This is a genomic window from Asticcacaulis sp., assembly GCF_051956075.1.
Taxonomy (GTDB): domain Bacteria; phylum Pseudomonadota; class Alphaproteobacteria; order Caulobacterales; family Caulobacteraceae; genus Asticcacaulis.
The window spans coordinates 1-54719 of record NZ_JBQCGA010000032.1 but is presented as its reverse complement, the minus strand read 5'-3'; the positions used below and the strand labels follow the sequence as shown (position 1 = coordinate 54719).

Below are 54719 nucleotides of genomic sequence, written 5' to 3'. Positions count from 1 at the left end.
CCGGAGCTGCGCGCCGACGCGGTGCTGCAACGCAAGCTCTACAGCCTCTCCAATGTCACGGTCATCACCAACGCCCAGACCACCGAGGTCACGGGCAATGGCGAGAAGGTCACCGGCCTGACCTATAAGGACCGCATCCATGACGTCACGCACGACATCGCGCTGGACGGCATTTTCGTGCAGATCGGCCTTGTTCCGAATACGGAATGGCTGAAGGGGACGCTGGCCCTGTCGAAGCACGGCGAGATCGAGGTCGATGCGCGCGGCGCAACCTCCGCCCCCGGCGTGTTCGCGGCGGGCGACTGTACGACCGTGCCCTATAAGCAGATCGTCATCGCCATGGGCGAAGGCTCCAAGGCGGCGCTGTCGGCCTTCGATCATCTGATCCGCACGCCCCTGGCCGCCGAACCGTTGGCGGCGGAGTGATCACTGCGCCGGGGCGGTCACTTCCGTCCCGGCGGCCTTCAGCCGGTCGAGCACCCCGTTGGCGCTGAGAAGCTCAGGCAGGCCGACCACGGCCAGGGTGTCTCCCGGCGTTTTGAGCGCCTCGTCAATCGCGCGCGCCATCCCGCCGACATAGTCATTGTCATAGGCCGCGCGCCAGCCGGGCAGCGCCATGTCGCAGGCCTGACCCGCCGGAGCGCGGTAGGTCGCCAGCAAAGTCGTCACATCGCCCTGCGCCCAGGCTTGCGCCGCCTGCGGTAAGGTGGCCCGATCGTAATCGGCGGCGTCGAGAAATTCGGTCAGGCAGGCCTCGTTCTGCGCCGCGTTCATCGTCAGCCACTGGTCGGTGATGAAGTTGCTGCGGGCAAAGCTGGCCTGCTTCACCGGCACGCGCGCCTGCACGGCCAGCAGGTTGACGGCATCCAGCACATCGAGATTGCGGATATGATGATCGTGGCGGAAGCGGTCATAAAAGTTCGATCCGGCGCGCACCGGCAATAGCCCTGCGTAATCGCGCATCGGCGTCACGCCTTCGCGCGCCACGGCGGCCTGGAAACGGCTGTAGGTCGCGGGCGAGACCACGTCGCGCAGGTTTTGTCCTTTCAGCACGGATTGCTCGCGCCAGCGTTTCTCCCCGGCGGAATCGCTCCATGCCTGCACGGGCAGGATCAGCGCTTTGGCGGTGCGCAGGATGCGGCGCACGCGCTGCTGATCCCAGCTTAACCCTTCCGGCGTTTCGTAGGGCGCGGCCAGAATCCACACCGTCGCCCCGCCGCGCGTCGCCTTCCACAGCGCCGGTCCCGGCTCGGAACGGACGATGACGGTGGTGATCTGCGGCTCGGCGGCGGCAGGACGATGAAAGAGGGCCGCCCCGATCAGGACGGCCATGACAAGACAGAGACGCATAGGCGCTTTTTAGCGATTTGCCGTTACGCGCGCAACTTTCTCAAGTCAGGCGGAAAGGCGGCGCTCCGCCGTGCGGCTATCGGAGTGATTGCCCTTACCTTCCTTCCAGCACCGCGCGGATCAGCGACAGTTTCGTCTCCGTTTCCATGCGCTCGGCGACCGGGTCGCTGTCGGCGACGATGCCGCCGCCCGCCGCCGCGCGGATGCGCCAGCCATCAGGGCCAGACTCGCAGGCCAGGGTGCGGATCAGCACGTTCGACTCCATCGCCCCGCCGACGTCGAGCGCGAACAGCGTACCGCAATAGGGGCCGCGCGCCGCCTCCATCTCGGCGATCACCTTCATCGCCTGCACCTTGGGTGCGCCGGAGATCGAACCGGCGGGCAGGGTCGCCAGCAGCAGGTCCGCCGCGTTCAGACCGGGGCGCAGGCGCCCGCGCACCGACGACACCAGATGATGCACATTGGGATAGCTCTCCAGCGTATTGAGCGCATCCACCCCGACGCTGCCGATCTCGGCGACGCGCGACAGGTCGTGGCGCATCAGATCGACGATCATCAGATTCTCGGCGCGGTCCTTGGCGCTGGCCATCAGGTCGGCGGCCTGAGCCGCGTCGTCTTCGGGCGTCGCGCCGCGCGGGCGCGTGCCCTTGATCGGGCGCGTCTCCATGACGCCGTCGGCGTCGAGGCGGATAAAGCGTTCCGGGCTGTTGGAGACGATGGCGCGATCCCCGAAACGCAGGTAACCGCCGAACGGCGCCGGACCGCGCGCATGTAGGGCGGCGGCCAGATCGCCGGGCGTCAGGCCGTCACGTAAGGCGCCGGTCCAGCCGCGCGCCAGATTGGCCTGAAACAGGTCGCCCGCATGTATCTGCTGCACCAGCGCGGCCACCTTGTCCTCGTGCGCGTCGTCGGGCGTTTCCGATTGCAGCGCGCCGTCGAGAAAGGCGCCCTCATGGACGGGCGCCTGCGGCGTCGCCTCATAGAGCGCGGTCAGCTTCTGCATCGCCGCCCGTGCGCGCTGCGGATCGGCGCCGCGCCCACAAATGATCAGGCTGTGCGCCTGATGGTCGAAAACCAGCGCCGCCGGATAGCGCAGCAGCAACAGGTCCGGCCAGGCCGCGCCGCCTTCGATGCGGAATGGACGGCGGCGCAAATTTTCCAGCCGCGCGCCCAACTCGAACCCCGCCAGCCCGATCACGCCGCCGGTGAAATAACCGATATCTTCGCCGGAGGCCGCGCAGGCGGCGCGCAGCAGACCGGCGATGTCAGCGTCGGCGTCATGCGTGACCGCGTCCTGCACGTCCGGCACGGCGGTCAGATAGCTGTAACGCCCGAACCGTCTGCCGTCGGACAGTAACGCGCAGGCGTGATCGTGCGTGAACCAGGCGGCGATGCGGGCGTGAAAATCGCTGGCGTCCAGCCGCGTTTGCGCCAGATGCGTTAGGGGTTCAGGCTGATCACGTAAAAAGGATAACATTCACAGCAACTTGATTCGATTGTGGCGCCTGCGCCCGCCATTATGGTGAACAGGATTTGATATTGGGCGCCGCATCTGCGGACCGGATTTCAAAGCCTATGGATGGAGGTCCATTGATCAAACTTATCAGGAGCGATTAGCGCTTCGGCAGGTCTGCCGCGTTATCGCTCCTGATTTTTATCCAACATCGTACACATCAACGGAACGGCGGCTCGTCGAAGGCGCGCAGCTTGCGCGAATGCAGCTTCGGCCCGAAACCGCGCAGGATCTTCATCGTCTCGATGCCGATGTCGATATGTTCGCGGATGGCGCGTTCATAGAAATGGTTGGCCTGTCCGGGAAGCTTCAGTTCGCCGTGCAGCGGCTTGTCCGACACGCACAGAAGCGTCCCGTAAGGCACGCGGAAGCGATAGCCCTGCGCGGCCAGGGTCGCCGACTCCATGTCGATGGCCACCGCGCGCGATTGCGAAAAGCGCAGGGCGCTCAAGGTGTAGCGCAGTTCCTAGTTGCGGTCGTCGGTGGTCACCACCGTGCCGGTGCGCAGCCGCTTTTTCAGCGCATCGCCGTCCTCGCCGGTGATGGCGACGGCGGCCTGGCTCAGGGCCTGCTGCACTTCGGCGATCGGCGGGATCGGGATTTCCGGCGGCAGCACGTCGTCCATGACATGATCGTCGCGCAGGTAAGCGTGCGCCAGCACATAGTCGCCGATGCTCTGCGACGGGCGCAAACCGCCGCAATGGCCGATCATCAGCCAGACGTGCGGGCGCATCACGGCCAGATGGTCGGTGATGTTCTTGGCGTTGGACGGGCCGACGCCGATATTGACCAGAGAAATGCCCTGACGGCCTTCGGCCAGCAGGTGATAGGACGGCATCTGATGCTTGCGCCACGGCGAATTGGCGATCAGCTCCTCCGGGTTCGGCGTATCCCTGGTGACCACGAAATTGCCGCAGCACGACAGCGCCGTGTAGGGGCTGTCGGGCCTGCGCAACTGCTCCAGCGCATAGGTGACGAACACATCGACATAGCGATGATAGTTGGTCATCAATATGTAGCTTTGCGTGTGTTCGGCGGGCGTGCCGGTATAGTGTTTGAGCCGCGCCAGCGAGAAGTCGGTGCGCAGGCCGTCGAACAGGGCCAGCGGATGATGGCCCTGCGCGTCCTTGATGTCGAGGCCGTCGGCGACCTCGTTGCCGATCAGGGCCAGTTCGGTGGCCGGGAAATGCCGCGCCAGATCGAGCGCCGAGACGCTGTTGAGATCCAGCCCCGCGCCGTCCAGCACGTAAGGATAGGGGATTTCCTGATCCGACACGCTGACCGAGACCTCGGCGCCGTAGTCGCGGATCATCAGCTCGAGCTGCTCCTCGATATGGGCGCCGAAAATGTCAGGACGGGTGATCGAGGACGAATAGGAACCGGGGCGGGAGAAGCGCGCAAAGGCGCGGTTCACCTGAGGGTGGCGGTTGTGCTGGATCAGCGCCTCGTCTTCGGCGTCGTGCTGGCCGCGCCAGATCACGGTCAGCTTGGGATAGCAATAGCGTCCGGCGGCGCGCTGCGCTTTTGACGGCAGGGCGCGGTCTTCGAGATAGGCGTGCAGATCGGCCTGCAGATGGGCGACGGCCTGATTGTAGATGTCGCGGAGATGGGCGACGGCTTGCGACGCGGAAAGCGGCGTCGCGTCCTTGGGTTTCATCGGTTTGTTCATGATCATATGTAGCACGACCGCAAACGCTTCGCCAATCGGGCGATATGTGAATTTTTATTGCGGCCTAAAGTCGAGCGTCAGGCTCCATGCTTTGATGCAGGATACGAACAATGATCAACGATTCCATCTCGACGCGGAAATAGAGGGTGTGCGAGGCGACATTGAATTTGTAATAGCCCGGCTTGACAAGGTCCGTCCTGCGCCCTTTGCGTCGTCCTTCAAGAAGGTCGTCGCAGGCCTCCCGGACGGCGGTCACATAGGCGTCAGCCTGGCTTGCCGACCAATGCTCGGCAGAATAGTCCCAGATGGCGGCCAAGTCCATCTGGGCGCGATGAGACAGGATGAGGCGTTTCAAGCCTTGCGGGCCTTAATCTTTTGCGCGAAGTCCAGATGGCGGCCCGCCAAAAAATCATCGAAGTCGAAATCGGCCGAATAGCCAGAGGCCTCGCCCTCATCGAGCGCGGCGCGCAAAGCGCTGAGTTTGGCTTCCTGGTCCTCCAGAAGCCGCAAACCCGCGCGCACAACATCGCTTTGCGTCGCGAAGCGTCCAGACCTGACCTCGCCCTCAAGGAAGGCGGCGGCCTGATCATCGAGAGTCAGGGAGACGGGTTTGGTCATGACATTGGCTCCTGCTGCGGAGTGTAGGCTGCAAATCCTTTAATCTCAAGTCATCGTCATCGGGCGCAGGCCCAGTTCGCGCATCAGGTGTGCGTCCGTGCCGCGTTCCGGGTTCGGCGTGGTCAGCAATTGGTCGCCGACGAAGATCGAGTTGGCGCCCGCCATAAAGCACAAGGCTTGCAGTTCCTCGCTCATTTCGGTGCGGCCCGCGCTCAGGCGCACCATGGATTTGGGGCAGACGATGCGCGCCACCGCGACGGTGCGCACGAATTCCAGCCCCGAAATCCCGCCTTCCTTTTGCGCGCGCTCGCCCAGCGGCGTGCCGGATACCGCGACCAGATTGTTGATCGGCAGGGAATCGGGATGGTGCGGTAAGGTGGCGAGCTGATGGAGGAAGGACACCCGGTCCTCGCGGCTTTCGCCCAGGCCCAGAATGCCGCCGCAGCAGGTCTTCATGCCCGCATCCGCCACAGCCTGCAAGGTGTCGAGCCGTTCGGCGTAGCTGCGCGTCGTGACGACGGAGTCGTAATATTCCGGCGAGGTGTCGAGATTGTGGTTGTAATAGTCAAGCCCCGCTTCTTTCAGTGCGACGGCCTGTTCGGGCCGCAACATGCCCAGCGTCATGCAGGTCTCCAGCCCCAGCGCCTTGACGCCGCTGACCATCTCGGTCAGGGCCGGAACGTCGCGGTCCTTCAGTTCGCGCCACGCCGCGCCCATGCAGAAGCGCTGCGCCCCGCCGTCCTTCGCGGCCTGCGCGGCGGCCAGCACCTCATCGACCGGCATCAGTTTGGAGGCTTTCAGACCGGTGTCGAAATGCGCCGATTGCGAGCAGTAACCGCAGTTTTCGGCGCAGCCGCCCGTCTTGACCGACAGAAGCTGCGATAGCTGCACTTCGGACGGATCGAAGCTCTGGCGATGCACGCTGGCGGCCTGATAGACCAGTTCCATGAAAGGCAGGTCGAACAGGGCGGCGATCTCGGCCTTCGTCCAGTCGTGGCGCAGGGTGACAGTATGCAGGGTGTCGGGCATGGAAGGTCTCCTTGTCCGGCTGACTTAGCGCCCCGCGATGAGGAGGTCAAACAGGATAGGTTGTGCTGCTTATTTCATATAAAGATATGTTTATGTCTTTATTGCGTAATGGGCCTTGAGCCGCTATAAGGGCGAAAATCTCATTCGTAACAGGATTCCCGCCCATGGCTGACCATATCGTCCGTGACCTTTCTCTGGCTCCGTGGGGCCGCAAGGAAATCGAGATCGCCGAAGGCGAAATGCCGGGCCTGATGGCCACGCGCGAAGAGTTCGGCAAGGACAAGCCGCTCAAGGGCGCGCGCATCGCCGGTTCGCTGCACATGACCATCCAGACGGCGGTGCTGATCGAGACGCTGCAGGCGCTGGGCGCCGAGGTGCGCTGGGCGTCGTGCAACATCTTCTCGACGCAGGACCACGCCGCCGCCGCCATCGCCGCCACCGGCACGCCGGTCTTCGCGGTCAAGGGCGAGACGCTGGAGGAATACTGGGACTATGCGCACAAGATTTTCGAATGGCATGATGGCGGCTATCCGAACCTGATCCTCGACGATGGCGGCGACGCGACTTTGCTGTGCGTGCTGGGTCCGAAGGCCGAAAAAGACCCGTCGATCCTCAACAATCCGACCAATGAGGAAGAAGAAGCGCTCTACGCCGTCATGAAGCGCTACCTGAAGGACAAGCCCGGCTTCTATTCGGCCATCGCCAAGGCGATCACCGGCGTGTCGGAAGAGACCACCACGGGCGTGCATCGCCTCTACGCCATGGCGCAGAAGGGCGAACTGCCGTTTCCGGCCATCAATGTCAACGACTCGGTGACCAAGTCGAAGTTCGACAACCTCTATGGCTGCCGCGAATCGCTGGTGGACGCCATTCGCCGCGCCACCGACGTGATGCTGGCCGGCAAGGTCGCGATCGTGCTTGGCTATGGCGATGTCGGTAAGGGTTCGGCGGCCTCGCTTCGCAATGGCGGCGCGCGCGTCATCGTCACCGAGATCGACCCGATCTGTGCGCTTCAGGCCGCGATGGAAGGCTATGAGGTGCGCACGGTCGAGGAGGTCGCGGGCCAGGGCGACATCTTCGTCACCTGCACCGGCAATAAGGACGTGCTGCGCCTTGAGCACATGCGCGAGATGAAGCACAACGCCATTGTCTGCAATATCGGGCACTTCGATTCCGAAATCCAGATCAGCGCCCTGCGCAACTACAAGTGGGACGAGATCAAGCCGCAGGTCCACCATGTCGAATTCCCGGACGGCAAGAAGATCATCGTGCTGTCCGAAGGCCGTCTAGTGAATCTCGGCAACGCGACCGGCCATCCGTCCTTCGTCATGTCGGCCTCGTTCACCAACCAGACCCTGGCTCAGATCGAGCTGTGGACGCGCGGTTCGCACTACGACAAGAAGGTCTATACGCTCCCTAAGCACCTCGACGAAAAAGTCGCCATGCTGCACCTGGAAAAGCTCGGCGCGAAACTGACCGTGCTGAACAAGGAGCAGGCTGACTATATCGGCGTCGCGGTCGAAGGCCCGTTCAAGCCGGAGCATTATCGCTACTAAGTTTTTAGCGAAGAGAGGAGTTAGGCGGCGCATTCCGGTGCGTCGCTTTTCTTTTGCTAATGAGCGCCATTCCTATAGCCGCGCTCTTTGGGAAGGGATGAGCAGCGAATGTCTTTCTCCTGCGCCCTGATGCGACCATTGCGAGCCGATATGATTAAATGGCTTTGAACCTCGCTGCCGTGATCGCCACATTCCCAAACGACAAGATTCGTTGGACTCGCGGTATTTAACAGGGCCTGCCAGGCGGGCAGCGGCATTTCCAATAGCGTGTCGGGTTTATTGACGGCATGAAAGGCATGAAGATGTGGATCCTTTGTCGAAACGCCGACGGCGGCATATTGTAGCTTGCCGCAGGGCAATGTTCCGATTTGCAGCAAAAATTCCGTGGCGTGTCCGTCCCGGTCGAAATCCGCAAAATGCATAATCGACGTCTTGGGGCGGCGTCTGATGTCAGCCGCAAGCTTCGGATCGTTCATTTCAGCACGCCCAAAATCAGCTTCCTGAACGGGATATGTCTGTAAGGCCGCCTTTCCCTTCAGATTATCTGCGTAGGGATAGTCGAAATGACCGAATAGCGGTCGCAAATCCATGCGTTCGACTTCGCGGCCATTGCGGGTTCGGACCAGCCAGAGATTGCCATATTCGCCATAGGCAAGCCCTGAACACGGACAGGTCAGGGCCATATCGACGTCTTTGGCGTCGCATACAGGCAGATGTTTGCCGATCCAGACCAGTCGCCAGGTTTCCTTGACGCCCTTGATCGTGATTGTCTGTTGCTCACGCACCGACATTGCGGACGGCTTTGCCGAGGCGCTGTTCAGCGCAACAAGGGCAAGTATCGCGCAAGTGACGCCGATAATTTTGTACATGACTCCCCCGCTTCACGATCAGCCTGACTGCTTAAGTCTAAGGCTTCAAAAAAGCCCGCCGTCGATGTTTCGGCGGCGGGCTTGATGTGATCGGCGAAGCGCCTAGTCCGCGCGCGCCAGGTTACGCAGCACGAACGGCATGACGCCGCCATTCTTGTAGTATTCCAGCTCGGTCGGCGTATCGATGCGGCAGCGCACCGGGAAGCGCGCGACCTTGCCGTCCGAGGCGCGGAACAGCTCGACGATCAGTTCGGCGCGCGGTTGCAGGTTTTCCAGACCGCGGATGGTGACGATTTCCTCGCCGGTCAGGCCCAGCTTGGACCAGCCATCGACCTTGAACTGCAAGGGCAGAACGCCCATGCCGACCAGGTTGGAGCGGTGGATGCGCTCGAACGACTCGGCGATGACCGCGCGCACGCCTTGCAGGCGCGTGCCCTTAGCCGCCCAGTCGCGCGACGAGCCGGTGCCGTATTCCTTGCCCGCGAAGATGACCAGAGAACGGCCTTCGGACTTGTAGCGCATGGCCGCGTCATAGATCGGCATGACGTCGCCCGACGGGAAGTGCTTGGTCACCCCGCCTTCGATCTCCGGCGTCATCTTGTTGCGGATGCGGATATTGGCGAAGGTGCCGCGCATCATGACTTCGTGATTGCCGCGGCGCGCGCCATAGGAGTTGAACTCCGTCACCGGCACGCCATGCTCGGACAGGTAAAGCCCGGCGGGCGAGGTCTTTTTGATATTGCCGGCGGGGCTGATGTGGTCGGTGGTGATCGAGTCGCCGAAAATGCCCAGGACGCGCGCTTCGACAATGTCGGTCACCTTGTCCGGCGTCATGGTCATGCCGTCGAAATAGGGCGGGTTGGCGACATAGGTCGAGGCCGGATCCCAGTCATAGGTCTGGCCGCCGGACACCTTGATCGCCTGCCAGTGCTCGTCGCCCTTGAAGACGTCCGAATAGCGCTTGTCGAACAGGGCATTGGAGACGAACTGGTCCTGCAATTCCTTGATCTCCGCCTTGGTGGGCCAGATGTCCTTGAGGAAGACCGGCTGGCCGTCCGAACCGATACCGAGCGGTTCTTCGCGCAGGTTCATCTTGGTCGAGCCCGCCAGCGCATAGGCGACGACCAGAGGCGGCGAAGCCAGATAGTTGGCGCGCACGTCGGGGCTGACGCGGCCTTCGAAATTGCGGTTGCCGGACAGGACCGCCGAGGCGACCAGATCATTGGCGTTGATCGCCGCCGAAATCGCGTCGGGCAGGGGGCCGGAATTGCCGATGCAGGTCGTGCAGCCATAGCCGACCAGATTGAAGCCGAGCGCGTTGAGGTGCGGGGTCAGGCCGGAATCGTTGAGATAGTCGGTGACGACCTGCGAGCCGGGCGCCAGCGAGGTCTTGACCCACGGCTTGACGCTCAGGCCCTTCTCATGCGCCTTTTTCGCCAGTAGGCCCGCCGCGATCAGCACGCTCGGATTGGAGGTGTTGGTGCAGGAGGTGATGGCGGCGATGACGACATCGCCGTGGCCGACGGTGAAGTCCGCGCCTTCGACGGCGACCTGCTTGTCTTCTTCGCCCGCCTTGCCGAACTCACCGGCCAGGGCCGAGGCGAACTCGGTCGAGACCTGCGACAGCGGCACGCGGTCCTGCGGACGCTTGGGGCCGGCCAGGGACGGCTCGACGCTCGACAGGTCCAGCTCCAGCGTGTCGGTGAAGATCGGCGTGTGCTCAGGGTCGTACCACCTGCCCTGCGCCTTGGCGTAGGCTTCGACCAGAGCGACGCGCTCAGGGGCGCGGCCCGACTTGTTGAGATAGTCGAGCGTCGCCTGCGAGACCGGGAAGATGCCGCAGGTCGCGCCATATTCCGGGGCCATATTGGCGATGGTCGCCTGATCTTCGAGCGTCATATGTTGCAGGCCGTCGCCGAAATATTCGACGAACTTGCCGACCACGCCCTTTTTGCGCAGCATCTGGGTGATGGTCAGGACGAGGTCGGTGGCGGTCACGTCGTCGGCCAGGCGGCCGGTCAGCTTGAAGCCGATCACTTCGGGGATCAGCATCGGGATCGGCTGGCCCAGCATGGCGGCCTCGGCCTCGATGCCGCCGACGCCCCAGCCCAGCACGCTCAGGCCATTGATCATGGTGGTGTGAGAATCGGTGCCGACCACGGTGTCGGGATAGGCGACTTCGCCGCCATCCGCCACATTCGTCCAAACGGTCTGGGCCAGATATTCGAGATTGACCTGGTGGCAGATGCCGGTGCCCGGCGGCACGACGCGGAAATTGTTGAAGGCGGACGAGCCCCAGCGCAGGAAGTTGTAGCGCTCGATATTGCGCTCATATTCGCGCTCGACATTCTTTTCGAAGCTGTCCTGATGGCCGAAATAATCGACCATAACCGAGTGGTCGATCACGAGGTCAACCGGGTTGAGCGGGTTGATCTTGGCCGGGTCCGCGCCCAGCTTGACCATGGCGTCGCGCATGGCGGCGAGGTCGACCACAGCCGGAACGCCGGTGAAGTCCTGCATCAGAACGCGCGCCGGGCGGAAGCTGATTTCGTGCTCGACCGCGCCCTTGTTCTTCGTCCAGGCGGCGATGGCGGCGATGTCGTCCTTCGACACCGACACCCCGTCTTCGTTGCGCAGCAGGTTTTCCAGCAGCACCTTCATCGAATAGGGCAGGTGGGAGACGCCGTCGAGGCCGTTCGCCTCGGCGGCTTTCAGGTCATAATAGGCGTAGGATTTATCGCCGACCGCGAGGGTCGATTTCGTCTTGTAGCTGTCAATAGCCGACATGGGCCATATCCTTTCACGTTCGCCCGCCCGCTGGTCACGATGACAAGCGCCAATTCGGGATCGCGCGAGAAGCCGCAGACGCACAGGGTCTTGCAGCCGCGCAAGCGACGCCCCGAAGGCGGGCGCAAACCTTCTACCCCCGCGCGGCGATTTCGTCCACGAAAAGCCCGATAAAGACGCGGTAAAAAGTGACGAGGAAGACGCTGCGCCGACGGTCTCTTTCCGGCCGCGCCCATCCGCGTTAGGATGACGGCTCCTGAAGGAGGCGTTTCATCATGGCGATCACCGGCATAGGCGGTCTGTTCTTCCGCGCGCAAAATCCAGCGGCTTTGTGCGACTGGTACAGGACGCATCTCGGCGTCGATGTCGGCGGCATATGGAGTCAGCAGGCGGGCATGAGCCTGATCGCGCCTTTCAAGGCCGACACCGACTACTTCCCCGCCGACAAGGCGTTCATGCTGAACTTCCGCGTCGATGCGCTCGACCCGTTGCTGGAATCCTTGCGCGCCTCAGGCGTGGAGGTGATCGTCAAGCCGGAATGGGACGCGCCCGAAACCGGACGCTTTGCGCGCATCCACGACCCGGAGGGCAACGCCATCGAACTGTGGCAACCGCCTGCGCACTAGGGCGGACCGCAAAGCTACGGTCGCGTAATGTCCGTCAGGGGCCTTTGCGCTTTTTTACGCGCCAAAACACCAGGCAATGACGGCTTTCTGGGCGTGGATGCGGTTTTCCGCCTCGTCCCAGATCACCGACTGCGGGCCGTCGATCACCTCGTCCGTCACCTCCTCGCCGCGGTGGGCGGGCAGGCAGTGCAGGAACAGGGCGTCGGGCTTGGCCAGCTTCATCAGTTCGCTGTTGACCTGATAGGGCTGGAAGGCCGCAAGGCGTTCGTCGTGGTCGAGATCGCCCATCGACACCCAGGTGTCGGCCAGCACGACGTCGGCGTCCCTGGCGGCGACCGCCGGATCGTTCGTCACCGTCACCTTAGCGCGCGACTCCGAGGCGAAGACCAGAGCCTGCGGGTTCGGGCGATAGGCGTCCGGGCAGGCTATGGCCAGCTCGAAGCCGAAGCGCGCGGCGGCATGGATGAAGCTGGTGCACATATTGTTGCCGTCGCTGATCCAGGCCAGCTTCTTGCCTGCAATGGTCCCGCGATGCTCCTCAATGGTCTGGATGTCGGCGAGGATCTGGCACGGGTGCGAAAAGTTGGTCAGGCCGTTGATCACCGGAACGCTCGCCGCGCGCGCCAGACGCAGCACGTCGTCGTGCTCGTTGGCGCGGATCATGATGGCGTCCACCATGCGCGACAGGACGCGCGCCGTGTCCTCGATCGTCTCGCCGCGGCCAAGCTGCATGTCCGAAGCGGTCGAGATGATGGCGTCGCCGCCCAGTTGCCGGATGGCGGCGTCGAAGGAGAAGCGCGTGCGCGTCGAGTTCTTCTGAAAGATCATGGCCAGAACGCGGTCTTCCGCCGGGGCGTCGGCGTCAACGCGGCCCTTGGGCCAGCCCTGACGCGCGGCCTTGCGGGCGTGCGCGTCATCGACAAGGACGCGCAGTTCGTCCGAGGTCAGGTCGCAGATGTCGAGAAAGTGCCGGGTCATCAGACGGCCTCCTTCAGCTTTTCGCGCGCGGCGATAAAGGTCTTTTCCAACAGGCCGATGGCTTCGCGCGCCTCGGCCTCGGTGACGTTGAGCGGCGGCAGCAGGCGGACGCAATTGTCCGAGCCGCCGGCGATCAGCAGGCCGTTGTCGCGCGCCAGCGCCATGATCTCGCGATTGTTCGGAACCAGCTTCATGCCGGTCAGAAGACCCTTGCCGCGCACCTCGACGATCATGTCGGGGAAGGCGGCTTTCAGCCCCTCCATCTGCTGGCGCAGATAGGCGGAGACGCGATTGACATTGTCGAGCAGTTCAGGCTTCGAAATCTCGCCAAACGCCGCCAGACCCACGGCCATGGCCAGCGGATTGCCGCCGAAGGTCGAACCGTGCGAGCCGACCACCATGCCCGACGCCGCATCCTCGGTCGCCAGACACGCCCCGATCGGGAAGCCGCCGCCCAGCGCCTTGGCCACGGTCATGACATCCGGGGCGATGTCGGCATATTCATAGGCCCACAGCTTGCCGGTGCGGCCCATGCCGCACTGGATCTCATCGAAGATCAGCAGCAGGCCGTACTGGTCGCACAGCTCACGCAGGCCTTTCAGGCAGACGGCGGGCAGGTCGCGCAAGCCGCCTTCGCCCTGCACCGGCTCGATGATGATGGCGGCGGCGGTCGGGCTGGCGGCGGCTTCGCGCACCGCGTCCATATCGCCGAACGGCAGGTGGATATAGCCAGGCAGGCGCGGGCCGAAGCCGTCGAGATAGGCCTCATTGCCCGCGGCGGTCACGGCGGCGTAGGAGCGGCCATGAAAGGCGCCGGAAAAGCCGATCACGTCGATGCGTTCCGGCTGGCCTTTCGAGGCATGGTATTTGCGCGTCAGCTTCAGCGCGCACTCAACCGCCTCGGTGCCGGAATTGGTGAAGAACACCTTGTCGGCGAAGGATTTTTCACACAGTTTCTCGGCCAGTTCGTCCTGACCGGGGATGCGGAAAATGTTGGAGACGTGCCACAGCTTTTCGGCCTGCGCCTTCAGGGCTTCGACCAGAACCGGCGCGGCGTGGCCTAAGCCATTGGTGGCGATGCCCTGCACGAAATCCAGATAGGCGCGGCCCGATCGGTCATACAGTCGGACGCCTTCGCCGCGTTCCACCGCGATGGGGGCGCGAGAATAGACACCGAACAGATGATCGTCAGAAGGGGCCATGGCCGTATCCTTGTCGTTGATTACAAAAAGGAAAAGGACCGCATCAGCGGATGCGGAGACAAAAAACGCCTAAGCTGTCGGGCTTAGGCGCGCCTTGTGTATAAAATCGGCCGGAAAGTCAATGAAATCCTGGACGCGTTAACGCAGGTCAGACGGCGGCGCACAGCCGCCAGATCAGCGCCGCCAGCCCGAAGGCGGCGAGCATAGCGATGGCGAGCGCGATCCGGCGCCTCTGTATTTGACGCTTTTCACGCGCGACCAGCTCCCGGCGGACGTCTTTTACCGCCATCTGGAATGGCGCAGCGCGTTGCGTCATAGCGCCAGCCTTGTCGGAAAAATTCGTATAAACCATCGGGACACCCCCTCGCTGTGGACAGATATTGCAATCCTTCCGTGCAAGGCTGGGGCCGGAAAAGGTGTGTCAGATTGAGTTTTATGGGCCTTATATTACCGTAGTTAAGCGTTTTCTTAGTGAACTTGTGTCGCTTTGACACCATCGGCCCGCAACATCGCGATCAGGCTGTCCGGCCCGATCAGATGGCCGACGCCGACCGTGACGAAGGCGGTTCCGCCGCCCTTGGTTTTCAGGTCGCGGATCAGTTGCTCGACCTGCGGCGTCCAGGCGGCGTCGCGTTCGACGATGACGCGGTGATAGAGCGACGGCTCCTCGGTCTTCATCTTGTCGACCATAAAATAGGTCAGGCGCTTTTCATCGCCCGTGGCCCAGGCGTCGAAGAGGTCGGCAATGTCTTTCGTCGCGCTGTCGGCGTCTTTGAGGGTGGCGCGCAGGGCGGCCATATCCTCGGCGGCGTTGGCGGGGGTCAGCTTCTGCATCTCCTGGTCGATGGTCTCGAAGCCATGCACCGGCTTACCCGTTGCGCGCGCCGACTGCATCAGGGTCAGATCGACGCCGGTTTTCGGATTATAACCGGCGGCGGCGATCTGCTGCACGTTGAGCACCAGGGCGACGGCCCATTTTCGGTAACCCATCAGCCGGGTTGAACTCAGGCCATAGGGCGCCAGCAGGGCGTCGAGGCTTTTGATCTCGTCCGGCGTCAGGCCTTCGGTCATGTGACCGGACGGGTCGAGCATGTATTTTTGCGCCTGCTGTTGCACGGCGGCCTGATCGTCGAGATCGGCGACCTCGAACCACGCCTGATCCGCGCTGGCGAAGCGGCGCTTCAGGTCGTCGCTGAGCCAGATCGTGTCCGGCTTCATGACGTGGATCGAGCCGAACAGATATACGTGCGCCGTTCCGTCGTCGATCTCCCACAACAAAGGATGGGCGACCGTGACGGTGGGCGCGTTTTCCGCCGCGGCGCACAGTGGCGCGAAGGCGAGCAGCAGGGCGGCGGCGAGGGCTTTGAACATGACTATTCCGGTTGAAAAATGACTTCGATGGCGAGGCTGAACAGATCGGCGATCTTGAAGGCGAGCGGCAGGGACGGGTCGTACTTGCCGGTTTCGATGGCGTTGATCGTCTGGCGCGAGACGCCCAGGCGCTCGGCCAGTTCCGCCTGCGACCAGTTGCGTTCGGCGCGCAGCACCTTGATGCGGTTCTTCATGGCCTGTTCCGCCAGGCGAGCGCGGTGACGGCGGCCACCAGCAGAACGACGCCAATGGCGAGCAGGATGTGCGACAGCATCAGATGATGAGCTGCGCCTGCATGCGAACCGGATATGATCGCGCTTGAGGAACCCGCCAGAATGGCGGCCGTCGCGCCGCCACGGCGATCATGCAGCGCGCACATCAGCGGTACTTCCACTGCGCGGCGATCTGGCCGATCAAAAGGCCGAGGACGAACGGCGCCATGCCGGCGACCTGCCCCATGATGAAGCCTTCGCGCGGGCTGCCAAGGCCCGAGAAAAAGTCGCGGAACAGGTGCGGCGCCAGCAGCGGCGCCAGATTGACGACGGCGTAAAGACCGAATCCGATCTGGAAGCCGAACTGGGTAGCCAGACGCTTTTTCGCCACGGCGAATTCGTCGCAATTGGCCTTGAGGCGGCGCAGGATGAAAACGCCCGCGATCAGGGCCAGAAACAGCGCACCTTCGATAATATAGGCGTAAGGCGGAACCGGCGGACGCGACGACCAGTAATACAGCGTGCCGCCCATCACGCCGCCCAACGCCGCCAGCGCCAGAATGCCGAGACGGTAGGCCCAGGGATTTGCGGACATGGGACTCTCCTTTATCGTAATGACAAGGATGCTTTACATGAAGAGTGCAATTTATGTCAAGCGTGCTTGTCAAAATATCGCTTTAACTTGACATGAAGCGCCCGCCGTAACCGTCTGTTAACGGCGCCTGCACACCTGATTTTCATGCTTTTATGTCATGGGAGACACGTGGCCCGGCCCTTGCAGCGCAAGGGAAAAGTGGTTTTGAGTGTGCCAGAAGGCGATTATGTTATCGTGTGACGTCGTAAAGGTGAGGGATCTGTCGCAAAGCGATGCGCAGACCTGGGACGAAATGTTGTTGGCGGAGCCTGCTTTCGCCTCGCCCCTGTTGACGCGCGACTTCGCCGCCGCCGTCGCCGCCGTGCGCGACGATGTGCGCGTCGCCGTCTTTCGCCGCAAGGGCCGCGCCGTCGGCTTTCTGTCCCATCATCGCCGCCCGCAGCGTTTCGCGCGTCCCGCCGGAGCGCCGTTCGCCGATTACAGCGCCCTGATCAGCTTCGCGGAACCGGGTTTTCGCTTTGACGACGCCCTGCGCGCGGCGGGCATTGAGCGGTTTCAGGCCATCGGACTGATCGACCCGCACGGCCTTAACCACGAAGGCGGCGGCGAGGCCGATACGGCCTATGGTCTCGACCTCGGCGATGACGCGCCCGCCATTCAGGCGCCCAAAAAGCACGTCAAGAACATCAACCGTCTGCGCCGTCGGCTTGAAGAGGCGCATGGTCCGGTCAGCATCCTCGTCGGCGACCGCGACCGGACGCGCTATCAGGCCATGCTGGCCCAGAAGCGGCGCCAGCTTCAGGACAACGGCCTGCACGATTTTCTCGGCGCGCCGTGGGCCGCGCGGTTTCTCGACCATCTGTGGGACGCGCCGCAGGATAGCGCGCACGGCGTTCTGCTGACCCTGATGGCGGGCGATACGCCGATCCTGCACCATTATGGCCTGCGTCTGGGCGCGCGCATCCATCCGTGGGTGTCGAGCTACGATCCGGCCTATGCGACCTGGTCGCCGGGCCAGATCTTCCTGCACGACGCGCCCGAAGCCCTGCGCGCGGCGGGCGTGACGCATTATGACCTCTCGACCGGTCAGGATCATTATAAAAACGCCTTTTGCAATACGCAGTTTCCCGTTCGCCATGTCCGTCTTTACGGCGCGTCCGCCGCCGCGCGGCTGCGGCGAAGCGTGGCGGAGGCGGCGCATGGCGGCGCGCGCCTGCTGGGCCAGCGCGCGGAGAGACTTTATGGACGGTTGAACCGTCGTCTTGACCAGATCGCCGCCCTTGAGCTGGATATGAAAGGCCGCATGTCGGGTCTGGCCTACGCCTTTGCAAATGCGGACCGCCGCAAGGCCAGCCTGCGAGGAGGCGCCGATGCCGGATAGCGCCCGTTTCATGAAGGTCGCCAAGGAGGACGCCGCGATGACGGCCACTATTTGCGCCATCGTTCCGACCTTCCGCCGCCCGGAGGGGCTGATGACGGCGCTGCGCTCGCTCGCACGGCAGCGCGTCGCCGGACTGAGCGTCATCGTCTGTGACAACAGCCCGGAAGCTTCGGCGCGTCAGGCGGTCGCCGGATTCGCAGCGACGGCGCCGATGCAGGTCGTCTATCTGCACGAGCCCGCAACCGGCGTCGCCAATGCGCGCAATACGGCGGTGGCGGCGTGTACGGCGGACTTTATCGCCTTTCTCGACGACGATGAGGAAGCGCCGGACGGTTGGCTGGACGGCCTGATGGCCGCGCAAAAGCAGTTCGACGCCGATGTGGTGTTCGGGCCGGTCAAGGCGCGCCTGCCGGTGCCGGACGATGCGCATGACGGCTATGTCGAGGCCTTCTTCTCGCGCTTCGGGCCGGACCAGGCGCAGCTTCTGAACAGCTATTACGGCTGCGGCAACAGCCTGATCCGCCGCGCCAGCCTGCCGAAGGACCGCGCGCCTTTCTCGGTCGCGCATAACCAGATGGGCGGCGAGGACGACCAGTTGTTCCACAGCCTGATGACGAGCGGCGCGCGCATCGCCTGGGCGGCGGACGCCTTTGTCTATGAGGACGTGCCGCCTGCGCGCGCGAAGCTGTCCTATACGCTGCTGCGCGCCTTCGCCTTCGGGCAGGGGCCGTCCTATACCGCCGCCAAGACGGGCAAGCCGTTTACGGCGGCGGCCTGGATGGCGCAGGGGCTGGCTCAATTTATCCTGTTCGGCCTGTGGGGCGGCGCTCTGGCCCTCATCCGACATCGCGGCGCGGCGCGCAGGCTCGATAAGGCGGCGCGCGGCGCCGGAAAAGTTTTGTGGTTCCCGCCGTTCAAGATCGGATTTTACGGCGCGGCCCTGCTCAAAAAGAAACCGAAAGGCCGATAAGTCATGGCTTTGCTGCATTGGACGCCCGAGCACAGGGCTGGGTTTTCGCGCGAGAACCTGTTGTTCCGCCACGACCTCGACAAGAGCGACTTGTTTACCGATGAGGCGCTGATCGCGCTGATCGACCGCTATCCGCGCGAGCGGCTGGAAGTGTTCACCATGGGCTACGACCCGGCCAATTGGGGCGAGTGGTATTTCGGCCGACGCGGCGAACTGGACGGGCGCGCCCTGCTGGAGGGCGTCAAGGCGGGGCGTCTGTGGCTGAACCTGCGCAAGGTCAACCACGCCGACGCCGCGATCGCGGCCCTGTGCGAAGCCATGTTCGCGGACATCAAGACGGAGGCCGGTGTCGCGACGCTCAAGCAGGATTTGGGCCTGTTGATCTCGTCGCCGAACGCGCATGTCTTCTATCATCTCGACATTCCGCTGGTCATGCTGTGGCAGGTGCGCGGCGTCAAGCGGCTCTACCTCTATCCGCCCAAGGATAGTTGCGTGTCCGACCGGCATCGCGAGGGCGTCGCCTTGCGCGAAAGCGACGAGCAACTGCCCTATGATCCGGCCTGTGACGCCGAGGCGCTGATCCACGATCTCAAGCCCGGTGAGATGATGACCTGGGAGCAGAACGCGCCGCACCGCATCGTCAATCACGGCATGATGAACGTCTCCCTGTCCATCGAGTTCATGACGCCCGCCGCCATCTGGAAGGCCAATGTGCTGTACGCCAACGGTCTGCTGCGACGCTGGTTCGGGCTCAATCCGTCGATGGCGCGTTCGCCGAAGTTGCTGGAGCCGTTCAAAGTCGTTTTTGCGCGGCTGGTCAAGCTGGCGGGCGGCTATCGCGGCCATAAGAGCCCGCTGCGCCCCAGCTTTTCGCTCGATCCGGCGCGTCCCGGCGTTCCGGTGTTCGATGCGGGCGTCACGCCGCCAGCGCAACCCAAGACCGCCGCTTAAAAAAAGTATTTGTTCTCTTTTTGTTCTTATGGCAAGGTGGGCGCATGTCCATCCGCCGCGATCCTTTTGCGCCCAGAACCGAAGACGACGCCCTGCCCGATGTGGCGCGCAAGGGGCGGGGTTCTGTGTCTAACAGACCCAGCCACCGCTTTGGCAATGCCGACCGTTATGAGATCGACGATGGCTGGAGCGACCATGAACGCGATGACTGGGCGAAAGCGCGGCGTAAGACGATTCTTGGCGTCGATTCGGCGCGCAGCATTATCTCGCGCAACACCTCGCCCGATATCGGTTTCGACCGCTCGATCAATCCGTACAAGGGGTGCGAGCATGGCTGCATCTATTGCTTTGCGCGTCCAACCCACGCCTATCTCGACCTGTCGCCGGGGCTGGATTTCGAGACGCGCATCTTCCGCAAGCCCGACGCGCCGGACTTGTTGCGTCGCGAACTGAGCGCGCCGGGTTACAGGCCCGGTCCGATGATGCTGGGCATCAATACCGACGCCTATCAGCCGACCGAGAAGACCGAGCTTTTGACGCGGCGGCTGCTGGAGGTGCTGTATGAGTTCCGCCATCCGGTGCATATCGTCACCAAGTCGGCCCTGATCCTGCGTGATCTCGATATATTGGCGCCGATGGCGGCGCTTGGGCTGTTTTCGGCCAGCCTGTCGGTGACGACGCTGGACCGCGATCTGGCGCGCGTTATGGAGCCGCGCGCGGCCACGCCGATGCGGCGCATCGACGCGATTCGCGGCCTCAGCGAAGCGGGGATTCCGGTTTCCGTGCTGGCCGCGCCGATGATTCCGGGCCTGACCGATCATGAGCTGGAGGCGATCCTGACCGCCGCCGCCGAGGCGGGCGCGAAACGCGCGGGCATGACGGTGATCCGCCTGCCGCATGAGATCAAGGATCTGTTCGAGCAATGGCTGCGCGAACACGCGCCGGGCAGCGCCGACAAGGTGCTGAACCGCGTCCGCCAGATGCGCGGCGGCAAGCTCTATAACGCCGCCTTTGGCGAGCGCATGAAGGGCGTGGGTCAGCACGCCGACCTGTTGCAGAGCCGGTTCAGACTGGCGGTGAAGAAGCTCGGCCTCGACAAGACGGTGCGCGGCGGGGACTATTCGCAATTTCGCGGCGGCGACCGTCAATTGAGCCTGTTCTGACAGAGCGCGCAGCCGCCGCTTTTACCTATGCGCTAACGCTTCGCTTCTTGAGCGCGGGCGGCGACCGGCAGTTGAGTCTGTTCTGACAGAGCGCGCAGCCGCCGCTTTTACCTTTGCGCTAACGCTTCGCTTCTTGAGCGCGGGCGGCGATCGTCAGTTGAGTTTGTTCTGACGGGCCGTGCAACCGCCTATCCTCGCCCTCTCCCCTCGTGAGGGGAGAAGGGAAGAAGATCAGGGCGGCGGAAGGGGAGTTTTTTGGACTTTCGCCGGGAGGGTTTTCGGCGCGGCCTGCTTTGTTTCGGTGTGATGGGCTTTGCGGACACCACCCGCCTTTGCCGGTGTGACCGGCGGCGTGACGGTCGTCTCCGGGGCCACGGCGGGCGCCGCCACGACCGTTTCGGCTGCGGTCCACCACGGGCCCAATTGTTTGCGCAGCGGGGGTTCGTGGTACAGATCCCAGGCCAGAGCGGACTTGGCCTTGAAGGCTGCGCTTTCGCGTTTGGCGCGTTCGATCTGAAGCTGGCGCGGATCGGGGGTCTGCTGCTCGGCGCGGTCGCAGCGGCTGTAGAGCCGCTCGATCACCGCCGCCACACGCACGGCGCGCTCGACGCCGGGCAGGTCTTCGGGATCGTTCATCGCCGAAATTTTCACCAGCATCCGGTCGGCGAAGGCGCGCAGCATCTCGCGCCTTTGTTCCGGCGTCAGGTGGGGCTGATCTGTGCGCGCATCCGATGACATGGGGATAGGATGCGGCAGAAATTTAGGAGGGGGATAAAATAGTCGTTTCGGGGCTGCAGAAGGCTGCTCTGTGTGTTCTCGCGCGCAAGGGGTCTTTCGCCGGTATTCAACTTTACATGAAGGGTTTGATCTGTATGGTGGACCGGTGCTCATTCTTCGGAGTGGTAATGTCTCGACAGACCCCGGCGCGCTCCTTCCTTCGGCCTCTTTACATGAAAGGGCGCTGGCTGTGCTGCATTTTGCCACCTCTGGCTTTTATCATAATCGAAGAAACGCCGGGTCTTAGCGGCCTGGATGGTATCAACGCGGCAGCTTTGATGGCGCTAAGCCCTGTCTTTTTAGGTGTGGGATTTGGCCTGACAGCCGCCATTGTTGGCCTGACACGATGGATCGCGAGCAAGATCAGATTGCGTGCGCGTACAGGTTCGGCGTTCCTGATGCTCATCATTGTCGGCATTCTAAGCCCTCTCGCATATTTGGACGGGGACTGGCTTTTATTAGGCGTGATCGAAATCGCGTCACTTCCGGCGGCTTTGCTACTGACCGTCTCGACACCCAAGTCGGACGCGAGCTAACCGGACGCTCAGGCGGCGGAGATGGTGCTGGCGATGAAGCTGCCGCCTGCGCTCAAGGAGCGTAGCGTTAGCGCGACTAAAAAACCTGCTCAAGGAGCGTAGCGTTAGCGCGACGAAAAATCCGCTCAAGGAGCGCAGCGTTAGCGCGACTTAAAAAGCGAGGCGGGCGCTCAGGCGGCGGAGATGGTGCTGGCGATAAAGCCGCCGCCGAGCACGCGGCCTTCGTCGGCGGGGTCGTAGAGCACGCAGGCCTGGCCGGGGGCGACGCCTTCTTCGGGAGCGTCGAACACGATCTGGGCGGTGTCATCGGCGAGGATAAGTCGCGCCGGGACCGGCGGGCGGGTCGAGCGCACGCGCGCCAGCACGGGCCGGTTGGCGCGCGCGGCGTCGATCAGGTCCGGCTCGTCGCCGAGCCAGTTGATTTCCTTTAAAGACAGGCCGCGCGTCAGTAACGCCTCACGTGGCCCGACCACGATTTCGCGGGCGTCCGGGTCGATGCGGGTGACGAACAGGGGCTCGCCGACCGCGACATTGAGGCCGCGTCTCTGGCCGATCGTATAGCCGGTAATGCCCTCATGGCGACCCAGCACGCGCCCGTCGATATGACGGATATCGCCGGCCTCGCGGCCCTGCGGACGCAGCTTGTCGATCAGGTTGACATACTTGCCTTCCGGCACGAAGCAGATGTCCTGCGAGTCGGGCTTGGCGGCGATCGAGAGGCCGAGCTGGCGCGCAATGTCGCGCACCTGCGGCTTTGGGATTCCGGCCAGCGGAAAGCGCAGAAAGTCGAGCTGTTCGCGCGTGGTGGCGAACAGGAAATAGCTCTGGTCGCGCGCCGTATCGGCGGCGCGGCGCAAATGGCCCTCAGCCGAGCGCTCGACATAGTGGCCGGTCGCCATGGCCTCGGCGCCGAGGTCCTTGGCCACCTGCAACAGGTCGTGGAACTTGACGCTTTGGTTGCAGCGGATGCACGGCACCGGGGTTTCGCCGCGCAGATAGGAATCGGCGAACTCCTCGATCACCTGTTCGCGGAAGCGGCTTTCGTAGTCGAGGACATAGTGCGGAATGCCGATCTTTTCGGCGGCCATGCGCGCGTCGTGAATGTCCTGACCCGCGCAGCAGGCGCCGGTCTTTTTCAGCGCCGCGCCGTGGTCGTAAAGCTGCAGGGTGACGCCGATCGTCTCATAGCCCGCCGCGTGCAGCAAGGCCGCCACGACGGTGGAATCGACCCCGCCGGACATGGCGGCGACGACGCGCGCGCCTTGGGGCAGGCCGACGCTTTTGCGCGTGGCGTCGAGGGCGGCGTCAAGATCGGCCGAGGCCATCAGGGGGACGGGACAGACTTCCATGGATTCCATAGGGTGGTGCGCGCAGCGCGGCGCTTGAGCGCATAATCATGCGCTAGATAGTCGAAACCTGAGCGGATTGCTAGGGTATCGGCTATTTCAGATAGTTGAGCAGCGAGACGGAGTTGAGATTGGACAAGACCTGCGCCGAGGCCTGCACGGCGATCTGCGCCTGTTGCAGGGCGGTGACCGCCTGCGACATGTTGGCGTCAGTGCGGTCGCCGATCAGCTTGGTCATGGAATCGGCCTGGCCCTGCAGACTGGTGGTGGTGGCGTCGACGCGGCTCTGCATCGTGCCGTTCACCGCCGTCTGGTTGGTCAGGTCGTCATAGGCGGCGGAGAATTCCTGCGATTTCTGGGTCAGGAACTGGGTTTGGGCGTCGGTCAGGGGCGAGGCGAACGGACCGGTGGCCGGATTGTCGTTATAGTCCTGAAGGTCCTTGAAGATCTGCATCATCTTCGTACCGAGATCCGAGGCCAGCATGCCGGTCTGGATGGTGGTGTTGGCGTCGATGGTTGAAGCTTTCTTGACCGAGCCGTTGGTGAAGACCGACGCGACCGTGACCGCCCCGCCGCTGAGCTGCGACATGCTCGAAATGTTGACCGGCGGGGTGTCGTCATTGCCGCCGGAGAACAGATAAGTGCCGTTATATTTATAGTTCAGGCCGTTGAGCGATTCCGAAAAGGCGCTTTGCAGACCCTGCATCAACGAGGTGGAATCGCCGCTGGCCAGGGCGGTCATGATGGTGTCCTTGGCGTCGGACGCGGCCTGCGAGGTGGTGTTGAGCGCCAGATCCTGTCCGGTCAGGCGGTCGGAGACGGTCTGGGCCACGCCGAGATAGCCATTGGTCTTGGCCAGAGAGGCCTGATAGGCGGCGATGACGGCGCTGCCGGAGCCATAGCCGGCGAGATCGGTGGCGACCTTCTGCGTCGAGACCTGCGTTCCGGCGTCGACCTGACGCTGTTCGGCGCCCATCAGGTTGTTGAGGGCGTTGCTCCAGACCTGCGAAGAGGAGATGCGCATATTCTGTCTCCTTAACCCATCATGTTGAGCAGGACGTCGTACATGTCCTTGGCCGCCTGGATCAGGCGGCTGGCGGCGCTGTAGCCCTGCTGGTAGGTGGTGAGATTGACCAGTTCCTCGTCGAGATTGACGCCTTCCTGCGCGCTGCGGCGGTTGGTGGCCTCGGTCAGAAGCGCGTCGGCGGAGTCTCTGTCGTTCTTGGACTGCGAGGCCAGGGCGCCGACCTGACCGGCGAGGTTCGTGCCGTAATTGGTCAGGGTGGAGGCGCCGCCGCCGTTCAGGCCCGCCTTGGCGAAGGTCACGACCGTGTCGCCGATGGCGGCCAGGGCCGAACCGTTGGAGCCGTCGCCCTTGGCCAGGGCCGAGCCGCTGGCCGCCGTCAGATCGACCTTGGCCAGGGCCAGTTGCGTCGGATCGTTGGCGACGGTCGTGTTGACCTGCACGCCGGAGGCGATGGTTCCCTGCACGTCGCCGAGACCGAAAAACTGGCTGAACGACGCGCCATAGCCATTGCGCGACGTCGAGTCCGAACTGACGTTCAGGCTGTTGGCCGGACTGCCGAAGCCCTTGAAGGTCAGGGCGCCGTTGGAATCGAGCGAGAAGGTGCCGTACTTGCCAAGACCGGTCGCGGTGTCGTTGAGCGCCGTCACCATATCGGCCATGGTGGCCGGGTTAGGCAGGGTGACCTTGATATTGGCCAGGGTCGAGCCAGCGTCGGACTTGAGGGTGAAGCCGATCTGGCCGCCGGCGAAGCCGGAAGCGTCCGTGGCGGTCAGGCCGGTATTGTAGCTGGTCGGCGTTTTTGACGTGATCAGATCGTTGAGGCCGAAATACTGCGAAAAGCCCTGCCCCTGCTTGGTTGCGCCGCTGCTGGACGGATCGACCACGGCCACGCCGTCATTGCCGCCGGCGCCGGAGGCGGCCAGCGACATCACGCCGTTGTTGAAGCTGAGCGTCGCGTTGCCGCCGAAGGCGCTGTTGACCTGACTGACGAAATTCGAAGCGGTGAAGCTGGTCACGGCGCCGCCGTCGAGGCTCATGGTTCCGGCGCTGAAGTCGATGGCCAGGGTGTGGGTGGCGTTGCCGCTGGAATCCAGTGTGACCAGGTTGGTCTGACCGGTAAAGCCGCTGACCGCTTCCGAAGCGCTCAGGCTGGTGTTCTTGCCGGTCAGGCTGGCGGGCGCGGGAACGGCGCTGCCCTGATTGTGGACCGCATTGAGGGTGTTGGTGAACTGGCGGACATATTCGTTGAGCTGGTCGTTGATGGCGACCGAGGTTTTGTCGCGCGTTTCCAGCAGGCCCGCGACTTCGCCGGAAGACACATAGTCGGACAGGTCGCGCGTCTCGCCGTTCACGCCGGTGACGGTGATCGGCGAGAAGGTCGTGGTCGCATCGACGCTGTTGGCGGGGGTATAGCTGAGGCTGGCCGCGGTATTGCCGGTGGCCAGGGTCAGGCCGCCGCCGGTGCGCACGGTCACGCCGCCATTGCTTTCGCGCGTCACCGAGATATCGACCAGCTTGGAGAGTTGATCGAGATACTGCAATTGCGTGGTCTGGGCGCCGGTGGCGTCGGCGCCGGTCACGGTGGCGCTGGAGATGCTGGCGTTCAGGTCGGTGATGTTCTTGAGCAGGTCGTTGATCTGGCCAACGTCCGAGCCGATCTGGCTGTCGGCGTTGGCGCGCACCTGCTGGATGTTGCTGGACAGGCCGTTGGCCGTGTTCAGGAAGCTGGTCAGGTCCGACACGACCTGCTGGCGCGCAGGCGTCGAGGAGGCGCTTTCCGCCGCCTGGCTCATATCGGACAGGGTGGAGGCGGCCTGATTGAACAGATTGCTGGTGTCGGTGATGTCGCCGAAGCGCGATTGTATCTGGTCCAGCAATTGATAGCTGGTGTCGGCCTGGCTGGCGGCGCCGGCGGCGGTGTAGGAGGCGGCCTCAAGATACTGATCGGCGGCGATGGTCGTCTTGCCGGACTGCACGCCCATGCCGACGCCCGCCACCGTCACGCTCTGCTGGGTCGCGACCTTGCGGATATAGCCGGGCGTGTTGACGTTGGAGATATTGTCCGAGGTCACGCCGAGCTGGCTCTGCGCGGTCGACAGGCCGGACAGGCCGATATTCATGATGCTGTTCAGCGACATGCAACGGCTCCGGCATCGACGCGATTAGGCAAAAGCGCCCCGGCGCCCGGCGATTTTTGCCGGGTCATCATCAGGATGGAATTTGAAAATTCGAACATTTTCATAGACTTGGGTTTGTGGCGTCGCGCAGGCGAGCAGAATTCTTAATGAGGGTTTCAAGTCGTGTGCCATCACGCAGGCAAGGAGAGGTCGGCGCCGGGCAGCGGCGTTTTTTGCCGCAACCTGTAGGCAAATTTGACCTTTGGCGGCGGGTTGCGTCACGGAAGTGAATAGAAAAATATATTAAATACAGATGTTTAAGCTGTGGCCCGGCGCTTGCAAACCCACCGACGACCGGATGCGCAAAATGCGTTGACGCCCCCGCAGACCCATTCGCCGCATCAGGCGAAGCGTCGGCTCCGTTATGTGTTTGCGCTCAGCCATGTCGCTTGACCTCGCCTCGTTGTTGCTCTCCGCCGCCTCTCCGTCAGGAGCGGGCGCAGGTCGCGACGCGTCGAAGACGGGCGGCGGGCAGATCAGTCTTGCCGCCGCATTTTCAGACTTGCTGGCGCAGCTCGGCGCGACGGCGGGGACCGGCGGCGCCGCAGACGCGCCGCTTGCCGCGAACCCGGCCGACGCTGCAACAGGCGCGCCGGTCTCGGGCGCCGCCACCCCGTCTGCCGCTGCTGTAACGCCAAAGGCCGCCGCCTCTGGCGCGACATCGCAGGGCGAGTCCGTGCTGGTTTCGGGGCTGGTTTCAGGGCCAGTTTCAGGGCCGATTTCGGGGCCGGTTTCAGGCGAGGCAAATCCTGGCGGCACAGGCCTGAACGCGGCCGCTGAAGCCGCAACCCCATCTACCGCCGCCGCCAACCCTCCCGCGGCGCTTTTGAGCGCGCTCACCGAAGAGGCGGCGCCTGAGGTGGTCTCGGCGCCCCCGCTTGAAACGCAGCAAGGCGCGTCCTCTTCGTCCACGCAACCGGGCGAAGCGCGCAATGGTCGCCGCCGCGCCGATGCGGACAAGGCTGAGAAGCCCAATAACGTAGCGACCGCCGCAAGCGCCGTGGCTCCGACGCCGGACGCCAGCCTTGCCATTTTGGCGCCGCCGCCAGTGATGGTGACTGCGCCGGTCGATGTTCAGGCGTCGCCGGGCGAAGCCGCGCCATCCGCCTCCGGCGCGCCATCGCCTCAGCCCGTCGCGCCGTCGTCGGCGCCAATTCCCAATGTTTCGGCGCCCGATCCTTCGGCGCCCGATTCTTCGGCGCCCGCCGCCTCGGCCCCAAGCGCTACGCTGCAAATCAGCGCTCAGTTCGCGTCCGGACTGACGACGCCCTCCAGGATCGGCAGCAAGGACGCCCGTTTGTCGTCGTCTGGTTCAGGATCTGGTTTGGGGTCCGCTTCGGGGTCCGTTTCTGGGTCCATTTCAGGCGCAACGCGGTCGGCCGCCGCGGTCACTCAGCGTCCCGGTCTGGCAGGCGCGCAGCCGGGGCCTGCGGGGTCCGCCTTTTCTCTGCAATCTTCAGCGGTGAGTGAGGCCGTGTCCTATGCGCCGCTCCCGGTGCGGGCGCAGCAGGACGCCGCCGCCCCGAAAAGCGATGGCCGCGCCGCCGTCGATGAAAATCCTGTCACGTCCGGCGACGCCGTCTTGAGTCCGGCTGCGCCTGCGACGCCTTTATCCTCAGCGACCGGAGCTCAGACGGCGGGCCTGACCCAGACGCCGCCGCCGCCCACGACGCCGACCTCAACGGCGCCCGCTGCGCCCGCCGCCAGCCAGATGTCGCAGGCCGCGATGCAGACCATGACCGATCTGAGCCTGCAGGTGCAGCACCGCGCCGCCGCCGGTCAGAGCCAGTTCCGCATCCAGCTCACCCCGGATTCGGTCGGCAAGGTCGATGTCGCCCTGAGCATAGGCCGCGACGGCCAGACGCGCGCGCAACTGAGTTTCGACAACCCGCAGACCGCCGCCAGCTTCGCCGGACGGCTGAACGAGCTGGGCGACCAGTTGCGGCAGGCGGGGCTGAACGTCGCGCCCGACGCCTTGAGCGTCAAGGTGATGACTGAGGCGCTAAACGTCAAAACGAACACAGTCCCGTTCGAAGTCAAGGCTGGCGACGTCGCGGCGGGTCTTGCCGTTGCGGACGATGCGACGACGCGGACGGACGCGCAAAACGCTTCGCAGGCCTCATCCCAAGGCGCGTCTCAGGCGAGCGCTCAGGCCGCCGCGCAAACCTCGGCGGGCGTCGCGCATCCGGCGACCGCCGGGTCCGGTCAGGGCGGCAATGCGAACCTGTCGCAAAACACATCGCAGAATATGGCGCAGAATATGGCGCAGAACTTTCAGCAGCCGGGCGGCCAATCCCAGTCGCAGCCGCAACCCCATCCCCAGCAGGCGGCGCGTCACTTACGCAACGCCGACCAGTTGGGCGCCATTGAGGCGGAGGGCGGACTCGACAATGGGCTCGACGCCGCCCTGTCCGCCCTGCGCAACCGCACATCGTCGTCACGCCTCGCGTTGAACCTTATCGTCTAGGAGTCCTTGATCATGGTCGCCGCCGTCACATCCTCCACCTCTCCAACCTCGTCCGCCAGCGGCACGGCCAATGACGCCGCCACGCTGACCAGCAATTACACCACGTTTCTCAACCTGCTGACCGCGCAGATCAAGAACCAGGACCCGCTGTCGCCGATGGACACGACCCAGTGGACCAATCAGCTCGTGCAGTATTCCTCGGTCGAGCAGCAGCTCAAGGCCAACCAGTATCTGGAATCGCTGGTCAATGCCGGTTCGCAGAGTTCGATGAACCAGGCGGTCGGCTATATCGGCAAGGCGGTCACCGCCAATGTCGATACGGCGACGCTGAACGGCGGGCAGGCAAGCTGGCAATACGCTCTGGGCGGAGACGCCGCAACGGCCACCCTGACCGTTAAGGACAGCAACGGCAATGTCGTCTGGTCGGGCGACGCGCCGGACAAGAGCGCCGGTATGCACAGCTTCACCTGGGATGGAACCACTTCGTCGGGCGCGGCGGCGCCGGCAGGCGATTACACCCTCAGCGTTGCGGCCAAGAATGTGGCCGGCGACGTCACCGCCGCCGTCGGCCTCAGCGGCGTCGTCTCCTCCGTTCAGAACAATTCCGGCACGGTCGAACTGATGGTCAATGGCACCGCCATTCCGTTGTCCAGCATTTCCGCCGTCGCCGCCACATCCTGATCCCCTTTATCGCCTTCTCTTTAGGAGCCACCCATGAGCATCAACAGCGCCATGCAGTCCGGCATCACCGCCCTGGCCGCCAATTCGACGGCCCTGGCGACGATTTCGAACAATATCGCCAACTCCAACACCACCGGTTACAAGCGCATCCAGACCAATTTCACCGATCTGGTCTCCGGCACCTGGACCAAGTCGTCCTTCACCTCCGGCGGCGTCGTGGCGGTCAACCGTCAGACCACGACCAATCAGGGCGAGCTGAACAACGACACATCGGGCTACAGCCTCGGCATTGACGGACAGGGTTTCTTCGTGGTCTCGGACACAGCCAACCCGGTCACCTCGTCCTCGTCGCTTCTGTTCACGCGCGATGGCTCGTTCACGCCGGACACGCAGGGCAATCTGGTCAATGCGGGCGGCTATTATCTTGAAGGCTGGCCCGCCAATAGCAGCGGGACGATCGACACCAGCGCCACCGATCAGACCAAGCTGGCGCCGATCAATGTCTCGGACCTGAGCAATAAGCCCTCGGCGACGACTGCCGTGACATTGGACGCTAATCTCAACTCGACCACGACGGTTTCGACAGCGGCGTCAACGGCCTACACGGCGGGTTCAAACGGGCCGCCCGCGACCTCGCCGTCGGGCTACTCCGCATCCGACCCGTTGACCGCCATGTCCACCTACAACGCTGCGACGGGAACGGGCACCAAGCCGGATTCGACAATTTCGGCCACCATCTCGGACTCCCTTGGTCAGGAGCATACGGTCACGATTTCGCTGCTCAAGACCGGCGCCTCGACCTGGTCTTACGAAATCTCGTCGCCTGACGTCACCAGCGGCGCCGTGACGGTCGTGCCGTCCTCGCCCGCGACGACTGTCGATCTGCATCAACTGGGCACAGGCACATTAAGCTTTGACAGCAGCGGCAATCTCAACCTGGGCGCCTCGACCGGACCCCTGGTTTCGGCCACCGGCGTCACCTTGGCCAATTCCGGCGCCACCGGCACCGCGGCGGCGCCAGCCTGGGCGGCCTCGACCGGCGCCCAGGGCGGCAGCATCAACTTCGGTTTCGGGGCGGGCGGAACCAGCGCGATCACCCAGGTCAACAGCGACTCGACCACCAAGTCGGTCAAGGCGAACGGCACGGAATTCGCGCCGCTGGCCAAGGTCAGCATCGGCAAGGATGGTCTGGTCACCGCCGTCTATAAGAATGGCGACACGCGCACCATCGCCCAGGTGGCGCTGGGGACTTTCCTCAATTCCAATGGCCTGACGCCGGTGACCGGCAACGCCTATCAGGTCTCGACCGATTCCGGCGCCTATCTGTTGAAAGTCCCCGGACAGGGCGGCGCGGGCGCCATCGACCCCGATACGCTGGAAGCTTCGACGGTCGATCTGGCGCAGGAGTTCACCGGCCTGATCACCACCCAGCGCGCCTATTCGGCGGCGTCCAAGATCGTGACGACAGCGGACCAGATGTTGCAGGAACTTCTGAGCATCAAGCAGTAATCTTTAAGTAATAATCTGGCGTCATGACTCAATAAAATGACGCCAAACTCATCGCTGGCTGGCGATGTGGATAATCACAAGGAGCGTTAATCTTGAAGTAAGCCTTCATCATATGCTGAACAAAGCCTTAACGGCGGAGTCGCAACATCGTTAGTCTTGCGTTTACTATGGCGATTAAGCGGATGTTATGACAGCTCGTGTAGGGTGGTCGGCAGGTGAATGGTAAGTCAAAGGCAAAACGCCATGCTTCAAGAGCAACGCCAAGATAACAAAGGCGAGAAATACGTGATTGGTCCTACCGGGGCAAAACTGACGCTTGCTGACCTGCCGCCCGTCGGCACCGAGCGTTGGGTCATCCGTCGCAAGGCCGAGGTCGTCGCCGCTGTGCGCGGCGGGCTTCTGACTTTCGATGAAGCGTGCGAGCGCTACAATATTACGTCCGAGGAATTCCTGAGCTGGCAGAAGGCGATCGAAAGCCACGGCATGGCGGGCCTGCGCACGACGCGGCTGCAATCTTATCGCTGATGGCGCCGACCGCCGGACAGCAGGGCTGAAATTTCAAGGCCGCGCCGGGACAACCGGGGCGGCCTTTGCCTTTACGGCGAGACGAAAGATCGCTGTTATTTGATTTAATTCATAAATCTTAACGCGCTTATTAAGACCTTATTTACGCCGCACTGGGAAATAATTGCCGGGTAATGAGGCGGCCTTGCCGTCTTGAGTGATGATGGGGCGTGCTTAGGTGGAGTCATTCTTCAACGGTCTGCAACGGTTCGGGGTCGGCCGACTGACGGCGATTCTGGGCGCGGTGGCCGGGGTGGCCGCGGTCATGGCCGCGATCATCCTGAACGTCGCCGCCCAGCCGCAGGCCCTGCTCTATTCCAATCTTGACCTGAAGGAGGCCTCGCAGATCAGCCAGACCCTCGATCAGGCGGGCATCAAATACGAGGCCAAGGGCGACGGCTCGACCATCATGGTCAATCGCGACGAGGTCGCCAAGGCGCGCATGATGCTGGCCTCAAAGGGCCTGCCGACCGCCGCCAGCGTCGGCTATGAGATTTTCGACAAGGCGCCGACTCTGGGCCAGACTGAATTCGTGCAGAATCTCGACAATCAGCGCGCGCTGGAAGGCGAGCTGGCGCGCACCATCAATACGCTCAGCGGCATTTCCTCGACGCGCGTGCATCTGGTCATGCCCAAGCGCGACCTGTTCAGCGACGAGGCGGGCCAGCCGACCGCCTCGGTGGTGGTCGGTCTGTCGGGCGGCGATCTCAGCGCAGACTCGGTGCGCGCCATCCGCAATCTGGTCGCGGGGGCCGTGCCGAACCTGAAGGCCGAGAACGTCACCCTGGTCGATGAGCGCGGTCATCTGCTGGCGGCGGGCGGCGAGGGCGACGATGCGCTGGACGCCGCCGGTCAGGCGCAGAAGACCCAGGCCGAGGACGCGCTGAAAAAGCGCATCACCGACATTGTCGAAGGCGTGGTCGGGCGCGGCGCCGCGCGCGTCATGGTCAGCGCCGACATCGACCAGTCCTCGACCACGCAGGAAAGCGTCAAATACGATCCCGACGGGCAGGTGGTGCGCTCGACCTCGACCAATTCCAACTCCGAATCGTCCTCCGATCCGAACGCGGGCGGGGCGACCACGGCCTCGGCCAATATCCCCAATACGCAGCAGGCGCCGACGATTCCGACCACTTCGGGGAATAATTCCAAACAGGATTCGGAAATCACCAATTACGAAATCTCGACCACCAAGACGACGACCGTGACCGGGCCGGGCCAGATCAAGAAGCTGTCCGTGTCGGTGGCGGTTGACGACATCGCCGTGCCGCCCAAGGACGGCAAGGGGCCGACCACCTATCAGAAGCGGTCGCCCGCCGATATTCAGAATATTCACGATCTGGTCGCCAACGCCATCGCCGCCTATCAGCAGCCCGGCGATCCCGATCCGGTCAAGGTGGTCAATATCAGCTTCAATCATGATGTCGATGACGGCGCCGGAACACTGGCGAAAAAGTCTCTGTTCGACTTCGACAAGAACGACATCATGCGCGGCGCCGAGATGCTGGTGCTGCTGGTGGTGGCGGTTCTGACCCTGTTCCTGGTCGCGCGCCCGCTGCTGAAATTCATCGGAACCCAGCCGTCCCTGATCGCTTTCGCCGGGCCGAACGGGCAGATGCAGATGGTTCCGGCTGGAGCGGGCGCTGCGGCGGGCGGCGGCGGAGCGGCGGCTGTGGCCGACGCCAGCGGCGGCTTTCCGGCGATTGCGGGCGGAGGCGGACAACTGGCGCCGGTCGGCGCCGCCGAGGAACGCATCGACATCGCCCGCATCGAGGGCCAGGTGCGCGCCTCGTCGGTGAAGAAGGTGTCGGAATTCGTCGAGCGCCACCCGGAGGAATCGGTGTCGATCCTGCGCTCCTGGCTGCATGACGGGTAAGGTGAGACATGTCGCGTAAAAATCTCATCGAAGACCCCAAGAAGCTCTCCGGCGTCGAAAAGGCGGCGGTGGTGCTGCTCGCGCTGGGCGAGGATCATGTCGCCCTGTGGCAGGCGCTCGACGAGGAGGAGATCAAGGAGATCTCGCAGGCCATGTCGAGCCTCGGCACGGTGTCGTCGCAGGCCGTCGAGGAATTGCTGATCGAATTCGTGTCGGGCATGTCGTCGTCCGGCACGATTATGGGCTCGTATGAGCAGACCCAGCGCCTTCTGACCTCTTTCCTGCCGCAGGAAAAGGTCGAGGCGTTGATGGAGGAAATCCGCGGCCCCGCCGGGCGGACCATGTGGGACAAGCTGGGCAACGTCAACGAGGCGGTGCTGGCCAACTATCTGAAGAACGAATATCCGCAGACCGTCGCCGTCGTGCTGTCCAAGATACGGCCCGATCACGCCGCGCGCGTCCTGTCGGCCCTGCCGGAGGATTTCGCGCTCGAATGCGTGCAGCGCATGTTGCGTATGGAGCCGGTGCAGCGCGAAATCCTCGACAAGATCGAGCAGACCCTGCGCGTTGAGTTCATGTCCAATCTGGCGCGCACGTCAAAGCGCGACTCGCACGAGCTGATGGCCGAGATTTTCAACAATTTCGACCGCCAGACCGAGAGCCGCTTCGTCGCCTCGCTGGAGGAGCGCAACCGCGAATCCGCCGAACGCATCCGCGCCCTGATGTTCGTCTTCGAGGATCTGGGCAAGCTCGATCCGGGCGGGGTGCAGACCCTGCTGCGCGCGGTCGAGAAGGACCAACTGGCCCTGGCGCTCAAGGGCGCATCGGACTCCTTGCGCGACATGTTCATGTCCAACATGTCCGAACGCGCCGCCAAGATCATGCGCGACGACATGGAGGCCATGGGGCCGGTGCGGCTCAAGGATGTGGACGCCGCGCAGATGACCATGGTGCAGATCGCCAAGGATCTCGCCGCCAAGGGCGAGATCATGCTGGCCGGGCAGGGAGGCGATGATGAGCTTATTTATTGATGCGTTCAGGGGCTTCGCCCCTTGGCGCCACGCAGGCTGCGCTCCCGCTTGGTCGCTAGTCGCTTCGCTCCGGGAGTTATTGTCGGTCCGTTATGTGGGAGGAGGCGCTGCATGACCGCTTCTCCGCATAAGCGTTTTGAGTTTGGCACGGTGTTTGGCGACGCCGGGCATATCGTGTCGCAGCCGAAGCGCGAGAAGAAGGCCTATACGCCGGAGGAGGTCGAGGCGATCCGCGCCGCCGCCTATGCCGAGGGCGAAGCTTCGGCGACGGCGCGGGCGCAGATGGCGCAGGCCGCCGCCGTGCAGCAGATGGCCGACGCGGCTCAGGCGGGTCTGGGCGGTCTGACCCAGGCCGTGCATGCGCACAAGGAGCAGGCGGTGCGGCTGGCCCTGGCCTGCGCGCAGAAGATCGCCGCCGAGGCGCTGGAGCAGTTTCCGCACGCGCCCTTGCAGGCCGCGCTCGACGCCCTGGCGCAGGAAATACAACCTGCGGCGCGGCTGGTGCTCAATGCGCGCAACCCGGATGAAGCGCTGAAAGCCGCCGCCGAGGACGCGGCCATGATGGCGGGTTTCGCCGGTCAGATTCAGTTTCGCGACCATCCTGCCCTGCCCAAGGGCGCCTTCGAGATCGCCTGGCCCGACGGACGGGCCGACTACAATCCAAGTCTCGTCTTCGAAGCGCTGGAACGGACCCTGTCCGAGGCGCTGGAGGCGGAAGCCTATCACGATGCGCGCGCCAAGGGCGCGGCTTAACCAAAAGGAGGTTCGGTCATGGCCGATCTCGGTCTGGAAGATTTCGACGACGCCCCGCAAACGGGCCTGACGGTTGATGACGACGGCGACAAGGCCGCCGCCGATCTGGCGCCCGTCTTCGATGTGCCGGTCAATATCTCGGCGGTGCTGGGCAAATCCTTCATGTCGGTGTCGCAACTGCTCAAGCTGGGGCAGGGCAGCGTGCTGGAGCTGGACCGCAAGGTCGGCGAGGCCATCGACATCTATGTCAACAACCGGCTGGTCGCGCGCGGCGAGGTGGTGGTCGTGGACGACCGCCTGGGCGTGACCATGACGGAAATCATCAAGAGCGAGGACGCGGGACAATGAGACTGCTGGTCGTAGGAAAACTGAGCGGGCAATTGTCGGCGGCGGTCAAGATGGCGATGGACGCCGGCGCCAAGGTCGCCCATGTCGAGACCGGCGCGCAGGCGACCGAGGCCTTGCGCAAAGGTCAGGGCGCGGACCTTCTGATGGTCGATTATGAACTCGACATCAAGGGCCTGATCGAGGCCAATGAACGCGAACATATCTTCGTCACGGTCGTGGCCTGCGGCGTCAATCCCGATCCGCGCAAGGCGGCCTTTGCGATTACCTCCGGCGCCAAGGAGTTCATTCCCCTGCCGCCCGACGCCGAGCTGATCGCGGCCGTGCTGGCGGCGGTGTCGGATGATGCGCGTCCGATCATCACCAACGACCCGGCCATGCAGGCGGTGCTGAAACTGGCCGATCAGGTGGCGGCGTCGGACGCCTCGATCCTGATCACCGGCGAAAGCGGGGTCGGCAAGGAGGTGATGGCGCGCTATCTGCACGAAAAATCGAAGCGGTCCAACAAGCCGTTCATCTCGGTCAACTGCGCCGCCATTCCCGACAACCTGCTGGAATCGGAGCTGTTCGGCCACGAAAAGGGCGCCTTCACCGGCGCCATGGCGCGGCGCATCGGCAAGTTCGAAGAGGCCGATGGCGGTACGCTGCTGCTCGACGAAATCTCGGAGATGGACGCGCGCCTTCAGGCCAAGCTGCTGCGCGCCTTGCAGGAGCGGGTGATCGACCGCGTCGGCGGCGCCAAGCCCGTGCCGGTCAATATCCGCGTGCTGGCGACCTCGAACCGCAATCTGGCCCAGGCGGTCAAGGAGGGGACGTTCCGCGAAGACCTGCTCTATCGTCTCAACGTCATCAACCTGGCTCTGCCGCCCTTGCGCGAACGTCCGGCGGACATTCTGGCCCTGTCGGATTATTTCGCCAAGAAATATTCCGAAGCCAACGGCATCGCGCTCAAACCGGTGAGTCAGGAGGCCAAGCGCCGATTGCAGGCGCATCCGTGGCCGGGCAATGTGCGCGAGCTGGAAAACGCCATGCACCGCGCCGTGCTGTTGTCGATGGGGCCGGAGATCGACGCCGACGCCATCCGCCTGCCCGACGGTGCGCCGCTCAATCCGGTGGCGCCGATCGGCATGGACTATGTCAACCGCGCGGCGCAGGCGGCGGAAAGCGCGGCGCGCACCTTTGTCGGCTCAACTGTGGCTGAGGTCGAGCAGAAGCTGATCCTCGACACCCTGGCGCACTGTCTGGGCAACCGCACCCACGCCGCCAATATTCTCGGCATCTCGATCCGCACCCTGCGCAACAAGCTGAACGAATATTCCGCCGCCGGACTCACCGTCCCGCCGCCGCAATCGGGCGCCAGCGCCGCCTGACACTTTGAAAAAGATCGGTCCTCACCGCGCCCCCCGGCGCGGATGAGGACCATTTTGACCGGGTCGGCGCCATGTGCCGGACGTCCCCCCATGAGATCGTCCGGCGGCTCGCCCGGCCTTTCCGGTGCGCTTCCGAGGCTAAGGAAGCGCGTCCGAAACATTTATCCGATCTGGCGGTGGATGCGCTCGATCGCCTCTATGGTGCCGACGGCGCCTGTCAGCAGCCCCGTCCCCACAATCATCAGCGCCACCGCCAGCAGCACGATCACCCCCAGCCACTGTGCGGGCGGCAGGCTTTCGAGCCTTTGACGCAGGCTTCGCGATCCGCCGTATCGTCCGTCAGCCAGGCCGTCGCTGCGATCAGGGTGAAGGCCACCTTTTCCGGCGAGGTGCTGACGCTCAAGGCCCGCAGAGTCGCCAGCGTATCGTCGATCCGGTCCTGTTTGTCCGGCGCCGTCAACATGCGCCACGCCGATTCCAGATCCTGCCAGCGGATCAGAAAGTGCGGCGGCGGGCCGTTGGTCGTCGCGCCTGTCGGGGTGAAGTTCGGGGTCATGCTGCGATCCTGCCGCATCCTTCACCGACGGGTCTATCGTCCCTGACGGCCATCGTCCTTGGCGGACGAGGGGGGCGGCGCCTTCGTGGGCCATCAACAGACGCGCGGCCTCGCGGCTGGTCGTCACGCCGAGGCGTTTACGCGCGGCGTCCGTATGCGTCTTGACCGTGCGTTCGCTGATGTCGAGCGCGCGCGCGATCTCCTTGGCCTGCATATGTTGCGAGATCAGGCGCAGAATTTCCCTTTGCCGCGCGGTCAGCGCTTCGACGCCCTGCTTATCCGTCATCATGGTCCCCGGAAAGTTTGGGCTATGATAGCGATAAATCTTCACAGAAACCAAGCTTTTACAGCCTCGGCCGGCGAACAAAATTAACCTTTCATTCACCGGGCGCCGGGTAAATTTTGCCGACCAGTAGCGCGCATGTTTCGGAGTCCGTCGTGGCCAATGCTTCCGCCGTCGCCCCGGCGTTTAAAGTCTCTGAAATTCAGGGCTGGCTGAAGCGCGGCGAAGTCGTGATGGCGACTGGCGTCATCGGCATTATCGTCATCCTGATCATGCCGATGCCGAGCCTGGTGCTCGACATACTGCTGTCCTTGTCGATCACCTCGTCGATCCTGATCCTGATGACCGGTCTGTTCATCAAGAAGCCGCTGGAATTCTCATCCTTTCCGACTGTGCTGCTGGTCACCACCCTGTTCCGGCTGGCGCTCAACATCACCTCGATGCGCATCATCCTGACTCACGGTCAGGACGGCGAACACGCCGCCGGGTCGGTGATCAACGCCTTCGGCCAATTGATGACCCAGGGCAATTTCATCATCGGCGGCATTCTGTTTTCGATCCTGGTGCTGGTGAACTTCGTCGTCATCACCAAGGGTTCGGGCCGCATCGCCGAAGTGTCGGCGCGCTTTACGCTCGATTCCATGCCGGGCAAGCAGATGGCGATCGACGCCGACCTGTCGTCGGGCCTGATCGACGGCGAGGAGGCGCGGGTGCGGCGCAAAGAGGTCGAGCTGGAATCGGGCTTCTTCGGCGCCATGGACGGCGCCTCGAAATTCGTGCGCGGCGACGCGGTGGCGGGCATCGTCATCACCCTGGTCAATATTGTCGGCGGCATGCTGATCGGCATCCTGCAACACGGCATGGACCCTGCTCAGGCGGCGCACACCTATATTCTGCTGACCATAGGCGACGGTCTGGTCACCCAGATTCCGGCGCTGATCATCTCGATCGCCGCCGGTTTTCTGGTGTCGAAGGCGGGCGTGGACGGATCGGCGGACAAGGCGCTGGTCACGCAACTGGCGACCAATCCGGTGGCGCTGGGCGTGGTGTCGGCGGCGTCGGGCGTGATCGGCCTGATCCCCGGCATGCCAGTGCTGTTCTTCGGCGCCATTGCTTTGGGGACCGGGGCGCTGGCCTGGCGGTTGGGGCGCAAACCTGTGCCGCCCACGGACGCCGAGATCGCGGCTATGGCCGCCGCCAATGCGCCGCCGGAGGAGGAGCCGATCTCGACCGCCCTGGCCATTGACGATGTGAAGATCGAGCTGGGGCTGGGCCTTCTTGGCCTGATCAACGATCTGGACGGGCGCAAGCTGACCGACCAGATCAAGGCGCTGCGCCGCACCCTGGCGCAGGAATACGGCTTCGTCATGCCGTCGGTGCGCATCCTCGACAATATGCGGCTGAACAATCAGGGTTATTGCGTACGCATCAAGGAGATGGAGGCGGGCGCAGGCGAGGTGCGCATCGGCTCATTAATGGCCATGGACCCGTCGGGACGCCAGATCGAGTTGCCGGGCGAGCATACGCGCGAACCGGCCTTTGGCCTGCCCGCGACCTGGATCGACAACGCGCTGCGCGAGGAGGCGACCTTCCTCGGCTACACCATCGTCGATCCGGCGACCGTGATCACCACGCACCTGACCGAAATCCTCAAGGACAATATGGCCGACCTCTTGTCCTATGGCGAACTGACCAAGCTGCTGCGCGACCTGCCCGCCGATGAGAAAAAGCTGGCTGACGACCTGATCCCGACGACCGTATCGGTCGCGACCGTGCAGCGGGTCTTGCAGGCCCTGCTCAAGGAACGCGTGTCGATCCGCGACCTGTCGGCGATTCTGGAGGCCTTGGGCGAGGCGGCGGCGCACACCAAGTCGGTGACCCAGATGGTCGAGCATGTGCGCTCGCGGCTGGCGCGGCAACTGTGCTGGCAGAACCGGTCCGAGGACGGAACCCTGCCCATCGTCACCCTGTCGCACGATTGGGAGAATGCTTTTGCGTCATCTTTGATCGGACAGGGCGAAGACCGGCAATTGACCATGGCGCCCAGCCAGTTGCAGGAATTCATCCGCAGTGTGCGCGACACCTTCGAGCGCGTCTCGATGTCGGGCGAGGTGGCGGTGCTGCTGACCTCGCCGCTGATCCGCCCGTTCGTGCGCTCGATCGTCGAACGCTTCCGCGCCGCCACCGTGGTGATGAGCCAGAACGAAATCCACCCGAAGGTCAAGCTGAAGACGGTCGGGCAGGTTTAGCCTGGTCAGGGACGTCCGATCAGCGCGCGCGCGAATCTACGCACCTGACTGAGTTCCTCAGCCGTAGCTGCGCCGATCTTGTCGACATTGCGGGCGGTCCAGTCGAGGCTCTTGATCTGATCCGACAGCACGACGCCGTCGCGGTGCGCCGCCAGCGCGACCTCCCACGGATTGCCTTTAATTTTCGTGGTCATCGGACAGCACACCATCAGCGAGGTGCGGCTGTTGTAGGCGGCGGGGCTGAGGACGATGGCCGGGCGGCGCCCCATCTGTTCATGGCCAGCCTGCGGATCAAAATCGAGCCAGACGATGTCGCCCTGATCGGGGATGTAGGTATGCTTTGGGCTCATTCGCCCGATTCCACGCCGCGCGCCGGACCTGTGCTGACGAAATCATGCAGATTGCCGGGGGTCAGTTGCGCGATCATGGCGTTAAGATCGGCTTCGTCGTCCGCTTCGGCGGGGCGGATATGAATCACGCCGTCCACCAGTTCGACCTCGACCTTCTGGTCGATATGCAGGTTGGCGCGCCGCATGATGTCGGCGGGGATACGCACGGAGGGGCTGTTGCCCCATTTCTTCAGCGTGGTCAGCATGACGGCCTCATGTTTAAACATTGTCGATACCTTATCATGAGCGGATGTGTGTCGCAACATTGTATCGACAATCGCCGCTCTTGACATTTGGAGCGCATGGCCGTTTTAGCTTGTCATGTAGCGGGCAATTTCGCCTGTCAGGGGTTTGTTGATGAAGCGTGTGATGCGGCAGGTGTTCGGTTCGACCAGACCGAAGGACATTTGGCTGGATCTGTGGACCTTCGACCGCCTCAACGCGCAGGCGCTGGTGCATATCGTCTATTGGGCGGGTTTGAGCCTGCTGATCATCGCCGCCTTTGGCGTGGCGGGCGTGGCGGTCGGCAATGCGCTGGCCGACGGGTCTGTGTGGGGGTTTGTGCTGGCCCTGCCGATGGTGGTGATCGGCTGGCTGGGGGTGATTATCGGCATCATCCTGTGGCGCGTCTTATGCGAATTCATCCTGTCGGTCATGGGCATAGCCGAAGACCTGCGCGTGCTGCGTCAGTATCAGGAAAAGCTGGCGCCGATGGAGCCGCAGGCCCCGGCGTCGCCGCCGACATCGGTTGAGCCCTCTCTGGCTGACGCCTTTACGCCGGAGCCAGCGCCCGCCGCCGCGCCAGAGGACGGCAATATCCTTGAAGACCCGTTCTTCCGCCCGCGGTTCGAGAAGCCGGAAGCTTAAAGATTAGCCGCAAAGGCGCGCGCCAGCGGCTTGGGCCTGCCCTGCGCATCGAACAGCACCGGTTCGTCGGGCAGTTTCAGGCCCTTTTCGCGATTGATCCATGAATCGGAGTCGCGCAGCGCCCAGATGGTGACGCCGTACTGCTGTTCGGGGCGCAATTCGGCATAGGTTTTCAGCAGGGTCTCGACGAGACGTATCTGATCAAGGCGCGGTTGCGCCAGACCTTGCGCGCCCTTTTCCTGCAAGGAAATATCCAGCTCCGACACATGCAGCATCAGGCCCAGAGAGGCCAGATCGCGCAGGGCGTCGCGCAGCATGGCGGGCGGCAGATCGGCCTGAATATGCGTCTGCGTGCCGATCCCGTGCAGCGGCGCGCCGGATTTCAGCACGCGCTCAACCATCTTCAGAAACGTCCGGCGCTTGGCCGGGGTCAGTTCGAGATTGTAGTCGTTGATAAACAGTTTCGCCGCCGGATCGGCCTGATGCGCGGCGGTCAGGGCCAGGGGGATATAGTCGTCGCCCAGCACCGTGCGCCACAGGCAGGGACGTAAGGCGTGGCCGTCGTTCCACACCGGTTCGTTGACCACGTCCCAGCCAGTAATGCGGCCCTTATAACGTCCGACAACGGCCTGAATATAGTCGGCATAGGCGGCCAGAAAGGCGTCGGGCTTATCGGCCAGCTTCGCAAAACTGGGCCCGCCCTGCTGATCGTACCAGATCAGATTGTGGCCGTGCAGCGCCATGCCGTGCGCCTGCGCGAATCCGACCAGGGCGTCGGCGCGGTCAAAGCGCAAAGACCCGTCCGGCAGCAGCACATATTCCATCTTCATCTCCCATTCCGGGGTGAGGCGGGAATATTGCGCGGCGGCCAGATGGCTCCAGTCGGGCTTGTTGATTTCCGAGACGGTGGCGGCGACGCCGAGCGGATACGGCGCCAGAGATTTTAACGGCGCCAGTGCGGGCAGGCCTTCAGCTTCACAGCCGCCGACCAGGGCCAGCGCGGACAGGGCGGCGCTTGCGGCCAGCCAGTTGCGCCGCGTCAGCATGAGATGTGTTAAGCCTGACGCGCCAGACGCAGCGCGACCTCGTCCATCGCCGCGTTCTCGACCTTCTTTTCGGCGGCGATGCGGCGCAATTGGCTGAGTTCGGCGACGTGTTCGAACTTCTTGAGGTCTTCAAAGGCGTAGGACAACTGGTCGCGCACGCCTTCCTCCTCCTGAACCACCAGCTCCAGTTCGCCCTGATGGCCTTCGCGGCGGAGCTTGTGACCGGCCTTGTAGGCGGTCAGATTGTGGGCCAGCATCGGATCGTTGGCGGCGTTGACGCATTCCAGCTCGTACTGTGCGTCGAGCGTGGCGATCTTCATCTCGACATGGGTTCGGCGGGTGACGACCTCGGCCAGACGCTTTTGCAGGGTCTCCACCTCATAGGTCGAAAGGCGGATCAGCGACTTGGCCCACTTGGTCATGGCGTTTCACTCCGGAAAAACTCTTAAATTTGGCTTGTCAGGCCTTAGCCAGAATCTCCGCCAAAAGGGTAAAGGAGTCGTCAAGACTTGTGTATTCCTCCTTACCCTGACGCAGGAATTGTTCGATCTCAGGATTGATGACAATGGCGCGGTCAACGTCAGGATCGGAGCCCTGGCGATAGGCGCCGATGCGGATCAGCTCCTCCATATTGGCATAGGCCGACATGACCTTGCGCGCCTGACGCACGACCTCGCGCTCTGGCGGAGTCTGGCATTCCGGCATGGTGCGGCTGATGGATTTCAGCACGTCGATCGCTGGGAAGCGGCCGCGTTCGGCGATATTGCGGCTCATGACGATGTGGCCGTCCAGAATCCCGCGCACCGCGTCGGCGATCGGCTCATTATGATCGTCGCCATCGACCAGCACGGTGAACAGGCCGGTGATCGGGCCGCCGCGCGTGCCGTCCTCATGGATCGGACCGGGACCGGCGCGCTCCAGAAGCTTGGGCAGTTCGGCGAAGCAGGTCGGGGTATAGCCCTTGGTGGTCGGCGGCTCGCCCGTGGCCAGACCGATCTCGCGCTGCGCCATCGCAAAGCGCGTCACCGAGTCCATCAGGCACAGCACCTCCATGCCCTGATCGCGTAAATATTCCGACAGAGCCAGGGTCATATAGGCCGCCTGACGCCGCTTCAGCGCCGGTTCGTCCGAGGTCGCCACCACGACGATGGCGCGGCGCAGGCCTTCTGGCCCCAATGTTTCTTCAATAAATTCGCGCACCTCGCGCCCGCGTTCGCCGATCAGCCCGACCACGACCGCGTCGCAGGTCGCCTCGCGCGCCAGCATGGACAGAAGCACCGACTTGCCGACGCCGGAGCCTGCGAAAACGCCAAGGCGCTGGCCGCGGCAGCAGGTGGTGAACACGTCCATGGCGCGCACGCCGAGATTCAGGCGCTCGCCGACGCGCTGACGTGCATGCGCTGAAGGCGGCGCGGTCTTGAGCAGATACCCCTCCTTGCCCTGCGGCAGGGGGCCGAGACCATCAATCGGATTGCCGAAAGAATCGACGATGCGGCCCAGCCAGGCGGCGGTCGGATAGACCTTGGCGCCTTCAGAGGAGATGCGGATTTCCGCGCCGGGACTGACGCCCTCAACGGGGCCGAACGGCATCATCAAGGCGCGGTCCTCTCGGAAACCGACCACCTCGACCGGCAGCGGGTCTTCGTGACGGCGCACGATCTCGCACCGCGCCCCGACTTGCATGTGCGACAGCCCGCCGCGCGCCTCGATCAGCAGGCCGCTGACCGCCGCCACGCGCCCGAAGACGCGCAAAGAGTCTATGTTTTTTACGAGATCGACGAGGTCTTGCATCAGACGCTCAGTATTGCTGACTCGCGGTTAAGAAAGGTTAACGCTGAGGTCACAACCGCTTCTCAAACCAGTGATCGGCGTAAGGGTTATCATTATAGCGCGCGATCTCGACATAGCCGAGTTTGCGATACAGCGCCTGCGCTTCGTTCAGGGTGCGGTTGGTGTCGAGGCGCACATGGCTCAGCCCCATATTGCGCGCCTGAGTTTCCAGTGCGGTCATGAGGCGTCGGCTCAGGCCCAGACCGCGCGCGTCGGGCGCGACCCACAGGCGTTTGATTTCACCGACAGCCGGATCAAGCTTTTTCAGCCCGCCGCAACCGACCGCGTCTTCGCCGCGCCGGGCCAGCAGAAAGACGCCGTGCGGCGCGGCGAAGGCGGCGTCGTCAGCGGGCGTGGGCGCGCCCGGATCGAACCCGGCGTCAAAGCGCTGCGCCAGTTCGGCGATATAGGCGCGCGCACAGGCGCGCGCTGCGGGCGTGTCGGGCGGGGCGGGAGTGAGGGTTATGTGCATCACGCCATCATGTAAGCGCTGCGCGAACGCTTGCAATATGTACAGTCGCGGGACTCAGTCGCGGGCCCAGTCGCGTGATCGTGATGAGGTGCGGCCATCCGTCCGGTTCAGGCGCCCGCATAGCTGTGTTATGTTATCCTCCCAATTGCGCTAAGGAGGCAGCCTATGTTCTTCATGAAGAAAGAATCCGCCCAGCAGGGTCTCGACATCAATATCGGGCGGGTGCTTGAAATGTTTCAGACGGGCGTTCTCGACCCGGCGCAGACCAGCGAAGCTTTGATGAAGTTTTTCACCGGCGAGGCGCAGAAGGATCTGCCTGGACTGAACAGCGCGATCGCCGCCGCGCTGGAGGCGCTGGACAAGGGGCAGGTGACGCCCAGTCGGGCGCGCGCCGCCCTGGTTGACGCCGCCGGGGCGTCGGAACGGCATGAGGCCAATTACGCCGACATCCTGCATCAGTTGCTGGAGCCTGCGCCCGCCAAATAACGGTGCGTCTTTCAGACAATAAAAGGTCTCCACGCGATGCGGGAGGCCTTTTATTTTGTGGCTGGGCGCGCCGCGCCGCGTCCTTTGTGTGTGATTCAAATGACTCACCGCCAAAAAATGGCCGAAAAAGCGTGGGAACATTCCTGTGAATAAAGAGAATCGTTGACTCAAGGGTCTTGCCGCCGATTCGCAAATCACCTTACCCCGATAGAACAGGCATTAAGCTTAACCATCTTTAAGTAATTTCCTGTTTAGCATGAAGGTTAACGGGCGAGAGCGTGTTGCCTTCGCCGCCGTGTTACCTCAAGCCGGGAGGGGCTTATATGCGCGTACTGCTGATTGAAGACGACAGCGCGACCGCTCAAAGCATCGAACTGATGCTGAAATCGGAAGGCTTTAACGTCTATACGACCGATCTGGGCGAAGAAGGCGTCGATCTGGGCAAGATCTACGACTACGACCTGATCCTGCTGGACCTGTCCCTGCCGGATATGTCGGGCCTTGAAGTGCTGCGCCAGTTGCGCGTCGGCAAGGTCAACACCCCGGTCATGATTCTGTCGGGCACGTCGGAAATCGACACCAAGGTCAAGACGCTGGGCGGCGGCGCCGACGACTATATGACCAAGCCCTTCCACAAGGACGAGCTGATCGCGCGCATTCACGCCGTGGTCCGCCGCTCTAAGGGCCATGCGCAATCGGTGATTCGCACCGGCGACATCGTCGTCAATCTCGACGCCAAGACGGTCGAAGTCGCGGGCAACCGCGTCCACCTGACCGGCAAGGAATACGAGATGCTGGAGCTGCTGTCCCTGCGCAAGGGCACGACCCTGACCAAGGAAATGTTCCTGAACCACCTCTATGGCGGCATGGACGAGCCGGAACTGAAGATCATCGACGTCTTCATCTGCAAGCTGCGCAAGAAGCTGGCGGTGGCGGCGGGCGGCAACCACTATATCGAAACCGTTTGGGGCCGCGGCTATGTGCTGCGCGACCCGCACGATCAGGGTTCGATCGTCGCGGCGTAAGCGTCGGATCGAATTTTCCCGAAATTCAGAATAAAGCCCGTCGCCCTCCCGCGGCGGGCTTTGTCATGCGTAGGCGATGGGCGCGGCAAGCGGCGCTGATCGCGGAAATTTTATGGCGGGCGCGTGGCGCTTCGCCTTTATATTTCCATAGTTTTGCGATAACTCTCGCCTTGAATTTCAAGACTTTGCCCATCAGGATGACCGATGACCAACGATGACGCCGTGGTGAATCTGTTTGCGCTTGCCCATCCCGGTCGCCTGAACGTGTTTCGCACCATCGCCGCAGCGGGCGTCGACGGTCTGGCGGCGGGCAGGATCGCCAGAAGCGTCGGCATTCCGGCCAATACCGCCTCGACCCATCTGAGCATTCTGGCGGGCGCAGGGCTTCTGACCGCCTATCGCGACGGGCGTTCGATCATCTATCGCGCCAATTTCGATCACTATGCCGATCTGATGCGTTTCCTGCTGGTGGACTGCACCGAGGGGCATCCAGAAACCGCCGGACTGCGCGACGCCTTGCTGGCTTCGGCCTGAGCCATGAGCGGCCCCGAATCGTGAGCGACTACGTTATCTATCACAACCCGAACTGCTCGACCTCGCGCAAGGCGCTGGAGGCCCTGCGCGCGGCTGGACATGAACCGCAGGTGGTCAACTATCTGAAAACCGGCTGGACCGAAGCGCAATTGCAGACCCTGTTCGCCGCCATGGGCAAGACGCCGCGCGATCTTTTGCGGGTGCGCGGGACGCCGGCTGAGGCGCTGGGTCTGACCCAGCCGGGCGTCAGCGATGCAGCGATTTTAGAAGCGATGACGCAGCATCCGGCGCTGGTGGAGCGCCCGATCGTCGTGACGCCGAAGGGAACGATTCTGGCGCGTCCGCTGGATAATCTGAACGCTGTTATTTAGAGCGTAAGTTTAGTTTCAAGACTTATCAGTTGATGTGACGGCCATCGTCCTCACGCATTTTTTATAATCTGTGACATGGTTCCGTGGACGTGTTTATAAATCCGGCCCAATTTTGAACATCTGCGCCTTTAATGTGACAGGTCTGTCGTTTCTTCTGCTGGGACGGCTGACAACATTGAAGGGATAGATTTATGACATTCAAAGCCGCTTACAAGGTCACCGCTGTACTGGCCGCGCTTGCGACTTTTGGCGCGCTGAACGCCCAGGCGCAAACGACGCCGCAAACGACGCCGCAAACCACGGATTCAACGCCGCCCGCTACGACGGCGCAGCCTGACGCCTCCACGGGCCAGCCGGACGCCGCAGCGGCGGCGCAGACCTCGCCCGCAGCGGACGCGTCGAACCCGGCCAAGGATTTTATCCGTCAGACCTTCCTCGCCAACGAATTCGGCATCGCCGCCGCGCAGGTGGCGATCGCCAAGGCGCAGTCGCCGGAAACCAAGGCCGCCGCGCAGACCGTGCTCAATGACGGCATGAAGGTGCGTCAGGACATGATCACCGCCATTCAGGGCTCGACCTCGGATATGCATTTCGATCAGACCTGGAACGCCGACTACAAGGCCAAGCTGGCCGATCTGCAGACCGCCGCGGATGCGGATTTCGACCAGAAGTACGCCGCCATCGCCGGTCAGGTGCTGACCAGCGCCGCCTCGACGGCCAGCGCCTACGCCGCCAGCGGCGACGATGCGGCGGTCAAGACCTTTGCGACCACCGCCCAGCCGATCTTTCAATCAGATGCGGGCAAGCTGGCCGCGACCGCTTCGAGCTGATGGGCCGGAAGCGATGATATCAGGGCCCCGGCGGACGCCGGGGCCTTTTCGTTTATCGGTTGAGCATCGCCATGCCGCCTTCGGTGTAGCGCGCGCCCGCGAAGCCGGTCGCGGCGATGACGTCTTCAATGGCCGCCAGATCGGCGCTTGTCAGATCTATGTCGGCGCTGGCGATGTTTTCCTTGAGGCGATCCAGACGCCGCGTTCCTGGAATCGGGACAATCCACGGCTTTTGCGCCAGCAGCCAGGCCAGAGCCAGTTGCGCGGGCGTCACGCCCTTGGCGGCGGCCAGATCCGCCAGCGCATCGACGGCGCGGGCATTGGTTTTCGCCGCTTCGCCGACAAAGCGCGGGCTGGTGTTGCGGTAATCGGACGGATCGAGCGTGGCGTCCTTGAGCGCGCCGGTCAGGAAGCCGCGTCCCAGCGGCGAATAGGGCACGAAGCCGATGCCCAGCTCCTCCAGCGTCGGCAGGATCTGGGTTTCGGGATCGCGCGTCCATAAGGAATATTCGCTCTGCACCGCCGTCACCGGTTGCACGGCGTGGGCGCGGCGGATGGTGGCGGAAGAGGCTTCGGACAGGCCGAAATGTTTCACCTTGCCCGCCTTGATGAGGTCGGCGACAGTTCCTGCCACGTCCTCGATCGGCACATTGGGATCGACGCGGTGCTGATAAAGCAGGTCGATGACATCGACGCCGAGCCGCTTCAAGGAGGCGTCGGCGACCTCGCGGATATGTTCGGGACGGGAATTAACATTGGTCAGGCTGCCGGGCTTCTGATCCGTGACAAAGCCGAACTTGGTGGCGATGACCACCTTGTCGCGCACCGGACGCAGGGCTTCGCCGACCAGTTCCTCATTGGTGAACGGACCATAGATTTCGGCGGTGTCGAAAAAGGTGACGCCGAGATCGACCGCCTCGCGCAGCAGGTTCAGGCAGGCGTCGCGGTCGGACGGGCCATAGGCCCAGCTCATGCCCATGCAGCCAAGGCCGAGCGCCGAGACTTCGAGAGTCTGACCGAGTTTACGTGTTTTCATGGAAAAGGCTCCTCTCACCGGATCATGCCGAGATGGTGAGCCGGAGCCTTGTTGAAAAGGTATGCAAGGCGGTTTTTACCGTTGCAATCGCAACGGATCAGGCGCGTCGGATCAGGCGCGTCTGGCTGCTTTCGCCTGCGATTTCGCGGCGTCGATATGGCGGCCCATCGTCTTGACGAAGGGCAGGCGGCGCAGGAACAGCCGGAAGGCGATGGCGGCGACCACAAAGCCCGCCCAGACCTCCGGTTTGTTATATTCCGGGTGCAGGTCATAGACGAAGATCTTGAACCCGATGCTGAGCGCCAGATAGGGGATCAGTATGGCGGTCCAGCGCACGCATTCGTCGGCGAGAAAGCCGCCCGCGCCGCCGGGATGATATTTCCAGGCCGAGGCGCTCACGAGCCAGCGGATCAGCACGATCAGCGCAATAATGAGCAGGGAGGCGATGGTGGAAATGGCCACCATCGTCAGCGGATGGGCGTGTTGCCAGGCCAGCGAGGCGGCCTGTTGTTGCGCGGGAGTCATGCGAGAACCTCGTCGGTTGTTTTGACTGAATGTCCGCCGCGCGCCCGACCGGATGTGGATTTATGGCCATCGTCTCGAAGATTGACATATCCGTTCCCTTCCGCATAGCTGAGCCCATTTACCCGTTTACGAAAAGGAGGCGCGTCATGAGCGACGAGATTCAGGAAAAATTCGTCAGCATGGCCTCAGCGCATATTGATCTGGCCAATGACCACAACAAGAATACGCCGACCGATCTGGTCGCGCACGCCATCAACCATGCGGCGGCGCGTTACGCCGCTTTTTCGGTATCGCTGGCGCGCGCGGATCGCTTTGTGCTGGATCGTGAAGAGATTGTGGACAGCCTCGTCGAGCATTACCGCGAAATCCTCAACCAGCATTATGACGAGTTCGTCAGGCTTGCCGAGGCGAAAACGACGGCGCAAGACGCCTAATCCGCCGGGCAGGCGCCGTCGCCCTGCGCCTCGGTCAGGCGCACGTCTGAAATCGCGATGTCCAGCGTTCCGGCGGTGTCCAGCCGCAGGACAGTCGGGGTTTTGGATAAGTCCTGGCTCTTGAAGCAGGATAGCGGCGCGGCGATCTGCACATAGCCGGTCCCGGCGGCCTTCAGCCTGGCGGTTATCGACAGGCTCGCCGAACCGACGCCCAATGTGACGCCGGATGACGGCGCGGCATTGACGCGCAAGGTGACGGCCAGCATCATGGCGCCATTGGCTTCGCGCGCAATGTCCGAGGGTTGATCCGCGCCAATCTCCAGCCAGGCGTCCGACTTGCCGTTCCATACGGCGTGCAGCGCGCCGTCCGCCTGTGGTTCGACCATCAGGCTGGCATGGCCGTAAAGCGTGGTGCGCGTGCCGACATAGTCCATGTGCGGCGCATTGGCGTCACCGATCGACACCTTGTAACCGTTCCAGACATCTCCTTTGGTGTAATAGACATTCTTCTCGCCATACTTGGTCGTGTCCGCGACTTCGGGCAGTTGCGGCGTCTCGGCGGGTTGCGCGTAGGACAGGCCGTAACCATAGGCGAACTGCGGGTCGTAGGTCGCGTCGCCGACATTGAGCGGCGTCTGGTTCGGGCGCTTCGGCCAGGAGAAGGCGAGCCTGCCCGTGAAGTCCTTGTGGCCCAGCAGCACATCGGCCACGCCCTCGCCTTCGGAGCCGGGCAGCCAGGCGGCGACAAAGGCGTCGGCGGCGTTGATCTGCGGATTGACATAGAGGGGGCGGCCGGACAGCAGCACGGCCACCACAGGCACGCCTTCGCTTTTAAGCTTTTTCAACAGGGCCAGACTTTCGGCATTGTCGTGGTGCAGAGCGACGTCGGGCTGATCGCCCATGAATTCGGCGTAAGGGGTTTCGCCGAAAATGATGATGGCGGCGTCGGGTTTCGTGGGCGTGACGCCGTCGGGGCTGTAGAGCGCCTGACCGCCCGCCGCGTCGATCTGAGCTTTCAGGCCCTGATAGATGGAGGTCGCGCCGGGTAAGTCGGCGGCGGTATTGTCCGTGCCTTGCCAGCTTGAGGTCCAGCCGCCCGACTGCATGGCGATATTGTCGGCGCCGTCGCCTGCGATCAGGATGCGCGCCGAGGGCTTTAGCGGCAGGATGCCGTCATTCTTGAGCAGGACCAGCGATTCCGCCACGGCCTGACGCGCGATGGCGCGATGCTCCGGCGTGCCGATAGCGCCGCCCGCGCCGGGGCGGCTGGCGGGCGACGGCTCGTCGAACAGGTGGGCGCGGAACTTGACGCGTAAGACTCGGCGCACGGCGTCATCGAGGCGGCTCTGCGGGATGGTTCCGGCCTTCACCTCCTTGATCATATTGCCGTACAGCGCCTTCCAGTCCGTCGGGGCGTTGAACACGTCGAGGCCCGCATTGAACGCAATCGGGCAATCGCCATTGCTGCACCCCGGAATCTGGCCATGCGCGTTCCAGTCGCCCATAATCATGCCGTCAAAGCCCATCCGGCCCTTCAGCACGTCGGTCAGCAGCGCCTTGTTGGCGTGCATCTTGACGCCATGCCAGGAATTGTATGAGGCCATGACCGACTGCACGCCCGCGTCGATGGCGGCGGCGTAGCCCTGCGCATGCAGCCTGATCAGGTCGTCCTCGGAGGCGAGGCTGTCGCCCTGATCGCGCCCGCCGTCCGTCGAGCCGTCGCCGAGGAAATGCTTGGCGGTGGCGATGACGTGGTTCTGGTCGAGGAAGGTCGGGCCTTCGCCTTCGAGCCCCTTCACCATCGCGGCGGCGTACGCTTTGACGATCTTCGGGTCTTCGGAATAGCTTTCATAGGTGCGGCCCCAGCGGTCGTCGCGGGCGACGGCGATGGTCGGGGCGAAGGCCCAGTCGAGGCCGGTGGCGCGCACCTCTTCCGCCGTCGCGGCGCCGATCTTTTCCATCAGGGCCGGATCGTGCATGGCGCCAAGGCCGATATTGTGCGGAAACAGGGTGGCGCCAAAGACATTGTTGTCGCCATGCACCGCGTCGGTCGCCCATAGAAGCGGCACACCCTGACGGTTGCCTTTGAGCGCGGCCTGATAATAGGCGTCGGACAGCTTTACCCAGTCGGCGACCGTGGCGTGCTTGTTCTGCTGCGGCCATGAGCCGCCGCCGTTTTCAATCGTGCCGATATGGTAGTGCGCGACCTCATCCGGGGTGATGGAGCGGATTTCCGGCTGAATCACCTGACCGACCTTTTCCTCAAGGCTCATCTGTTTGAGCAGGGCGGTGATCTTCGCCTCCGTCGCCGTGTCCAGTCCGACCGGCGAATGGCTGGCGGGCCATTTTTCGGGATGGACTTGCGGCGCAGCGGCGATTGCGGGCGCGGCAAGCAGGCCGATCACGGCGGCGGACAACGCCAGGGGCGTCTTGAGAGCGCGCGTCATAACGATTTCCTCACTGTAAATTTTGTTTTGCGCATCAGGGATCATGACAGCGCTGTCGTCAAGGCCTTTTGTAATCGGTTACAAATGCCGCTTCGGGCGCTTGACTTCCGCGGGCCAAGCCGCCTAAGTCGGTCTAATAACGAGAACAACAGGTTGAGACATCTCATGCAAACCATTCGCAGCCTTGGCGAAGCCGAAGCGCGCCTCGCCATCGACGCCTGCCTCGCCGACCTGAAACGCCGCAACAAGGCCGCCACGGTCGCGGTCGCCGATTGTCACGGCGAACTGATCGCCCTGTGGCGCATGGACGGCGCCAACCTGCCCTCCATCGTCATTGCGGGCAATAAGGCCTACACCGCCGCGGGTGTGCGCGGCGATTCCGGCGATATGGGCCGCGATGTTAAATCGACGGGCGATGACGCCCATTATCACGGCGATGCGCGCTATGTCGGCTGGGACGGCGGCGCGGTCGTTATTCATAAGGGCGACGTGCTCGGCGCCGTGGCCGTCAGCGGCCTTGCCGGCGAGGAGGACATCGCTATCGCCCGCGTCGGCGTTGACGCAATCCTGCAAGCTTTAGGGTGATTGATATGGCTTTTCCTGTTCCCTACACCGCCGCGCCGACGCGCTACGACTCTATGCCCTATCGCCGTTGCGGGCGATCAGGCCTGAAATTGCCCGCTATCAGCTTAGGCCTATGGCAGAATTTCGGTGGCGAGGACGTGTTCGAGACGGGCCGCGCCATTTTGCGTCATGCGTTTGATGCGGGCGTCACCCATTTCGATCTCGCCAACAATTACGGCCCTCCCTATGGTTCCGCCGAGGAGAATTTCGGCAAGGTGATGGCGATGGATTTCCGCAGCCACCGCGACGAACTGGTGATCTCGACCAAGGCGGGCTGGGACATGTGGCCGGGACCGTATGGCGATGTCGGCGGCTCGCGCAAATATCTGATCGCCAGTTGCGATCAGAGCCTGAAGCGCATGGGCCTCGACTATGTCGACATCTTCTATTCGCACCGCGTCGATCCCGAAACGCCGCTGGAAGAGACGATGGGCGCGCTGGCGACCCTGCACCGTCAGGGCAAGGCGCTCTATGTCGGCATCTCCTCCTATTCGCCGGAATTGACGCAAAAGGCCGCCGCGATCCTCAAATCCGAAGGCGTGCCTTTGCTGATCCATCAGCCGTCCTATTCGATGCTCAACCGCTGGATCGAAGAAGGGCTGCTCGATACCTTGCAGGATCTGGGCGTCGGCTGCATCGCCTTCTCGCCGCTGGCGCAGGGGCTCCTGAGCCGCAAATATCTCAACGGCGTCCCTGACGACGCGCGCGCGGCCAAGGGTGGCTCATTCCGCACCGGCATGCTGACCGAGGACAATATCCGCCGTATCCGCGAACTCAACGCTATCGCCGAAGGGCGGGGTCAGACCCTGGCCCAGATGGCCATCGCTTGGGTGCTGCGCGATCCGCGCGTGACCTCAGCCCTGATCGGCGCGCGCACGGTGGCGCAGTTGCAGGACTCGCTGAAAAGTCTCGACAATCTCGCCTTCTCGGCGGAGGAATTGCGCCAGATCGACGCCTTCGCCACTGAGGGCGGGATCGACTTATGGAAGGTGTCCTCGACCCTATGAACCCCGTCTTCGCCCATTTGCCGACCAGCATTTTCGAGACCATGTCGCTGGCGGCGAAGGCGAACAGGGCGATCAATCTGGGCCAAGGCTTCCCGGCAACGGACGGTTTCCCGCAGGTGCGCGAAGCCGCTGCGCGAGCGCTGATGGAGCAATCCAACCAGTATGCGCCGATGCGTGGTCTGCCGGTGCTGCGTCAGGCGGTCAGCGACTTTTATGCGCGCACGCAAGGCATTGCGCTCGATCCCGATCGCGAGGTGGTCGTCACCTCCGGCGCGACCGAGGCAATCTGCGCGTCGCTTCTGGCCCTGATCACGCCGGGCGACGAGGTGGTGGTGTTCGAGCCGATGTACGACGCCTATGTGCCGCTGATCGAACGCGCGGGCGGGGTGGCGCGCATCGTGCAACTGTC

Annotated in this window: 56 protein-coding genes and 1 pseudogene (1 of these 57 running past the window's edge); 28 read left to right on the top strand and 29 right to left on the bottom strand. The window is 63.4% G+C overall.

The features are described 5' to 3' along the window. Nucleotides 1-426: the final stretch of an alkyl hydroperoxide reductase subunit F gene (gene ahpF / locus ACTHLA_RS08700; protein ID WP_440187443.1), read on the top strand. 1170 nt of this gene lie to the left of the window's left edge; only the last 426 of its 1596 coding nucleotides appear in the window; the start codon falls outside the window, past its left edge; its stop codon occupies nt 424-426. Here ahpF and ACTHLA_RS08695 read toward each other — a convergent pair whose 3' ends face one another. The 6 genes and pseudogenes from ACTHLA_RS08695 to bioB form a co-directional block, all read right to left on the bottom strand. Next, nucleotides 427-1350 carry a TraB/GumN family protein gene (locus ACTHLA_RS08695; RefSeq protein ID WP_440187440.1) on the bottom strand — a complete coding sequence of 308 codons (924 nt, stop codon included), beginning with the start codon at nt 1348-1350 and terminating at the stop codon, nt 427-429. Between the two features lie 94 nt (nt 1351-1444). After that, entirely contained in the window at nt 1445-2827 is a 1383-nt protein-coding gene (locus ACTHLA_RS08690) for an anthranilate synthase component I family protein (RefSeq protein WP_440187437.1), read from the bottom strand. Nucleotides 2828-3023: 196 nt separating this feature from the next. Continuing rightward, nucleotides 3024-4520 (bottom strand): annotated as a pseudogene (locus ACTHLA_RS08685) (AMP nucleosidase). 76 nt (nt 4521-4596) lie between these two features. Next, nucleotides 4597-4887 carry a type II toxin-antitoxin system RelE/ParE family toxin gene (locus tag ACTHLA_RS08680; RefSeq protein ID WP_440187434.1) on the bottom strand — a complete coding sequence of 97 codons (291 nt, stop codon included), beginning with the start codon at nt 4885-4887 and terminating at the stop codon, nt 4597-4599. Continuing rightward, the gene (locus ACTHLA_RS08675) at nt 4884-5150 is read right to left on the bottom strand and encodes a type II toxin-antitoxin system ParD family antitoxin (RefSeq protein WP_440187432.1); all 267 of its coding nucleotides are present in this window, start codon (nt 5148-5150) and stop codon (nt 4884-4886) included. The genes ACTHLA_RS08680 and ACTHLA_RS08675 overlap by 4 nt, the downstream gene beginning before the upstream one ends. 45 nt (nt 5151-5195) lie before the next feature. Then, nucleotides 5196-6179 (bottom strand): biotin synthase BioB, encoded by a 984-nt coding sequence (gene bioB / locus ACTHLA_RS08670; RefSeq protein ID WP_440187429.1) that lies wholly within the window; start codon nt 6177-6179, stop codon nt 5196-5198. Between the two features lie 164 nt (nt 6180-6343). On the opposite strand from bioB, the gene ahcY reads away from it, so the two are divergent. Next, a complete protein-coding gene (gene ahcY / locus ACTHLA_RS08665; RefSeq protein WP_440187426.1) occupies nt 6344-7735 on the top strand; it encodes an adenosylhomocysteinase in 1392 nt (463 codons plus the stop codon). A 56-nt stretch (nt 7736-7791) separates the two neighbouring features. On the opposite strand, the gene ACTHLA_RS08660 is transcribed toward ahcY, so the two are convergent. Both ACTHLA_RS08660 and acnA read right to left on the bottom strand, forming a co-directional pair. Then, nucleotides 7792-8604, bottom strand: coding sequence for a hypothetical protein (locus tag ACTHLA_RS08660; protein ID WP_440187423.1), 813 nt, complete (start codon nt 8602-8604; stop codon nt 7792-7794). A 102-nt stretch (nt 8605-8706) separates the two neighbouring features. Beyond that, nucleotides 8707-11391, bottom strand: coding sequence for an aconitate hydratase AcnA (gene acnA / locus ACTHLA_RS08655; RefSeq protein ID WP_440187420.1), 2685 nt, complete (start codon nt 11389-11391; stop codon nt 8707-8709). 275 nt (nt 11392-11666) lie between these two features. On the opposite strand from acnA, the gene ACTHLA_RS08650 reads away from it, so the two are divergent. Next, entirely contained in the window at nt 11667-12017 is a 351-nt protein-coding gene (locus ACTHLA_RS08650; RefSeq protein ID WP_440187417.1) for a VOC family protein, read from the top strand. Nucleotides 12018-12071: 54 nt separating this feature from the next. Here the strand turns inward: ACTHLA_RS08650 and argF are convergent, their stop codons facing one another. From argF to ACTHLA_RS08615, 7 genes are all read right to left on the bottom strand, one after another. Continuing rightward, nucleotides 12072-12995, bottom strand: a complete 924-nt coding sequence (argF, locus tag ACTHLA_RS08645) for an ornithine carbamoyltransferase (protein ID WP_440187414.1) — start codon at nt 12993-12995, stop codon at nt 12072-12074. After that, a complete protein-coding gene (locus ACTHLA_RS08640) occupies nt 12995-14197 on the bottom strand; it encodes an aspartate aminotransferase family protein (RefSeq protein WP_440187411.1) in 1203 nt (400 codons plus the stop codon). The genes argF and ACTHLA_RS08640 overlap by 1 nt, the downstream gene beginning before the upstream one ends. 148 nt (nt 14198-14345) lie before the next feature. Then, a complete protein-coding gene (locus ACTHLA_RS08635) occupies nt 14346-14549 on the bottom strand; it encodes a hypothetical protein (protein ID WP_440187408.1) in 204 nt (67 codons plus the stop codon). A gap of 116 nt (nt 14550-14665) precedes the next feature. Beyond that, nucleotides 14666-15568, bottom strand: a complete 903-nt coding sequence (locus tag ACTHLA_RS08630) for a TraB/GumN family protein (RefSeq protein WP_440187405.1) — start codon at nt 15566-15568, stop codon at nt 14666-14668. Between the two features lie 2 nt (nt 15569-15570). Then, nucleotides 15571-15762 carry a helix-turn-helix transcriptional regulator gene (locus ACTHLA_RS08625; RefSeq protein WP_440187402.1) on the bottom strand — a complete coding sequence of 64 codons (192 nt, stop codon included), beginning with the start codon at nt 15760-15762 and terminating at the stop codon, nt 15571-15573. Continuing rightward, entirely contained in the window at nt 15759-15947 is a 189-nt protein-coding gene (locus ACTHLA_RS08620) for a hypothetical protein (RefSeq protein WP_440187399.1), read from the bottom strand. The genes ACTHLA_RS08625 and ACTHLA_RS08620 overlap by 4 nt, the downstream gene beginning before the upstream one ends. Next, complete coding sequence (locus ACTHLA_RS08615; RefSeq protein ID WP_440187396.1) at nt 15947-16375, bottom strand: hypothetical protein; 429 nt, start codon at nt 16373-16375, stop codon at nt 15947-15949. The genes ACTHLA_RS08620 and ACTHLA_RS08615 overlap by 1 nt, the downstream gene beginning before the upstream one ends. Before the next feature lie 226 nt (nt 16376-16601). Between ACTHLA_RS08615 and ACTHLA_RS08610 the strand changes: the two genes are divergently transcribed. The 4 genes from ACTHLA_RS08610 to ACTHLA_RS08595 are packed head-to-tail and all read left to right on the top strand — an operon-like array spanning nt 16602 to nt 20840. Continuing rightward, nucleotides 16602-17756: a GNAT family N-acetyltransferase gene (locus tag ACTHLA_RS08610; RefSeq protein WP_440187393.1), complete on the top strand. Its 1155-nt coding sequence runs from the start codon at nt 16602-16604 to the stop codon at nt 17754-17756. Next, a complete protein-coding gene (locus ACTHLA_RS08605; RefSeq protein ID WP_440187390.1) occupies nt 17746-18726 on the top strand; it encodes a glycosyltransferase family 2 protein in 981 nt (326 codons plus the stop codon). Before ACTHLA_RS08610 ends, ACTHLA_RS08605 begins: the two co-directional genes overlap by 11 nt. Nucleotides 18727-18729: 3 nt before the next feature. Continuing rightward, complete coding sequence (locus tag ACTHLA_RS08600) at nt 18730-19677, top strand: hypothetical protein (protein ID WP_440187387.1); 948 nt, start codon at nt 18730-18732, stop codon at nt 19675-19677. A 44-nt stretch (nt 19678-19721) separates the two neighbouring features. Next, nucleotides 19722-20840 (top strand): PA0069 family radical SAM protein, encoded by a 1119-nt coding sequence (locus ACTHLA_RS08595; RefSeq protein ID WP_440187384.1) that lies wholly within the window; start codon nt 19722-19724, stop codon nt 20838-20840. A gap of 231 nt (nt 20841-21071) precedes the next feature. Here ACTHLA_RS08595 and ACTHLA_RS08590 read toward each other — a convergent pair whose 3' ends face one another. Next, nucleotides 21072-21578, bottom strand: coding sequence for a hypothetical protein (locus ACTHLA_RS08590; protein WP_440187381.1), 507 nt, complete (start codon nt 21576-21578; stop codon nt 21072-21074). A gap of 167 nt (nt 21579-21745) precedes the next feature. On the opposite strand from ACTHLA_RS08590, the gene ACTHLA_RS08585 reads away from it, so the two are divergent. Next, nucleotides 21746-22153 (top strand): hypothetical protein, encoded by a 408-nt coding sequence (locus ACTHLA_RS08585; protein WP_440187378.1) that lies wholly within the window; start codon nt 21746-21748, stop codon nt 22151-22153. A 170-nt stretch (nt 22154-22323) separates the two neighbouring features. Here ACTHLA_RS08585 and mnmA read toward each other — a convergent pair whose 3' ends face one another. The 3 genes from mnmA to flgK form a co-directional block, all read right to left on the bottom strand. Beyond that, the gene (mnmA, locus tag ACTHLA_RS08580; RefSeq protein WP_440187375.1) at nt 22324-23502 is read right to left on the bottom strand and encodes a tRNA 2-thiouridine(34) synthase MnmA; all 1179 of its coding nucleotides are present in this window, start codon (nt 23500-23502) and stop codon (nt 22324-22326) included. Between the two features lie 91 nt (nt 23503-23593). Next, on the bottom strand, nt 23594-24523 hold the full coding sequence (locus ACTHLA_RS08575) for a flagellin (protein ID WP_440187373.1): 930 nt from the start codon (nt 24521-24523) through the stop codon (nt 23594-23596). Nucleotides 24524-24534: 11 nt separating this feature from the next. After that, nucleotides 24535-26664, bottom strand: coding sequence for a flagellar hook-associated protein FlgK (gene flgK / locus ACTHLA_RS08570; RefSeq protein WP_440187370.1), 2130 nt, complete (start codon nt 26662-26664; stop codon nt 24535-24537). 421 nt (nt 26665-27085) lie between these two features. Between flgK and ACTHLA_RS08565 the strand changes: the two genes are divergently transcribed. From ACTHLA_RS08565 to flbD, 9 genes are all read left to right on the top strand, one after another. After that, entirely contained in the window at nt 27086-29170 is a 2085-nt protein-coding gene (locus ACTHLA_RS08565) for a flagellar hook-length control protein FliK (protein WP_440187367.1), read from the top strand. A gap of 12 nt (nt 29171-29182) precedes the next feature. Continuing rightward, complete coding sequence (locus ACTHLA_RS08560; protein WP_440187364.1) at nt 29183-29851, top strand: flagellar hook assembly protein FlgD; 669 nt, start codon at nt 29183-29185, stop codon at nt 29849-29851. A 33-nt stretch (nt 29852-29884) separates the two neighbouring features. Next, complete coding sequence (locus ACTHLA_RS08555) at nt 29885-31360, top strand: flagellar hook protein FlgE (RefSeq protein ID WP_440187361.1); 1476 nt, start codon at nt 29885-29887, stop codon at nt 31358-31360. Nucleotides 31361-31603: 243 nt separating this feature from the next. Continuing rightward, on the top strand, nt 31604-31885 hold the full coding sequence (sciP, locus tag ACTHLA_RS08550; RefSeq protein WP_440187358.1) for a CtrA inhibitor SciP: 282 nt from the start codon (nt 31604-31606) through the stop codon (nt 31883-31885). 217 nt (nt 31886-32102) lie between these two features. After that, nucleotides 32103-33800: a flagellar basal-body MS-ring/collar protein FliF gene (fliF, locus tag ACTHLA_RS08545; RefSeq protein WP_440187355.1), complete on the top strand. Its 1698-nt coding sequence runs from the start codon at nt 32103-32105 to the stop codon at nt 33798-33800. Between the two features lie 8 nt (nt 33801-33808). Next, nucleotides 33809-34831 carry a flagellar motor switch protein FliG gene (gene fliG, locus ACTHLA_RS08540; protein ID WP_440187352.1) on the top strand — a complete coding sequence of 341 codons (1023 nt, stop codon included), beginning with the start codon at nt 33809-33811 and terminating at the stop codon, nt 34829-34831. Nucleotides 34832-34942: 111 nt separating this feature from the next. Next, entirely contained in the window at nt 34943-35584 is a 642-nt protein-coding gene (locus ACTHLA_RS08535; RefSeq protein ID WP_440187349.1) for a flagellar assembly protein FliH, read from the top strand. 18 nt (nt 35585-35602) lie between these two features. Continuing rightward, the gene (fliN, locus tag ACTHLA_RS08530) at nt 35603-35932 is read left to right on the top strand and encodes a flagellar motor switch protein FliN (RefSeq protein ID WP_440187346.1); all 330 of its coding nucleotides are present in this window, start codon (nt 35603-35605) and stop codon (nt 35930-35932) included. Then, a complete protein-coding gene (gene flbD, locus ACTHLA_RS08525) occupies nt 35929-37299 on the top strand; it encodes a sigma-54-dependent transcriptional regulator FlbD (protein ID WP_440187343.1) in 1371 nt (456 codons plus the stop codon). The genes fliN and flbD overlap by 4 nt, the downstream gene beginning before the upstream one ends. 161 nt (nt 37300-37460) lie before the next feature. Here flbD and ACTHLA_RS08520 read toward each other — a convergent pair whose 3' ends face one another. Beyond that, entirely contained in the window at nt 37461-38144 is a 684-nt protein-coding gene (locus tag ACTHLA_RS08520) for a response regulator transcription factor (RefSeq protein ID WP_440187340.1), read from the bottom strand. Nucleotides 38145-38293: 149 nt separating this feature from the next. Here ACTHLA_RS08520 and flhA point away from each other — a divergent pair, with 149 nt between their 5' ends. Beyond that, nucleotides 38294-40387, top strand: coding sequence for a flagellar biosynthesis protein FlhA (gene flhA, locus ACTHLA_RS08515; protein WP_440187337.1), 2094 nt, complete (start codon nt 38294-38296; stop codon nt 40385-40387). 5 nt (nt 40388-40392) lie between these two features. Here flhA and mazF read toward each other — a convergent pair whose 3' ends face one another. Then, a complete protein-coding gene (gene mazF / locus ACTHLA_RS08510; RefSeq protein WP_440187334.1) occupies nt 40393-40737 on the bottom strand; it encodes an endoribonuclease MazF in 345 nt (114 codons plus the stop codon). Then, nucleotides 40734-41003 (bottom strand): AbrB/MazE/SpoVT family DNA-binding domain-containing protein, encoded by a 270-nt coding sequence (locus ACTHLA_RS08505; RefSeq protein WP_440187331.1) that lies wholly within the window; start codon nt 41001-41003, stop codon nt 40734-40736. The genes mazF and ACTHLA_RS08505 overlap by 4 nt, the downstream gene beginning before the upstream one ends. A 130-nt stretch (nt 41004-41133) precedes the next feature. Between ACTHLA_RS08505 and ACTHLA_RS08500 the strand changes: the two genes are divergently transcribed. After that, nucleotides 41134-41643, top strand: a complete 510-nt coding sequence (locus ACTHLA_RS08500; RefSeq protein ID WP_440187329.1) for a DUF4282 domain-containing protein — start codon at nt 41134-41136, stop codon at nt 41641-41643. On the opposite strand, the gene ACTHLA_RS08495 is transcribed toward ACTHLA_RS08500, so the two are convergent. The 4 genes from ACTHLA_RS08495 to ACTHLA_RS08480 are packed head-to-tail and all read right to left on the bottom strand — an operon-like array spanning nt 41640 to nt 44991. Further along, nucleotides 41640-42689: an endo-1,4-beta-xylanase gene (locus ACTHLA_RS08495; protein ID WP_440187326.1), complete on the bottom strand. Its 1050-nt coding sequence runs from the start codon at nt 42687-42689 to the stop codon at nt 41640-41642. The two genes, ACTHLA_RS08500 and ACTHLA_RS08495, sit on opposite strands and share 4 nt — an antisense overlap. 8 nt (nt 42690-42697) lie before the next feature. After that, entirely contained in the window at nt 42698-43111 is a 414-nt protein-coding gene (locus tag ACTHLA_RS08490; RefSeq protein ID WP_440187323.1) for a flagellar export protein FliJ, read from the bottom strand. 37 nt (nt 43112-43148) lie between these two features. Further along, nucleotides 43149-44480 carry a flagellar protein export ATPase FliI gene (fliI, locus tag ACTHLA_RS08485; RefSeq protein WP_440187320.1) on the bottom strand — a complete coding sequence of 444 codons (1332 nt, stop codon included), beginning with the start codon at nt 44478-44480 and terminating at the stop codon, nt 43149-43151. A 49-nt stretch (nt 44481-44529) separates the two neighbouring features. Next, nucleotides 44530-44991 carry a GNAT family N-acetyltransferase gene (locus ACTHLA_RS08480; RefSeq protein ID WP_440187317.1) on the bottom strand — a complete coding sequence of 154 codons (462 nt, stop codon included), beginning with the start codon at nt 44989-44991 and terminating at the stop codon, nt 44530-44532. A gap of 165 nt (nt 44992-45156) precedes the next feature. Between ACTHLA_RS08480 and ACTHLA_RS08475 the strand changes: the two genes are divergently transcribed. From ACTHLA_RS08475 to ACTHLA_RS08455, 5 genes are all read left to right on the top strand, one after another. Beyond that, a complete protein-coding gene (locus ACTHLA_RS08475; protein ID WP_440187314.1) occupies nt 45157-45477 on the top strand; it encodes a hypothetical protein in 321 nt (106 codons plus the stop codon). 323 nt (nt 45478-45800) lie between these two features. Continuing rightward, nucleotides 45801-46502 (top strand): response regulator transcription factor CtrA, encoded by a 702-nt coding sequence (ctrA, locus tag ACTHLA_RS08470; protein WP_440187311.1) that lies wholly within the window; start codon nt 45801-45803, stop codon nt 46500-46502. 204 nt (nt 46503-46706) lie between these two features. After that, nucleotides 46707-47036, top strand: coding sequence for an ArsR/SmtB family transcription factor (locus ACTHLA_RS08465; RefSeq protein ID WP_440187308.1), 330 nt, complete (start codon nt 46707-46709; stop codon nt 47034-47036). Between the two features lie 20 nt (nt 47037-47056). Next, nucleotides 47057-47407, top strand: coding sequence for an arsenate reductase (glutaredoxin) (gene arsC / locus ACTHLA_RS08460; RefSeq protein ID WP_440187305.1), 351 nt, complete (start codon nt 47057-47059; stop codon nt 47405-47407). A 191-nt stretch (nt 47408-47598) separates the two neighbouring features. Next, entirely contained in the window at nt 47599-48237 is a 639-nt protein-coding gene (locus tag ACTHLA_RS08455) for a DUF4142 domain-containing protein (RefSeq protein ID WP_440187302.1), read from the top strand. 52 nt (nt 48238-48289) lie between these two features. Here the strand turns inward: ACTHLA_RS08455 and ACTHLA_RS08450 are convergent, their stop codons facing one another. Both ACTHLA_RS08450 and ACTHLA_RS08445 read right to left on the bottom strand, forming a co-directional pair. Beyond that, nucleotides 48290-49273 (bottom strand): aldo/keto reductase, encoded by a 984-nt coding sequence (locus ACTHLA_RS08450; RefSeq protein WP_440187300.1) that lies wholly within the window; start codon nt 49271-49273, stop codon nt 48290-48292. A 111-nt stretch (nt 49274-49384) separates the two neighbouring features. Then, nucleotides 49385-49798, bottom strand: a complete 414-nt coding sequence (locus tag ACTHLA_RS08445; RefSeq protein ID WP_440187297.1) for a hypothetical protein — start codon at nt 49796-49798, stop codon at nt 49385-49387. A 146-nt stretch (nt 49799-49944) separates the two neighbouring features. On the opposite strand from ACTHLA_RS08445, the gene ACTHLA_RS08440 reads away from it, so the two are divergent. Beyond that, a complete protein-coding gene (locus ACTHLA_RS08440; protein ID WP_440187294.1) occupies nt 49945-50232 on the top strand; it encodes a DUF3144 domain-containing protein in 288 nt (95 codons plus the stop codon). Here ACTHLA_RS08440 and ACTHLA_RS08435 read toward each other — a convergent pair. Further along, nucleotides 50229-52679 carry a glycoside hydrolase family 3 N-terminal domain-containing protein gene (locus tag ACTHLA_RS08435; RefSeq protein WP_440187291.1) on the bottom strand — a complete coding sequence of 817 codons (2451 nt, stop codon included), beginning with the start codon at nt 52677-52679 and terminating at the stop codon, nt 50229-50231. The genes ACTHLA_RS08440 and ACTHLA_RS08435 overlap by 4 nt on opposite strands. Before the next feature lie 165 nt (nt 52680-52844). Here ACTHLA_RS08435 and ACTHLA_RS08430 point away from each other — a divergent pair, with 165 nt between their 5' ends. The 3 genes from ACTHLA_RS08430 to ACTHLA_RS08420 all read left to right on the top strand — a co-directional run. Continuing rightward, on the top strand, nt 52845-53264 hold the full coding sequence (locus ACTHLA_RS08430) for a GlcG/HbpS family heme-binding protein (protein ID WP_440187289.1): 420 nt from the start codon (nt 52845-52847) through the stop codon (nt 53262-53264). A gap of 5 nt (nt 53265-53269) precedes the next feature. Then, nucleotides 53270-54310, top strand: coding sequence for an L-glyceraldehyde 3-phosphate reductase (gene mgrA, locus ACTHLA_RS08425; RefSeq protein WP_440187286.1), 1041 nt, complete (start codon nt 53270-53272; stop codon nt 54308-54310). Continuing rightward, nucleotides 54307-54719: aminotransferase class I/II-fold pyridoxal phosphate-dependent enzyme (locus ACTHLA_RS08420; protein WP_440187282.1), on the top strand; the 413-nt coding region annotated here is incomplete at its 3' end. The genes mgrA and ACTHLA_RS08420, both read left to right, overlap by 4 nt.

Bases quoted from the DNA above. Each gene is read 5' to 3' on its own strand.
- ACTHLA_RS08475 (WP_440187314.1), top strand. From the start codon at position 45,157: ATGTTCTTCATGAAGAAAGAATCCGCCCAGCAGGGTCTCGACATCAAT.
- fliN (WP_440187346.1), top strand. From the start codon at position 35,603: ATGGCCGATCTCGGTCTGGAAGATTTCGACGACGCCCCGCAAACGGGC.
- ACTHLA_RS08640 (WP_440187411.1), bottom strand. From the start codon at position 14,197: ATGGCCCCTTCTGACGATCATCTGTTCGGTGTCTATTCTCGCGCCCCC.
- ctrA (WP_440187311.1), top strand. From the start codon at position 45,801: ATGCGCGTACTGCTGATTGAAGACGACAGCGCGACCGCTCAAAGCATC.
- ACTHLA_RS08590 (WP_440187381.1), bottom strand. From the start codon at position 21,578: ATGTCATCGGATGCGCGCACAGATCAGCCCCACCTGACGCCGGAACAA.
- ACTHLA_RS08495 (WP_440187326.1), bottom strand. From the start codon at position 42,689: ATGCTGACGCGGCGCAACTGGCTGGCCGCAAGCGCCGCCCTGTCCGCG.
- ACTHLA_RS08505 (WP_440187331.1), bottom strand. From the start codon at position 41,003: ATGTTTAAACATGAGGCCGTCATGCTGACCACGCTGAAGAAATGGGGC.
- mazF (WP_440187334.1), bottom strand. From the start codon at position 40,737: ATGAGCCCAAAGCATACCTACATCCCCGATCAGGGCGACATCGTCTGG.
- ACTHLA_RS08500 (WP_440187329.1), top strand. From the start codon at position 41,134: ATGAAGCGTGTGATGCGGCAGGTGTTCGGTTCGACCAGACCGAAGGAC.
- ACTHLA_RS08675 (WP_440187432.1), bottom strand. From the start codon at position 5,150: ATGACCAAACCCGTCTCCCTGACTCTCGATGATCAGGCCGCCGCCTTC.
- ACTHLA_RS08445 (WP_440187297.1), bottom strand. From the start codon at position 49,798: ATGACTCCCGCGCAACAACAGGCCGCCTCGCTGGCCTGGCAACACGCC.
- flbD (WP_440187343.1), top strand. From the start codon at position 35,929: ATGAGACTGCTGGTCGTAGGAAAACTGAGCGGGCAATTGTCGGCGGCG.
- mnmA (WP_440187375.1), bottom strand. From the start codon at position 23,502: ATGGAAGTCTGTCCCGTCCCCCTGATGGCCTCGGCCGATCTTGACGCC.
- ACTHLA_RS08605 (WP_440187390.1), top strand. From the start codon at position 17,746: ATGCCGGATAGCGCCCGTTTCATGAAGGTCGCCAAGGAGGACGCCGCG.
- ACTHLA_RS08440 (WP_440187294.1), top strand. From the start codon at position 49,945: ATGAGCGACGAGATTCAGGAAAAATTCGTCAGCATGGCCTCAGCGCAT.
- fliG (WP_440187352.1), top strand. From the start codon at position 33,809: ATGTCGCGTAAAAATCTCATCGAAGACCCCAAGAAGCTCTCCGGCGTC.
- sciP (WP_440187358.1), top strand. From the start codon at position 31,604: ATGCTTCAAGAGCAACGCCAAGATAACAAAGGCGAGAAATACGTGATT.
- ACTHLA_RS08435 (WP_440187291.1), bottom strand. From the start codon at position 52,679: ATGACGCGCGCTCTCAAGACGCCCCTGGCGTTGTCCGCCGCCGTGATC.
- ACTHLA_RS08555 (WP_440187361.1), top strand. From the start codon at position 29,885: ATGAGCATCAACAGCGCCATGCAGTCCGGCATCACCGCCCTGGCCGCC.
- mgrA (WP_440187286.1), top strand. From the start codon at position 53,270: ATGGCTTTTCCTGTTCCCTACACCGCCGCGCCGACGCGCTACGACTCT.
- ACTHLA_RS08585 (WP_440187378.1), top strand. From the start codon at position 21,746: ATGTCTCGACAGACCCCGGCGCGCTCCTTCCTTCGGCCTCTTTACATG.
- ACTHLA_RS08630 (WP_440187405.1), bottom strand. From the start codon at position 15,568: ATGTTCAAAGCCCTCGCCGCCGCCCTGCTGCTCGCCTTCGCGCCACTG.
- ACTHLA_RS08615 (WP_440187396.1), bottom strand. From the start codon at position 16,375: ATGTCCGCAAATCCCTGGGCCTACCGTCTCGGCATTCTGGCGCTGGCG.
- ACTHLA_RS08565 (WP_440187367.1), top strand. From the start codon at position 27,086: ATGTCGCTTGACCTCGCCTCGTTGTTGCTCTCCGCCGCCTCTCCGTCA.
- ACTHLA_RS08575 (WP_440187373.1), bottom strand. From the start codon at position 24,523: ATGCGCATCTCCTCTTCGCAGGTCTGGAGCAACGCCCTCAACAACCTG.
- ACTHLA_RS08600 (WP_440187387.1), top strand. From the start codon at position 18,730: ATGGCTTTGCTGCATTGGACGCCCGAGCACAGGGCTGGGTTTTCGCGC.
- ACTHLA_RS08610 (WP_440187393.1), top strand. From the start codon at position 16,602: ATGTTATCGTGTGACGTCGTAAAGGTGAGGGATCTGTCGCAAAGCGAT.
- ACTHLA_RS08660 (WP_440187423.1), bottom strand. From the start codon at position 8,604: ATGTACAAAATTATCGGCGTCACTTGCGCGATACTTGCCCTTGTTGCG.
- ACTHLA_RS08480 (WP_440187317.1), bottom strand. From the start codon at position 44,991: ATGCACATAACCCTCACTCCCGCCCCGCCCGACACGCCCGCAGCGCGC.
- ACTHLA_RS08560 (WP_440187364.1), top strand. From the start codon at position 29,183: ATGGTCGCCGCCGTCACATCCTCCACCTCTCCAACCTCGTCCGCCAGC.
- ACTHLA_RS08635 (WP_440187408.1), bottom strand. From the start codon at position 14,549: ATGGTTTATACGAATTTTTCCGACAAGGCTGGCGCTATGACGCAACGC.
- ACTHLA_RS08535 (WP_440187349.1), top strand. From the start codon at position 34,943: ATGACCGCTTCTCCGCATAAGCGTTTTGAGTTTGGCACGGTGTTTGGC.
- ACTHLA_RS08450 (WP_440187300.1), bottom strand. From the start codon at position 49,273: ATGAAAACACGTAAACTCGGTCAGACTCTCGAAGTCTCGGCGCTCGGC.
- flgK (WP_440187370.1), bottom strand. From the start codon at position 26,664: ATGTCGCTGAACAGCATCATGAATATCGGCCTGTCCGGCCTGTCGACC.
- bioB (WP_440187429.1), bottom strand. From the start codon at position 6,179: ATGCCCGACACCCTGCATACTGTCACCCTGCGCCACGACTGGACGAAG.
- ahcY (WP_440187426.1), top strand. From the start codon at position 6,344: ATGGCTGACCATATCGTCCGTGACCTTTCTCTGGCTCCGTGGGGCCGC.
- ACTHLA_RS08695 (WP_440187440.1), bottom strand. From the start codon at position 1,350: ATGCGTCTCTGTCTTGTCATGGCCGTCCTGATCGGGGCGGCCCTCTTT.
- acnA (WP_440187420.1), bottom strand. From the start codon at position 11,391: ATGTCGGCTATTGACAGCTACAAGACGAAATCGACCCTCGCGGTCGGC.
- ACTHLA_RS08625 (WP_440187402.1), bottom strand. From the start codon at position 15,762: ATGAAGAACCGCATCAAGGTGCTGCGCGCCGAACGCAACTGGTCGCAG.
- ACTHLA_RS08430 (WP_440187289.1), top strand. From the start codon at position 52,845: ATGCAAACCATTCGCAGCCTTGGCGAAGCCGAAGCGCGCCTCGCCATC.
- ACTHLA_RS08650 (WP_440187417.1), top strand. From the start codon at position 11,667: ATGGCGATCACCGGCATAGGCGGTCTGTTCTTCCGCGCGCAAAATCCA.
- ACTHLA_RS08620 (WP_440187399.1), bottom strand. From the start codon at position 15,947: ATGTGCGCGCTGCATGATCGCCGTGGCGGCGCGACGGCCGCCATTCTG.
- ACTHLA_RS08455 (WP_440187302.1), top strand. From the start codon at position 47,599: ATGACATTCAAAGCCGCTTACAAGGTCACCGCTGTACTGGCCGCGCTT.
- ACTHLA_RS08595 (WP_440187384.1), top strand. From the start codon at position 19,722: ATGTCCATCCGCCGCGATCCTTTTGCGCCCAGAACCGAAGACGACGCC.
- ACTHLA_RS08465 (WP_440187308.1), top strand. From the start codon at position 46,707: ATGACCAACGATGACGCCGTGGTGAATCTGTTTGCGCTTGCCCATCCC.
- ACTHLA_RS08690 (WP_440187437.1), bottom strand. From the start codon at position 2,827: ATGTTATCCTTTTTACGTGATCAGCCTGAACCCCTAACGCATCTGGCG.
- ACTHLA_RS08490 (WP_440187323.1), bottom strand. From the start codon at position 43,111: ATGACCAAGTGGGCCAAGTCGCTGATCCGCCTTTCGACCTATGAGGTG.
- argF (WP_440187414.1), bottom strand. From the start codon at position 12,995: ATGACCCGGCACTTTCTCGACATCTGCGACCTGACCTCGGACGAACTG.
- ACTHLA_RS08520 (WP_440187340.1), bottom strand. From the start codon at position 38,144: ATGATGACGGATAAGCAGGGCGTCGAAGCGCTGACCGCGCGGCAAAGG.
- fliI (WP_440187320.1), bottom strand. From the start codon at position 44,480: ATGCAAGACCTCGTCGATCTCGTAAAAAACATAGACTCTTTGCGCGTC.